This is a genomic window from Lacinutrix iliipiscaria (assembly GCF_042686125.1).
GTDB lineage: Bacteria > Bacteroidota > Bacteroidia > Flavobacteriales > Flavobacteriaceae > Oceanihabitans > Oceanihabitans iliipiscarium.
Map to the genome: position 1 here is coordinate 57,539 of NZ_JBHUOV010000005.1, position 57,671 is coordinate 115,209.

Annotated in this window: 52 protein-coding genes (1 of these 52 cut by a window edge); 22 read left to right on the top strand and 30 right to left on the bottom strand. The window is 32.9% G+C overall.

The genetic code is table 11. The features are described from left to right. Positions 1–40: 40 nt before the first annotated feature. From ACFS5M_RS09985 to ACFS5M_RS10030, 10 genes are all read right to left on the bottom strand, one after another. The gene (locus ACFS5M_RS09985) at positions 41–475 is read right to left on the bottom strand and encodes an RrF2 family transcriptional regulator (protein WP_183489714.1); all 435 of its coding nucleotides are present in this window, start codon (positions 473–475) and stop codon (positions 41–43) included. A gap of 115 nt (positions 476–590) precedes the next feature. Next, positions 591–1,010, bottom strand: coding sequence for a CBS domain-containing protein (locus ACFS5M_RS09990; protein WP_183489717.1), 420 nt, complete (start codon positions 1,008–1,010; stop codon positions 591–593). A gap of 88 nt (positions 1,011–1,098) precedes the next feature. Continuing rightward, a complete protein-coding gene (locus ACFS5M_RS09995) occupies positions 1,099–1,800 on the bottom strand; it encodes a sulfite exporter TauE/SafE family protein (protein WP_183489720.1) in 702 nt (233 codons plus the stop codon). Positions 1,801–1,817: 17 nt separating this feature from the next. Beyond that, a complete protein-coding gene (locus ACFS5M_RS10000; RefSeq protein WP_183489723.1) occupies positions 1,818–2,264 on the bottom strand; it encodes a FixH family protein in 447 nt (148 codons plus the stop codon). A 122-nt stretch (positions 2,265–2,386) separates the two neighbouring features. Further along, a complete protein-coding gene (ccoG, locus tag ACFS5M_RS10005; RefSeq protein WP_183489726.1) occupies positions 2,387–3,811 on the bottom strand; it encodes a cytochrome c oxidase accessory protein CcoG in 1,425 nt (474 codons plus the stop codon). Positions 3,812–3,882: 71 nt separating this feature from the next. Next, positions 3,883–4,761: a cbb3-type cytochrome c oxidase N-terminal domain-containing protein gene (locus ACFS5M_RS10010; protein WP_183489729.1), complete on the bottom strand. Its 879-nt coding sequence runs from the start codon at positions 4,759–4,761 to the stop codon at positions 3,883–3,885. Beyond that, on the bottom strand, positions 4,758–4,943 hold the full coding sequence (locus ACFS5M_RS10015) for a CcoQ/FixQ family Cbb3-type cytochrome c oxidase assembly chaperone (RefSeq protein ID WP_379898726.1): 186 nt from the start codon (positions 4,941–4,943) through the stop codon (positions 4,758–4,760). Before ACFS5M_RS10015 ends, ACFS5M_RS10010 begins: the two co-directional genes overlap by 4 nt. A gap of 4 nt (positions 4,944–4,947) precedes the next feature. Continuing rightward, a complete protein-coding gene (ccoN, locus tag ACFS5M_RS10020; RefSeq protein ID WP_183489732.1) occupies positions 4,948–7,131 on the bottom strand; it encodes a cytochrome-c oxidase, cbb3-type subunit I in 2,184 nt (727 codons plus the stop codon). A gap of 5 nt (positions 7,132–7,136) precedes the next feature. Next, positions 7,137–7,325, bottom strand: coding sequence for a cbb3-type cytochrome oxidase assembly protein CcoS (ccoS, locus tag ACFS5M_RS10025; RefSeq protein WP_183489735.1), 189 nt, complete (start codon positions 7,323–7,325; stop codon positions 7,137–7,139). A gap of 106 nt (positions 7,326–7,431) precedes the next feature. Further along, positions 7,432–9,807, bottom strand: coding sequence for a heavy metal translocating P-type ATPase (locus ACFS5M_RS10030; protein WP_183489738.1), 2,376 nt, complete (start codon positions 9,805–9,807; stop codon positions 7,432–7,434). A 102-nt stretch (positions 9,808–9,909) separates the two neighbouring features. On the opposite strand from ACFS5M_RS10030, the gene ACFS5M_RS10035 reads away from it, so the two are divergent. Then, positions 9,910–10,587, top strand: coding sequence for a Crp/Fnr family transcriptional regulator (locus tag ACFS5M_RS10035; protein WP_183489741.1), 678 nt, complete (start codon positions 9,910–9,912; stop codon positions 10,585–10,587). Positions 10,588–10,606: 19 nt separating this feature from the next. On the opposite strand, the gene ACFS5M_RS10040 is transcribed toward ACFS5M_RS10035, so the two are convergent. The 7 genes from ACFS5M_RS10040 to ACFS5M_RS10070 all read right to left on the bottom strand — a co-directional run bounded on the left by ACFS5M_RS10040 (position 10,607) and on the right by ACFS5M_RS10070 (position 20,682). Then, entirely contained in the window at positions 10,607–11,176 is a 570-nt protein-coding gene (locus tag ACFS5M_RS10040) for a YdeI/OmpD-associated family protein (protein ID WP_183489744.1), read from the bottom strand. Positions 11,177–11,181: 5 nt separating this feature from the next. Beyond that, positions 11,182–12,819 carry a M1 family metallopeptidase gene (locus ACFS5M_RS10045; RefSeq protein WP_183489747.1) on the bottom strand — a complete coding sequence of 546 codons (1,638 nt, stop codon included), beginning with the start codon at positions 12,817–12,819 and terminating at the stop codon, positions 11,182–11,184. Between the two features lie 87 nt (positions 12,820–12,906). Continuing rightward, entirely contained in the window at positions 12,907–14,715 is a 1,809-nt protein-coding gene (locus ACFS5M_RS10050; RefSeq protein ID WP_183489750.1) for an acyl-CoA dehydrogenase family protein, read from the bottom strand. A 25-nt stretch (positions 14,716–14,740) separates the two neighbouring features. Further along, entirely contained in the window at positions 14,741–15,934 is a 1,194-nt protein-coding gene (locus tag ACFS5M_RS10055; RefSeq protein WP_183489753.1) for an acetyl-CoA C-acyltransferase, read from the bottom strand. 4 nt (positions 15,935–15,938) lie between these two features. After that, the gene (locus ACFS5M_RS10060) at positions 15,939–18,347 is read right to left on the bottom strand and encodes a 3-hydroxyacyl-CoA dehydrogenase/enoyl-CoA hydratase family protein (protein WP_183489755.1); all 2,409 of its coding nucleotides are present in this window, start codon (positions 18,345–18,347) and stop codon (positions 15,939–15,941) included. 1 nt (position 18,348) lies between these two features. Further along, positions 18,349–18,804 carry a MarR family winged helix-turn-helix transcriptional regulator gene (locus tag ACFS5M_RS10065; protein ID WP_183489759.1) on the bottom strand — a complete coding sequence of 152 codons (456 nt, stop codon included), beginning with the start codon at positions 18,802–18,804 and terminating at the stop codon, positions 18,349–18,351. Between the two features lie 105 nt (positions 18,805–18,909). After that, positions 18,910–20,682, bottom strand: coding sequence for an AMP-dependent synthetase/ligase (locus ACFS5M_RS10070; protein ID WP_183489762.1), 1,773 nt, complete (start codon positions 20,680–20,682; stop codon positions 18,910–18,912). 202 nt (positions 20,683–20,884) lie between these two features. On the opposite strand from ACFS5M_RS10070, the gene ACFS5M_RS10075 reads away from it, so the two are divergent. The 3 genes from ACFS5M_RS10075 (at position 20,885) to ACFS5M_RS10085 (ending at position 25,638) form a co-directional block, all read left to right on the top strand. Then, positions 20,885–22,861, top strand: a complete 1,977-nt coding sequence (locus ACFS5M_RS10075) for a tail fiber domain-containing protein (protein WP_183489765.1) — start codon at positions 20,885–20,887, stop codon at positions 22,859–22,861. Between the two features lie 76 nt (positions 22,862–22,937). Then, positions 22,938–24,911, top strand: a complete 1,974-nt coding sequence (locus ACFS5M_RS10080) for a tetratricopeptide repeat-containing sensor histidine kinase (protein WP_183489768.1) — start codon at positions 22,938–22,940, stop codon at positions 24,909–24,911. Continuing rightward, complete coding sequence (locus tag ACFS5M_RS10085) at positions 24,904–25,638, top strand: LytR/AlgR family response regulator transcription factor (protein ID WP_379898784.1); 735 nt, start codon at positions 24,904–24,906, stop codon at positions 25,636–25,638. The genes ACFS5M_RS10080 and ACFS5M_RS10085 overlap by 8 nt, the downstream gene beginning before the upstream one ends. Here ACFS5M_RS10085 and purL read toward each other — a convergent pair. The 3 genes from purL to ACFS5M_RS10100 form a co-directional block, all read right to left on the bottom strand. Then, the gene (gene purL / locus ACFS5M_RS10090; protein ID WP_183489773.1) at positions 25,635–29,300 is read right to left on the bottom strand and encodes a phosphoribosylformylglycinamidine synthase; all 3,666 of its coding nucleotides are present in this window, start codon (positions 29,298–29,300) and stop codon (positions 25,635–25,637) included. The genes ACFS5M_RS10085 and purL overlap by 4 nt on opposite strands. Before the next feature lie 145 nt (positions 29,301–29,445). Beyond that, the gene (locus tag ACFS5M_RS10095) at positions 29,446–30,507 is read right to left on the bottom strand and encodes an endonuclease (protein ID WP_183489776.1); all 1,062 of its coding nucleotides are present in this window, start codon (positions 30,505–30,507) and stop codon (positions 29,446–29,448) included. An 11-nt stretch (positions 30,508–30,518) separates the two neighbouring features. Then, positions 30,519–31,730 (bottom strand): RsmB/NOP family class I SAM-dependent RNA methyltransferase, encoded by a 1,212-nt coding sequence (locus ACFS5M_RS10100; RefSeq protein WP_183489779.1) that lies wholly within the window; start codon positions 31,728–31,730, stop codon positions 30,519–30,521. 132 nt (positions 31,731–31,862) lie between these two features. Here ACFS5M_RS10100 and ACFS5M_RS10105 point away from each other — a divergent pair, with 132 nt between their 5' ends. From ACFS5M_RS10105 to ACFS5M_RS10145, 9 genes are all read left to right on the top strand, one after another. Beyond that, entirely contained in the window at positions 31,863–32,441 is a 579-nt protein-coding gene (locus ACFS5M_RS10105; protein WP_183489782.1) for an RNA polymerase sigma factor, read from the top strand. A gap of 38 nt (positions 32,442–32,479) precedes the next feature. Then, positions 32,480–32,791, top strand: a complete 312-nt coding sequence (locus tag ACFS5M_RS10110) for a hypothetical protein (protein WP_183489785.1) — start codon at positions 32,480–32,482, stop codon at positions 32,789–32,791. Between the two features lie 2 nt (positions 32,792–32,793). Further along, a complete protein-coding gene (locus ACFS5M_RS10115; protein WP_183489788.1) occupies positions 32,794–33,297 on the top strand; it encodes a hypothetical protein in 504 nt (167 codons plus the stop codon). Positions 33,298–33,418: 121 nt separating this feature from the next. Further along, positions 33,419–33,931 carry an EF-hand domain-containing protein gene (locus ACFS5M_RS10120; RefSeq protein ID WP_183489790.1) on the top strand — a complete coding sequence of 171 codons (513 nt, stop codon included), beginning with the start codon at positions 33,419–33,421 and terminating at the stop codon, positions 33,929–33,931. Between the two features lie 84 nt (positions 33,932–34,015). After that, entirely contained in the window at positions 34,016–34,960 is a 945-nt protein-coding gene (locus ACFS5M_RS10125; protein WP_183489792.1) for a YHYH protein, read from the top strand. Between the two features lie 103 nt (positions 34,961–35,063). Further along, positions 35,064–35,564, top strand: coding sequence for a toxin-antitoxin system YwqK family antitoxin (locus ACFS5M_RS10130; RefSeq protein ID WP_221267595.1), 501 nt, complete (start codon positions 35,064–35,066; stop codon positions 35,562–35,564). Beyond that, the gene (locus ACFS5M_RS10135; RefSeq protein ID WP_379898740.1) at positions 35,524–36,213 is read left to right on the top strand and encodes an SCO family protein; all 690 of its coding nucleotides are present in this window, start codon (positions 35,524–35,526) and stop codon (positions 36,211–36,213) included. Before ACFS5M_RS10130 ends, ACFS5M_RS10135 begins: the two co-directional genes overlap by 41 nt. A 5-nt stretch (positions 36,214–36,218) precedes the next feature. After that, positions 36,219–38,534, top strand: a complete 2,316-nt coding sequence (locus tag ACFS5M_RS10140; protein WP_221267596.1) for a CotH kinase family protein — start codon at positions 36,219–36,221, stop codon at positions 38,532–38,534. Between the two features lie 110 nt (positions 38,535–38,644). Further along, complete coding sequence (locus ACFS5M_RS10145) at positions 38,645–39,706, top strand: sialidase family protein (RefSeq protein WP_183489794.1); 1,062 nt, start codon at positions 38,645–38,647, stop codon at positions 39,704–39,706. 26 nt (positions 39,707–39,732) lie between these two features. Here the strand turns inward: ACFS5M_RS10145 and ACFS5M_RS10150 are convergent, their stop codons facing one another. From ACFS5M_RS10150 to ACFS5M_RS10180, 7 genes are all read right to left on the bottom strand, one after another. Continuing rightward, a complete protein-coding gene (locus ACFS5M_RS10150) occupies positions 39,733–40,188 on the bottom strand; it encodes a sensor of ECF-type sigma factor (RefSeq protein ID WP_183489797.1) in 456 nt (151 codons plus the stop codon). 7 nt (positions 40,189–40,195) lie between these two features. Further along, a complete protein-coding gene (locus ACFS5M_RS10155; protein WP_183489799.1) occupies positions 40,196–40,693 on the bottom strand; it encodes a hypothetical protein in 498 nt (165 codons plus the stop codon). A 34-nt stretch (positions 40,694–40,727) separates the two neighbouring features. Continuing rightward, positions 40,728–41,270 (bottom strand): RNA polymerase sigma factor, encoded by a 543-nt coding sequence (locus tag ACFS5M_RS10160; RefSeq protein ID WP_183489801.1) that lies wholly within the window; start codon positions 41,268–41,270, stop codon positions 40,728–40,730. A 323-nt stretch (positions 41,271–41,593) separates the two neighbouring features. Then, positions 41,594–43,417, bottom strand: coding sequence for an ABC transporter ATP-binding protein (locus tag ACFS5M_RS10165; protein ID WP_183489803.1), 1,824 nt, complete (start codon positions 43,415–43,417; stop codon positions 41,594–41,596). Further along, on the bottom strand, positions 43,417–45,147 hold the full coding sequence (locus ACFS5M_RS10170) for a phospho-sugar mutase (RefSeq protein WP_183489806.1): 1,731 nt from the start codon (positions 45,145–45,147) through the stop codon (positions 43,417–43,419). Before ACFS5M_RS10170 ends, ACFS5M_RS10165 begins: the two co-directional genes overlap by 1 nt. A 67-nt stretch (positions 45,148–45,214) precedes the next feature. Continuing rightward, on the bottom strand, positions 45,215–46,162 hold the full coding sequence (locus tag ACFS5M_RS10175; RefSeq protein WP_183489809.1) for a glycosyltransferase family 2 protein: 948 nt from the start codon (positions 46,160–46,162) through the stop codon (positions 45,215–45,217). 3 nt (positions 46,163–46,165) lie between these two features. Further along, positions 46,166–46,684: a DUF4199 domain-containing protein gene (locus ACFS5M_RS10180; protein WP_183489812.1), complete on the bottom strand. Its 519-nt coding sequence runs from the start codon at positions 46,682–46,684 to the stop codon at positions 46,166–46,168. Between the two features lie 207 nt (positions 46,685–46,891). Here ACFS5M_RS10180 and ACFS5M_RS10185 point away from each other — a divergent pair, with 207 nt between their 5' ends. Continuing rightward, positions 46,892–47,143: a type B 50S ribosomal protein L31 gene (locus ACFS5M_RS10185; protein ID WP_183489815.1), complete on the top strand. Its 252-nt coding sequence runs from the start codon at positions 46,892–46,894 to the stop codon at positions 47,141–47,143. Between the two features lie 97 nt (positions 47,144–47,240). Further along, positions 47,241–48,419, top strand: a complete 1,179-nt coding sequence (locus ACFS5M_RS10190) for a GlmU family protein (RefSeq protein WP_183489817.1) — start codon at positions 47,241–47,243, stop codon at positions 48,417–48,419. On the opposite strand, the gene ACFS5M_RS10195 is transcribed toward ACFS5M_RS10190, so the two are convergent. Beyond that, positions 48,416–50,011, bottom strand: a complete 1,596-nt coding sequence (locus tag ACFS5M_RS10195; protein ID WP_183489820.1) for an ABC transporter substrate-binding protein — start codon at positions 50,009–50,011, stop codon at positions 48,416–48,418. The two genes, ACFS5M_RS10190 and ACFS5M_RS10195, sit on opposite strands and share 4 nt — an antisense overlap. Positions 50,012–50,075: 64 nt before the next feature. Here ACFS5M_RS10195 and ACFS5M_RS10200 point away from each other — a divergent pair, with 64 nt between their 5' ends. The 3 genes from ACFS5M_RS10200 to ACFS5M_RS10210 all read left to right on the top strand — a co-directional run bounded on the left by ACFS5M_RS10200 (position 50,076) and on the right by ACFS5M_RS10210 (position 52,873). Beyond that, the gene (locus ACFS5M_RS10200; protein ID WP_183489823.1) at positions 50,076–50,921 is read left to right on the top strand and encodes a T9SS type A sorting domain-containing protein; all 846 of its coding nucleotides are present in this window, start codon (positions 50,076–50,078) and stop codon (positions 50,919–50,921) included. 89 nt (positions 50,922–51,010) lie between these two features. Then, a complete protein-coding gene (gene mtaB / locus ACFS5M_RS10205; protein WP_183489826.1) occupies positions 51,011–52,336 on the top strand; it encodes a tRNA (N(6)-L-threonylcarbamoyladenosine(37)-C(2))-methylthiotransferase MtaB in 1,326 nt (441 codons plus the stop codon). A 45-nt stretch (positions 52,337–52,381) separates the two neighbouring features. Beyond that, positions 52,382–52,873 carry a hypothetical protein gene (locus tag ACFS5M_RS10210; protein ID WP_183489829.1) on the top strand — a complete coding sequence of 164 codons (492 nt, stop codon included), beginning with the start codon at positions 52,382–52,384 and terminating at the stop codon, positions 52,871–52,873. Between the two features lie 76 nt (positions 52,874–52,949). Here ACFS5M_RS10210 and ACFS5M_RS10215 read toward each other — a convergent pair whose 3' ends face one another. After that, positions 52,950–53,246, bottom strand: coding sequence for an N-acetyltransferase (locus ACFS5M_RS10215; protein WP_183489831.1), 297 nt, complete (start codon positions 53,244–53,246; stop codon positions 52,950–52,952). Between the two features lie 116 nt (positions 53,247–53,362). Between ACFS5M_RS10215 and ACFS5M_RS10220 the strand changes: the two genes are divergently transcribed. Together ACFS5M_RS10220 and ACFS5M_RS10225 are read left to right on the top strand one after the other, a co-directional pair. Further along, complete coding sequence (locus ACFS5M_RS10220; protein ID WP_183489834.1) at positions 53,363–54,025, top strand: alpha/beta hydrolase; 663 nt, start codon at positions 53,363–53,365, stop codon at positions 54,023–54,025. A 54-nt stretch (positions 54,026–54,079) separates the two neighbouring features. Then, on the top strand, positions 54,080–55,009 hold the full coding sequence (locus tag ACFS5M_RS10225) for a lytic transglycosylase domain-containing protein (protein ID WP_183489837.1): 930 nt from the start codon (positions 54,080–54,082) through the stop codon (positions 55,007–55,009). A 55-nt stretch (positions 55,010–55,064) separates the two neighbouring features. On the opposite strand, the gene ACFS5M_RS10230 is transcribed toward ACFS5M_RS10225, so the two are convergent. Continuing rightward, on the bottom strand, positions 55,065–55,643 hold the full coding sequence (locus ACFS5M_RS10230; protein WP_183489839.1) for a DUF2892 domain-containing protein: 579 nt from the start codon (positions 55,641–55,643) through the stop codon (positions 55,065–55,067). Between the two features lie 186 nt (positions 55,644–55,829). Here ACFS5M_RS10230 and rpmH point away from each other — a divergent pair, with 186 nt between their 5' ends. Together rpmH and carB are read left to right on the top strand one after the other, a co-directional pair. Further along, positions 55,830–55,991, top strand: a complete 162-nt coding sequence (gene rpmH / locus ACFS5M_RS10235) for a 50S ribosomal protein L34 (protein WP_034059443.1) — start codon at positions 55,830–55,832, stop codon at positions 55,989–55,991. Between the two features lie 100 nt (positions 55,992–56,091). Next, positions 56,092–57,671: the 5' portion of a carbamoyl-phosphate synthase large subunit gene (gene carB / locus ACFS5M_RS10240; protein ID WP_183489842.1), read on the top strand. 1,273 nt of this gene lie beyond the right edge of the window; the window shows 1,580 of its 2,853 coding nt (coding positions 1–1,580); it begins with the start codon at positions 56,092–56,094; its stop codon lies beyond the right edge, outside the window.

Here is a 57,671-nt window from a genome sequence, read left to right on the forward strand (position 1 = left end):
TTATTTCGGATAAATTTATCCTATTTATAATTAAATTTTTTTAAACCTTTAAAAATGAGGCTCCAGATTTAATGTTTAATGCTAATTCTTCAAGATTTGTACTTTCTAACATCTCCTTGAGTTCTGTTCTTATTATTTTAAATTGATCATGAACTGGACAAGGATGATTTTCATTACAAGTTTGCAAACCTAAACCACAACCATTAAAAACAGTATTTCCATCTATAGCAATTACAATTTGAGACAATTTAATAGTTGCTATATCCTTTTTATCAATTTCAAAACCACCATAAGCGCCTTTAACTGAATTAATAATACCATGCCTCACTAAATCTTGTAAAATTTTTGCAGTAAAAGCTTGAGGAGAATCTATTTCTTTAGAAATTTCTTTAGGAGATACTCGTCTTCCTTCATACGAGTTTTTCGCAATAAAAATAGAAGCTCTAATTCCGTACTCACAAGCTTTTGAAAACATACTTTGGATTTATTACAACAAAGATAAAGAATTTTTATTAAGGATAAAATTATCTTAATTAAGATTTTAATGTTTGAATGCTTGAAAAATTCAAGCATTCAAACAAATCTTTAATTTAAAATTGTTCAATTAAGTAGTTAATTAAATCTGTTGTGGTCACAATGCCAACAAGGGTATTGTTTTCGATTACTGGTAAAGCATGAAATTCTTTTTTTGCTAAAATTTCTGCCACTTCTTTAATTGTGGTATGAGAGTTTACACTGATAAGATTTTTTGCCATGACTTGCTCTATAGTAAACATATTGTAAACGACTGTGTCAACATTTTCTTCTTCTTCATCAATAGCATCAGCAAAGCTAATTCTTAATAAGTCGGTGTAACTTAGCATGCCTATAATTTCATGACCACTCACTACAGGAATATGACGAATCTTATTTTTCTTAAATAACCGTTCTGCTGTTTCTAAGTCATCAGTATGATTTAAGGTAATAACATCTTTGGTCATAATTGATGAAACTGGTGTTCTTTTTTTCATAATCTTTAAGTTTTAATGATACATTAAAGATAGTTCAAAGACCCAAAAATAAATATGATAAATATCAGTTGAATTATACTAAATGATATTAATGACAATCAATGTTACTTGAAGCCACCTCTATAATTGGAGCAGGAGAGAGGTATGGAATACCTAACCCTAAACCACGAAGGATAAAAAGTAATCCGATAATCACCACAAACACAGGAATTGCTTTTGTAATACGTTGCTTAATTGTAGTATTTAAAAACTTGCCTAAATAAATTGCTGAGGTCATTAAAGGAATAGTGCCTAAACCAAACAAAGCCATATACGCACTCCCTTTTAAAGCGCTTCCTGTAGCTAAAGATGCAAAAACAGCCATGTAGACTAAACCACAGGGTAAAAAACCATTTAAAAAACCTATTGTTAAAAAAGTGTCTGCAGTTTTCTTTTTTAAAGCTTGACCTAACGCAGACTTTATTTTTGAAATGAACTTATAAATTGGTTTTGAGAAATTATAAGAATTAAATGTTTTCGTAGGAAGCAATATGGCAACAATCATTAAAATACCTATAATTATAGATAACTGCTGCTGTATTCCGAAGATATACAAGCTTTTTCCAACGAAACCAAAAACCAAACCTATAATCGCATAAGCAGACAAGCGTCCTAAATGGTAAGTGAAAATTTGAAAGACTTTTTTAGTAGAGTGGCTTCTATCTACAGGTAACATAAAGGCAATAGGACCACACATACCAATACAGTGAAAACTTCCTAATAAACCTAATATAAGTGCAGACCAAAGCATTTGCTTAAGAGTTTAGTTTAATAAACGATTTCTTTTTTGTAGAGATAAGATTTATCGTTAAATTCCCAATCGACTTTAATGTTCCATCGACCACCTAATAAACGTTTGTCAGGTATGAGCAAATTATGGTTTGACAAAGAAATTGGTATTTCAAAGTCAAATTGTTTGTTAGATGGTCTGTATAGGAACACTTTTCCTGTAATATTTTTATATTCTATATGTTTTGGAAACACAATTAGTAACCCTTCACTCGTTTTTTGCCAGCTAATGTTTTCAGGTAACGATTTCGCATTTTCTTCTTTATCAATCGCATTTTGGTACTCTAATTCTTGCGCGTAATAATCTTCGGTAACCAAATCATGATCATATTTATTGTTTGTATTCATTTTTATTATAAAAAACATAATAAAGCTGATAAAGCCTATAAAGGCAAGTACAATTCCTGTTCCCCAATTTAGTTTCATTTTTTCTATTTTTTTTATGGCATTACCCTTTTTCGCTTAACAGCTCAAAAGCGTCAGGCTTTCGCAACTCGCTCTTTTCAAGGAGCTCAGACATAGTGCTCAATCCTTAATGCAATTTTGTTTTAATTATAACTTCTTGGACCTAAAAAATTAACTGTGGTTGTTTCAATAAGCTTATCATCACTATACACTTCAATCATCAGTTTGTTTTTATCGCCTTTTAATTCACTTTTATCAATTTCAATAAATAATGTGCCTTCTGCTAAGCCTTGTTCTGGTACAGTAAAATTATTGGTCGTCGAAACCAGTTTAATTTCACCTTCATATTTTCGAAGTTTAAAGCTTACATTTTCAATAGTTTTAGTGGTTTTATTCACTAGTTTATAAGTAAACACGTTACTAATAATGTTGCCTTCTTTATGCTCGTATAATTGTCCAGGCAATCTTAAAACACGTGCTTCAACATCATTTCTAAGTAGCATCATACCACTTAAAACACCTAAAAGAATGACTAATACAGCAATATAGCCTTTCATTCTTGCGGTTAATTTAAAGGTCTCCTTCTTTTCAATTTCATCTTCACTGGCATAACGAATCAAGCCTTTTGGTAAGTTGATACTTTCCATAATATGGTCGCATTCGTCAATACAAGCTGTACAATTTACACATTCTAACTGTGTTCCATTTCTAATATCTATTCCAGTTGGACACACATGCACACATTGTAAACAATCAATACAATCGCCATGACCAAGAGCTTTTCTATCTTCATTTTTTCTAAACTTCTTTCGTCCTTTATCGCCTTCACCTCTAACATGGTCATAAGCCACAATAATAGATTTGTTATCTAAAAGTACACCTTGTAAGCGACCATAAGGACATGCGATAATGCACACTTGTTCTCTAAACCATGCAAATACAAAATAGAAAACAGCCGTAAATATAACAAGAGGAAAGAGCGTGCCTAAATGCTCTGAAGGACCATCGGTAATATATTTCAAGAGTTTGTCGCTTCCTATTAAATAGGCAAGAAATACATTCGCAATAATAAAAGAAATGACTAAAAAGATAAACCATTTTAAAAGGCGCTTTCTAATTTTCTCTGCGTCCCATTTTTGTCGGTCTAATTTTCGTTGTTTATTTCGGTCGCCATCAATCCAGTATTCAATTCTGCGAAATACCATTTCTAAAAAAATGGTTTGCGGACAAATCCATCCGCAAAAAATACGCCCAAAACTAACTGTAAATAAAGCAATAAATACAACACCAATAATCATTGAGATTACAAATAAATGGAAGTCTTGCGGCCAAAACGGAAACCCAAAAATATTAAAGCGACGTTCTAGAACATTAAACATTAAAAACTGATTCCCATTTATTTTTATAAAAGGAGTAACCACCAAAAAAGCCAATAGGATATAGCTTACGATTTTGCGTTTTTCGTAGTATGTTCCGCTTGGTTTTTTAGGATAAACCCAAGCACGTTTGCCATCTTCGGTAAGTGTTCCGATAGAATCTCTAAAAGTTTCGTTTCCTGGTGTTTCCAATGTTTTGTTTTTATTGTATGTTGTAAATCAATACAGTTTTATTATGTTTCTGTAGTTGTTTCAGTTACATCTTATTCGTCTTCCCATATATCACCTTCAGCAGGTTTAGGCTCTGCAGGAGTAGTACCTTGAAACTGTAAAACATAACTTGACACTTGTGCCATTTCTGCGGGCTTTAAAAGTGTTTTCCATGCGATCATTCCTTTGCCATCACGACCACCTTCAGAAACTGTTTTAAACACATTTTTAATACCTCCACCTAAAATCCAGTGTTTGTCGGTTAGATTTGGTCCAATTCCACCACCACCATCAGCTTTATGACAAGCGACGCAATTTTCAGCAAATATTTTTTGTCCATTTTTTAAATCTGAAGCTTCAGTTAATAATTCAACCGTATTAAAATCGACTAAATCTTTAGCAGTTTTCTTATAATTTTCGATATCAATTTTTGCTTGTGCGTATTCAGTTTCTAATTCATCATATTGATTAGTTCCATTAAAAACATGAAATCGTGCAAGATAAATTACAGCAAAAACAATAGACGCATAAAAACTCCATATCCACCAAGGTGGTAAATTATTATCAAGCTCTTTAATACCATCATAATTGTGGTCTAAAATAATTTCATGTTCTTCCTGTATAGGTTTAGAACCTAAAAGCTTAGTATAGGTCTTTTTTATCCAAGTAATAAATTTTGATGATTTTGCTTTTTGGCTATTGTAACGTGCTTTAGCTTCTTCGCTAAGACTTTGATATAAAATATTATCCATAGAACCCACAATAGCTTCTGTAGCAATTAGAATAAGAAGCACTAATAATAAGAACAACATAATGATAGGTTGTTCCATAAATGCAGGTTTATTACCAGAATCTATAAAATACTCTACAAGTCCGAAGATGATAAAAAATACGATAGGTACTCTTACCCAAGATGGTATAAAATTTTTCATAGCTCTGTTTGGTTTTGGTTATCTAGTGGTATGTTGCTTACGGTTTTTATATAATCTTTTTTGGCAGTAAAAACCCACCAAAATAAGACCACGAAAAAGATAAAAAAGATAAGTAAGGATATGATTGGATATATTTCTATTCCAGAAATACTATCCATATGATTTTTTACAAATTTTAGCATGATGTTAGTTATTAGTGGTTTCTAAATCTTTTACTTTTATGTCTGTTCCTAAGCGTTGTAAATAAGCTATTACAGCAACAATTTCACGATTACGCATTTCAATAAACTCTGCGCCACCAGCTTTTTTATCAGCTTCATAAGTTTCTACAAAATCAGGATCTGTATATAAGTTTTTCTCAATTTGAGTTCCTTGTTCCAACATGGCTTGTTGTGCGTTGGCAATGTCTTCATCTGTGTAAGGCACTCCAAGTGAAACCATAGCTTTCATTTTAGTTTCAGTATTCGATTTGTCTAATTCGTTTTTAATTAACCATTGATACGCTGGCATAATTGAGCCCGAAGAGGTGCTTTGCGGATCGTACATGTGGTTTAAGTGCCAATTATCGGAATACTTGCCACCAACGCGATGTAAATCTGGACCAGTACGTTTACTTCCCCAAAGGAAAGGATGGTCATAAACATATTCGCCAGCTTTAGAATATTCGCCATAGCGTTCAACTTCACTTCTAAACGGACGAATCATTTGCGAGTGACAACTTACACAGCCTTCACGAATATAAATATCACGACCTTCCAGCTCAAGAGGTGTATAAGGTTTGACACTACTAATTGTTGGTATATTTGATTTTACCATAATGGTTGGTACAATCTGAACAATACCACCAATTAAAATTGCAATAGTCGCGTAGATAGTTAATTTTATTGGCTTACGCTCTAACCATGTATGCCAACCTTCACCAGAAGTTCTTCGTTTAGAAACATTCTGTAATGCAGGAGCTTCAGCTAATTCATCCGTAACTTTTTGTCCATTTTTAATAGTTACAATTACATTATAGACCAGAATTAACATACCAGTAATATAAAGTGTTCCACCAATGGCACGCATCCAATACATTGGCATAATTTCGGTAACTGTTTCTAAGAAGTTTCCGTAAACTAAAGTGCCATCAGGATTAAATTGTTTCCACATACTTGCTTGTGTGAAACCTGCAACATACATTGGTAAAGCATATAAGATAATACCTAATGTACCTACCCAAAAGTGAAAATTAGCAAGTCCTGTAGAGTATAATTTAGTTTTAAATAATTTCGGAATTAAATAGTAAATCATTCCAAAAGTAAGGAAGCCGTTCCACGCTAGCGCACCAACATGAACGTGAGCGATAATCCAATCGGTAAAATGACCAATGGCATTTACATTTTTCAGCGAAAGAAGAGGACCTTCAAAAGTTGCCATTCCATAACCAGTAATCGCAACCACCATAAATTTTAAAACAGGATCTGTACGTACTTTATCCCAAGCACCACGAAGCGTTAGTAAACCATTTATCATTCCACCCCAAGACGGCATTAATAGCATTACAGAAAACGCAACACCTAAATTTTGAGCCCATTCTGGAAGCGCAGTATATAATAAATGATGTGGTCCAGCCCAAATATAAATAAAGATTAACGACCAGAAATGAATAATAGAAAGGCGATAAGAGTAGACAGGTCTATTAGCTGCTTTAGGGACAAAATAATACATCAATCCTAAAAAAGGTGTCGTTAAGAAAAACGCCACAGCATTATGACCATACCACCATTGTACTAAAGCATCTTGTACACCAGCATACACCGAATAACTCTTCATGGCACTAACTGGAAGTTCTAAACTGTTGAAAATATGAAGTACAGCAACCGTTACAAACGTGGCAATATAGAACCAAATGGCCACGTATAAATGACGTTGTCTACGTTTGAGTATTGTCCATATCATATTGACACCAAAAGCAACCCAGATAAGTGCTATAGCAATATCAAAAGGCCATTCTAATTCTGCATATTCTTTTGATGTTGTGTAGCCTAAAGGTAAAGTTATTGCTGCTCCAACAATAATTAATTGCCAACCCCAAAAGTTAATATTGCTTAATAAATCACTAGCCATTCTAGCTTTAAGTAAGCGTTGTAGTGAATAATAAACACCAGCAAAAATGGCATTCCCTACAAAGGCAAAAATAACAGCATTGGTATGCAATGGTCTTAAACGTCCAAAACTTAACCATGAGATGCCATCGGTTAAATTTGGAAACATAAACATAAATGCTAGTAGTAAGCCTATAGACATACCTACAACTCCCCAAAGTATAGTTGCGTAGAGGAATTTTTTAACGATTTTATTATCGTAATAGAATTGTTGTACTTCCATAATAATTAATTAGTCTTTTTGGTTTTTAATGATGGTTTTGGTTGCTCTTTAACGAGTTCGTCTTCAAAAAGCATTCTAACGGAAGGCGTATAGCTATCGTCGTATTGTCCGTTTTTTACAGCTATGATAAAAGCGATAAAAAAAATGACAGCAACAATAATGCTGATAATCAATAACATATATATAACACTCATACCTATTAGAAGTTATGTTTCAAAATTACACTAGAGTTGGTTCTTAAAACATGATAAAAATCATGTTTGGAATTTTATTTAGTTAACACGCTTAATTGTAAGTGCTTTACTTTAATTTTTTGCCTAAAAAGTTAGTTGCAACGGTTGTAAATACAACCACGCTAATAGAACTTAAAGGCATTAGAATTGCTGCAATTACTGGTGCTAATTGTCCTGTAACTGCAAAATAGAGTCCAATACTGTTATATATAAACGATAGTATAAAACTCCATTTTATTATTTTTATAGCTTTTTTTGAAGCCTTTATATATTTTCCAATTTGATTAAATTTTGAAGCCTCTAAAATAGCATCACATGCAGGAGAAAATACATTCACATTTTCTGAAATCGAAATACCAACATCACTTTGTGCTAAAGCTCCAGCATCATTAAGTCCGTCTCCAATCATTAACACTTTAGCACCTTCTGTTTGGTGGTATTTGATGTAATCTAATTTATCGTTTGGTGTCTGATTAAAAATCAGCTTTGTTTTTGTAGGTAAAAGCTTTTTTAAGTTTTCTAATTCGCCTTCATTATCTCCAGATAAAATCACCAAATCATATTGTTTTTTTAGGCTATTAAAAAGTTTAGACAACCCTTTTCTATAACTATTGTAAAAAGTAAATTTCCCCTTATAAATATTATTAGCACTAATATGTACTGCTGTGTTTAAAACAGAGGAGTCTTGTATCTGCCCAACAAATTGAGATGATCCAATTTTTATAGTCTCATCATTATGAGAAGCTTCAATACCTTGTCCCAAATGTTCTTCAAAATGATTTAAAGTAATAATATTATGGTCTTCAAGGAGATCATATAAACTTCTACTTAATGGATGATTAGAGCCTCGAAGTGTGTTTTTTAGTAATGTTTCTTCGGAAGCTGATAAGTCTTCACCTTCATAAGTAGCAGTACTTTTTTTGTTAGAAGTAATCGTTCCAGTTTTATCAAAAATTATTGTATTTATTGCTGCTAACTGTTCAATTACTGAAGCGTTTTTCACATAAAACTTAAGCTTTCCGAAGATGCGAAGTAAATTTCCAAAAGTAAAAGGTGCAGATAAAGCAATCGCACAAGGGCAAGCAATTATAAGAACAGCAGTAAATACATTTAAGGCCTTTGAAGCATCATAAAAGAGCCAAAATAGAGTAGAGATGAAGGCTATACATAACACGACAATAGTAAAACGTTTACTAATATTATTCGTTAAGGTTGTAAAGCTATCTTCTTTATTTTTATTGAACACATCGTTACTCCATAATTGAGTGAGGTAGCTTTGTTCTACCGATTTTAAAACTTCCATTTCAATGATGCCAGAGGTTTGTTTTCCGCCAGCGAAGAGTTTATCTCCAGACTGTTTTGAAACCGTTTCAGATTCACCAGTGACAAAACTATAATCAATTTTTGCTTTTCCATTTATGAGGATGCCATCAACAGGAATAAGTTCTTCATTTCGTATTAATAAACGATCTCCTTTTGTAATATCATAAACTTGAATTGGCTTTTCTTCACCATTAGCATCAATTTTTGTGACAGCTATTGGAAAATAGGATTTATAGTCACGTTCAAATGACAAAAAAGAATAGGTTTTTTGTTGAAAAAATTTCCCTAATAAAAGGAAGAAAACTAATCCTGTTAAGCTATCAAAGAACCCTGAACCAAAATCAAAACTAATATCGACTGTGCTTCTTAAAAAAAGTACAGAAATACCTAACGCAATTGGCACATCGATATTTAAAAGATTTGAGCGTAAACCTTTATAAGCTGATATAAAATAATCTTGAGCAGCGTAGAACACTACAGGAATAGAAAACGCAAACATGAGCCAACGAAATAGGTGTTTGTATTGCTCTAACCAGAATTCACCAACTTCAAAATACTCTGGAAAAGATAAAAACATGACATTTCCAAAAGCAAATCCAGCAACACCTAATTTATAAATTAAACTGCGGTTTATCTGTTGTTTGCCAGTTTTATAATCATCTAAAGAGATATAAGGCTCATAACCAATGGCGCTTAATAAAAGCACAAGTTCTTTTAAAGAATAGGTCGTTGTATTATAGGTCACACGTACATTTTTCTTCCCAAAATTAACTTGAGATGATGAAATATCTGGATGCAGTTTGTTGAGGTTTTCTAAAATCCAAATGCAAGAACTGCAATGAATATGAGGTATAAAAAGCGTGACGATTTGTATGTTTTCATCATTAAACTCAATAAGTTTTTCAATGATGTTTGCATTTGATAAAAAATCATATTTCCCAGCAATCTCTTTAGGGATAGCACCAGGAGATGATTGTAAATCGTAGTAGCATGTTAAATCATTTTCAGAAAAAATCTCATAGACTGTTTTGCAACCATTACAACAGAATAATTTGTCTTGAAATGTGATAGCTGTTTGCTTACAAGAATCACCACAGTGGAAACAAGAAGACTTGTCCATAATATTTGCTCATTTATACCTGTAACAAAAGTCACAAAACAACTGCTTTTAAAATATGATATTTGTCATGTTTTATTTATTTTTACACAACACCACGACAATATGAGTAAGTGCGAGCAATGTATTATTAAGCAATTTAATTCTTTAAAAGCATTAACGAGAGAAGAGCTTCTAAGGATATCAGGCTGTAAAGTGTCAAGATCTATAAAAAAAGGAGAGCTCATTTTTGAAGAGGGTGAAACTTTAAATGGTGTTTTTTGCATTAAAGATGGTGTCTGTAAACTCTCTAAATTAAGTGCTAACGGTAAAGATCAAATCGTAAAATTAGTAGTTAAAGGCGATTTGCTTGGTCAGCGTTCTTTGATAGGAAATGAATCAGCTAATTTAAGTGCTATAGCCTTAAATGATATGGAGGTTTGCTTTATACCCAAAAGTGAAATTATTAGCGATTTACAAAAAAACTCTAATTTCTCGATGGATATTTTGCAAAAAATGGCACATGATTTAAAAGATGCAGATAATGGTATTGTAAATATGGCGCAAAAGTCTGTAAAACAGCGATTAGCTGATAGCTTAATATATATTCATGATCATTTTGGAACTACTAAAGATGATTATTTGAGTGTCGTATTATCCAGAGAAGATTATGCTAATATTGTTGGAACTGCAACAGAATCTGCGATAAGAATTTTATCTCAATTTAAGAAAGACGGTTTAATCTCTACTTCAGGGAAACAAATTAGAATTAAAAATATTGAAGGATTAAAGCGTATTGAATAAAACCAAACGTAGCGTTTTACTAATTATTTCTGCTTTTAATATTGGCATTACAGAGTTTTATGATTTCAGAAATTCGTTTTTCTCTGGTAGCCTCTCTTTTGGCTTGTTTAAGCCAATACAAATAACTTTTTCTATACGAAGGTGAAAAATTAAGATAGTTGTTATAAGCGACTTTATTTTTATTGAACTCTTTTTGTAAGTCTTTAGGAATCAATCCTTTTTCAACATCATCTAAAGCAGTCCATGAACCATTAGATTTTCCAATTTTAATGATTTCTAGTCCGCTTTTATGTATGAGTTTTGACGTGATAAGTTCTTCGATATATTTTTTGTTTAAAGCGCTCCAAACACTTTTTGGTTTTCTTTTGCAGAAGTATTGCCTGCGTTTTCCTTGACCTAAACTTTTAACTGTAGAGTCAATCCACCCAAAACATAATGCGACTTTTACGGCTTCTTCCCAACGCATAGTTGGAACATTTAATTCAAGTTTGTAAAAAATAAGATAAACACCATCTGAGTCTTCATGATTTTGAAGTAACCAATCATACCAATCTGTATCACGATGAAAATAGAGCTCAGGTTTTTCCAAGGCTTTTAGAGTTGTTTATTTTTTATATAAAAATCCGGATCTATTTTTATGGTATCACTATTAATTGGAATAGCTTGCCACTTAGATTTTGGATAGAGCCATTGTTCTTTACTATCTAATGTTATTAGAATAGGCATATCAAATCCTTCAACAATTGTTGTCCAGCGATAATTTAACTGTCCATTTTTTATTTCATATTCTAAAGTTGGAATTCGTGTATCTCTTAAGTACTGATTAAAAAACTCGGTTAAATCAATACCTGTTTGCTGACTCAAATAGTCTTCTATTTGTTGAGTAGTCACTGTTTGGTGGTAGAATGTTGAGTTTAAACCACGTAAAATTTGACGCCATTTTTCATCATCTTCTATAAGCTGACGTAATGTATGCAACATATTAGCACCTTTATAGTACATATCACTTGAACCTTCTTTATTCACATTATAATGACCAATAAGTGGTCTATCGTTTTGAATCATTTTTCGAGTTCCAATAACATACTCAGCTGAAGCTTCTTTGCCATAATAATAATCAAGAAATAAATTTTCTGAATAGGCAGTAAAGCCTTCATGGATCCACATATCTGCAATATCTTTATTCGTGATGTTATTGGCAAACCATTCATGTCCAGCTTCATGTATAATGATAAAATCGAATTTCATTCCCCAGCCAGTACGTGATAAATCATGACCTAGATACCCTTTTTTATACTCATTTCCGTAGGTGACTGAACTTTGATGCTCCATACCTAAATAAGGAACTTCAACCAATTTAAAGCCATCTTCATAAAAAGGATAAGGTCCAAACCAATGTTCGAAGGCTTTCATCATCTTTGGCGCATCTTTAAAATGCTCTTTAGCTTTATCTAAATGATCGCGTAAAACATAATAATCTAAATCTAAGTCCCCTTTTTCGCCAGGATATATTTCAGAGAAATGAACATAATCGCCAATATTTACATTCACACCATAATTATTAATCGGATTGTTGACAAACCAATGAGAGGTTACAGTCTGGTCATTATTTTCAACTAAAGCTCTAAGTTTTCCATTAGAAACATTAGTAAGACCTTTTGGAATGGTGGCACTAATGAGCATACTATCTACTTCATCATACATGTGGTCTTTATTTGGCCACCAAACACTCGCGCCAAGTCCTTGACATGAGGTTGCTATAAAGTGATTTCCATTACTGTCTTTTTTCCATGAAAAGCCTCCATCCCATGGAGCACGAATAGCTTCTTTTGGCGTACCTTCATAAAATGCTTCTACGGAATAAATACGACCAACGACTTGTGCTTCGTCTAAAGAAATAAAATGCGCATTGCCATCATGTCTAATATGTAATTCTTTACCATTTTGAGTCACCTTTGTGAGTTCTAAAGGCGATTGTAAATCAATTTGAAGAGTCTTTTGGTTTTTTAAAACGCGATAGTTTATTGTGTTTTTTCCAGAAATTCTTTTCGTTTCTGGGTTAACTTTAACATCTAAATGATAATACGTTAAGTCCCACCACGCACGTTCAGGAGTTATAGTACCTCGTATGGTGTCTTGGCGTGTAAAGTTGGTTTTCTCCTGTAATAAAGCCTGAGCACTTATAGTAATAATTGAAGAGCAAATAAATAAAATAGATAAAAACGTTTTCATGAAAATAATTTGATACTAAATTAATGAAAATAAAAAAGCCGTTTCAATTTGAAACGACTTTTTAACTTCTAACTAAACTTAATTTTACTAAAAACAGTATTTGTTTTCTGCTTTTACTTTTTCTGCGATTTCGTTTCTTAAATCTACTATATCTGGATAGTTGGCATATTTAGTAAAACGTTTTAATCCCATTAGCATCATACGTTGTTCGTCGCCTTCAGCGAATGAAATGATGCTTTCTTTTCCTCTTTTCTCAATAATATCAACAGCATGATATAAATATAATTTAGCCATTGCTATTTGAGCAGATTGAGCGTCTTCGCCAAAGCGCTTTGCATTTTTTTCAGTTCTTAATATTGTAGACTCAGCCATATAAATTTCAATTAATATGTCTGAAGCTGCCATTAATAATTGTTGGTGTTCTTCTAGGTCTGGACCAAATTTTTGAACAGCACCACCAGCAACCATTAAGAATGTTTTCTTTAATTTCTTAATCATCTCTTTTTCTTCTGAAAATAATTCAGAGTAATCTGGTGTATCAAAAGAAGGAATACCCATTAATTCGTTTTGTACTTCTTGAGCTGGGCCCAATAAATCGATATGCCCTTTCATGGCTTTTTTAACTAGCATACCAACAGAAAGCATTCTGTTAATTTCGTTCGTACCTTCATAAATACGAGCAATTCTAGAGTCTCTCCAGGCAGCTTCCATAGGTGTTTCTTCAGAGAATCCCATGCCACCAAAAATTTGAATCCCTTCATCTGTACAATTTTGAACATCTTCAGAAACTGCTACTTTTAAAATAGAACATTCAATAGCATATTCTTCAACACCTTTTAATTCGGCTTCTTGGTGAGAATTACCAGCAGCTTCACGTAAAGCAATACGATCTTCTATATTTTTTGATGCTCTATAAGTTGCAGATTCTCCTGCATAAGTATTTGTTGCCATTTCAGCAATTTTCAACTTTATAGCTCCAAAATCCGAAATCGGTGTTTTAAACTGTTTACGTTCATTAGCATATTGAACACCTAAACTTGTAACTCTTCTTTGCGAATCTAGACAAGCAGCAGCTAATTTTATACGTCCTACATTTAAGGCGTTCATAGCAATTTTAAAACCTTCACCACGACCAGCTAGCATGTTTTCAACAGGGACAACCGTATCGTTAAAAAAGACTTGGCGTGTAGATGAAGCGCGAATACCTAGTTTATGCTCTTCTTCACCTAAAGTGATTCCGTTAGGGTTTTCACTATCATATTCTATAATAAAACCAGTAATATTTTTATCATTTTCTATACGAGCAAAAACAATCATCAAACTACAGAAACCTGCATTTGAGATCCACATTTTCTGTCCGTTAATTTTATAAGATTTACCATCAGCTGAAAGTTCAGCAGTTGTTTTACCAGAATTTGCATCACTACCAGCACTAGGTTCTGTTAAGCAATATGATCCAAACCATTCTCCAGAGGCTAACTTAGGAACATATTTTTGTTTTTGTTCTTCTGTTCCATAGAGTGTAATTGGCATCGTTCCTATTCCAGTATGCGCACCAAAAGCAGTACTAAGAGAACCAGTTCCACTAGAGATATAATCACAAGTTAAAACTGTAGACACAAAGCCCATTCCTAATCCACCATACGCTTCAGGAACAGCAACGCCTAAAAACCCTAGTTGTCCAGCTTTGACCATACACTCTTCTGTAAGCGCATAATCTTTAGCTTCAAAGCGTGCTTTATGTGGAATCACCTCACGATCTGTAAATTCCATTACAGCTTCTTTCATCATTTTTTGTTCTTCCGAAAAATCTTCAGGAGTAAACACATCTTCACATTTCGTTTCTTTAACTAAGAATTGACCTCCACGTAAGATGTCTTTTTCTGTTGCTTCCATTTTTATATAATTGTATTAAGTTTTTTTAGTTTAAAAATTCAAATATTCCACAGGCACCTTGACCAGTACCAACACACATGGTTACTGCGCCGTATTTACCTTTCATATCACGTTTTCGCATTTCATCAAATAGCTGTACGGATAATTTAGCGCCAGTACAACCTAAAGGATGTCCTAATGCAATAGCTCCACCATTCACATTAATAATGTCTGGGTTTAAATCTAATTCGCGGATAACTGCTAAAGATTGAGAAGCAAAAGCTTCGTTTAATTCGATTAAGCCTAAATCCGATTGTTGTAAGCCCGCTTGTTTTAATGCTTTTGGAATGGCTTTAACAGGTCCAATTCCCATGATACGTGGTTCTACACCAGCAGCTGCATAATTTACCATTCTAGCAATAGGTTGCAGTCCTAATTCTTTAACCATATCTTCACTCATAACCATTACAAACGCTGCACCATCACTCATTTGTGAAGAGTTTCCTGCAGTAACGCTTCCGCCAGCAGCAAATACTGGGCGTAATTTCGCAAGAGCTTCTTTATTAGTTCCCGCACGAGGACCTTCATCTTTAGTTACTGTATATGATTTTGTAGTTTTTTTTCCGTTAGCATCAATATAAGTTTGTTCAACTTCTATAGGAACAATTTGCTCTTGAAAACGATTTTCAGCCTGAGCTTTTAACGCTTTCATATGTGAGTTATAGGCAAATTCATCTTGGTCTTCACGAGATACTTTAAACTGTTTTGCAACAGCTTCAGCAGTATTTCCCATTCCCCAATAATAATCTTCATGACCAGCTTTTACAATGGCGTCGTAATTTAATTCAGGTTTAAAACCAGTCATTGGTACAGAACTCATGCTTTCAGCACCACCAGCAATTATACAATCTGCCATTCCTGCTTGAATTTTTGCGGTTGCCATACCAATTGTTTCTACTCCAGAAGAGCAAAAACGATTTACTGTTACACCAGGAACATCAATAACTTCTAATCCCATTAAAGAAATTAAGCGTGCCATATTTAAACCTTGAGAGCCTTCTGGCATAGCGTTACCTACGATAACATCATCAATACGTTTAGGGTCTAAATCTGGCAATTCCTTCATCATGTATTTGATGGTTTCTGCCGCTAATTCATCAGTTCTTTTAAAACGGAAGACACCTTTAGGTGCTTTACCTACTGCTGTTCTATATGCTTTTACTATATATGCTGTTTTCATTTTTCTAGTTTCTTAAAGGTTTACCTTTGGTTAACATGTGTTGAATACGCTCTAAAGTTTTACGTTCTGTACATAAACTTAAGAAGGCTTCACGTTCTAAATCTAATAGGTATTGTTCTGATACTTTAGTTGGTTCAGATAAATCTCCACCAGCCATAACGTAAGCTAATTTGTTAGCAATTTTCATATCGTGTTCTGAAATGTAATTACTGTCTTTCATAGCATCTGTACCTACTAAAAACATACCTAGAGCTTGTTTGCCAAGGACTAAAACATCGTCTCTTTTAACGGGTTGAGTATAACCAATATCTGCCATGAGTTTAGCCTGTTGTTTAGCAACTGCTATTTGACGGTCTTTATTAACGACGACTATATCTTTTCCTTTTTGAAGTAAGCCTAAATCGAAAGCTTCGTATGCAGAGGTTGATACTTTAGCCATGCCAATGGTTAAGAAATGTTCTTGTAATAGATTTAATTGAACATCGCCTTTATGGAACAGGTCAGATGCTCTTAAAGCCATTTCTTTAGAACCACCACCACCAGGAATAACACCAACACCAAATTCTACAAGTCCCATGTATGTTTCTGCTGCAGCAACAACTTTATCTGCATGTAATGATAATTCGCATCCACCACCTAAAGCCATGCCATGAGGTGCTGAAATAGTAGGGATTGCAGAATAACGCATACGCATCATAGTGTCTTGGAAATATTTAATCGCCATATTAAGTTCGTCGTACTCTTGTTCTGCAGCCATCATGAAGATCATGCCAATGTTTGCTCCAACAGAGAAATTTGCGGCTTGATTACCGACAACTAAGCCTGCAAAATCTTTTTCGGCCAAGTCTATCGCTTTATTTAATCCAGCGAGTACATCTCCACCAATAGTATTCATTTTAGATTGAAACTCGCAGTTTAAAATGCCGTCCCCTAAATCTTCAATAACAACACCAGAGTTTTTAAAGACTTCGTTTGTTTTTCTTATATTATCTAAGATGATAAATGCATCTTGACCAGGAATTTTAGTTTGTGATTTACTAGGAATGTCATAGACATAAGTAGCACCATCTTTTACCGTATAAAATGAAGTACTACCAGTCGACAGCATCTCGTTAACCCAAGCAGCAGGCTCTAGTCCTTCGGCTTTCATTAATTCAATTCCTTTTTCAACACCAATAGCATCCCAAATTTGGAAAGGACCATGTTCCCAACCAAATCCAGCTTTCATGGCATCATCAATTTTATAAAGTTCATCAGAAATTTCAGGAATACGATTAGAGACGTAAGCAAATAAGGCAGTGAAACTCTTTCTGTAGAATTCGCCAGCTTTATCTTTTCCAGACACTAATACTTTAAATCTATCGACTACCTTATCAATGGTTTTGGTAAGCTCAAGCGTCGCAAATTTTGCTTTTTGAGCAGAGCGGTATTCTAAGGTGTTTAAGTCTAAGGATAAAATTTCTTTTTTTCCGTCAGCAGACACGTTCTTTTTGTAAAACCCTTGTCCAGTTTTACTTCCTAACCATTTGTTTTCCATCATAGTATTGATGAAATCTGGCAATTCAAAAAGCGCTATACGTTCATCATTCGGGCAGTTTTCTCTAATTCCATTAGCTACGTGAACTAAGGTGTCTAATCCTACAACATCTACAGTTCTAAAGGTTGCAGATTTTGGACGACCAATAACTGGACCTGATAATTTATCAACTTCCTCAATAGTTAAGTCTAAATCTTTAACCGCATGAAATAAACTTTGAATGCTAAAAATACCCACTCGATTTCCGATGAAAGCAGGAGTGTCTTTAGCGACAACTGATGTTTTTCCAAGGAATTGTTCGCCATAACCATTTAGAAACTCTAATACAGAAGCATCTGTTTTTGGTCCAGGAATGATTTCAAATAATTTTAAATAGCGTGCAGGATTGAAGAAATGCGTACCGCAGAAATGTTTCTGGAAATCTTCAGAACGCCCTTCATTCATAAACTTAATAGGAATCCCAGATGTATTAGATGTAATAAGAGTTCCAGGGGTTCTATATTTTTCTAATTTCTCAAAAACTTGTTGTTTGATATCTAGACGTTCAACAACCACTTCCATAATCCAATCTACATCAGCAACTTTAGCAATATCGTCTTCTAAATTACCAGTAGTAATACGGCTTGCAAATTTTTGGTTATAAATAGGAGAGGGTTTAGATTTTAAAGAAGCTGTTAAGGCATCATTTACTAATCTGTTTCTAACGACCTTGTCTTCTAAGGTTAAGCCTTTGGCTTTTTCTTTATCATTTAACTCTCTTGGGATAATGTCTAATAATAAGACATCAACACCAATATTAGCAAAATGGCAAGCAATACCGCTTCCCATGATTCCGGAACCAATAATGGCTATTTTTTTAATTCTACGTTTACTCATTTTATTTTAAGGTATGTTCTTTTTGATTGTATATTTTTTTATTTGAAATCATATTATTAATAACTTCAGCAACTTTATAAAAATTAGCAAGTTCTTCAGGCTCTACATTTTTTTTAATGGCTTCATTAAATGTTAACACTTTTTCTCTAGAGTAAGCTCGTTTTTCTTTTCCAAAATCAGTTAAAAAGATAAGAACGCCACGTCCATCTTCAGGGTTTGGTCTTCGTTCAATTAAATCACGAGCCTCCATCATTTTTAATGTTCTAGATAGGCTTGTTGCTTCCATTCCCATTTTTGGACCTAGAGATGTTGAAGGTGTGCCATTTTCAGGATCAATACTTAGCAGTGCAAATCCTGTAGCCATAGTGCTTTCAAATTTTGAAGCTTCTTCATTGTACATTTTAGTAACTGCTAACCATGTGGTTCTTAGAACATAATCTATAGTTGCGTCTTTCATCTAATAGTGTTTAGATGTCAAATATAATAAAATATATTATGCATGCATAATATATTTAAATAATTTTAATGAAGTTTTTGGGAGGAGAAATAAAGCAAATATGATTTAAGGCCGATAAATTTTATCTACTAAATCTGAATATTTTTCTTTAATGACACTTCGTTTCATTTTCATCGTAGGTGTGAGGTGACCACTATCTATAGACCAAACATCTGGTGTTAATTCGAAGCGTTTAATTTGTTCCCATTTACCAAAATGCGAATTATATTTATCTATTTCTTTTTGAATGCGATTAATCACAATATCAGAATGTGCAATTTCAGCATCAGAATTACCAACATTGTGTTTTTTAAGATCAATCCAGTCTCGTATAAAATCAAAATTAGGCTGAATTAAAGCTGCTGGCATTTTTTCACCTTCACCTATAACCATGATTTGTTCTATAAAAAGGGATTGTTTCATGTCGTTTTCTAAAAGAGGTGGAATGACATATTTTCCGCCTGAAGTCTTAAACATTTCCTTTTTACGTCCAGTAATTTTTAAGAAACCATCAGCATCAATTTCTCCTTTATCACCAGTGTGGAAATACTGACCTGTCATAACTTCGGCAGTTTTTTCTGGATCCTTATAATAGCCCAACATAACATTTGGTCCTTTAATTAAGAGTTCTCCATCGTCTGCTATTTTAACTTCTACATGATCTATAGGTTTTCCAACGGTTCCTACTTTATACATGCGGTCTTTATATAAACCTACAGAAACCACAGGAGATGTTTCGGTAAGTCCGTAACCTTCCATAACTCTCATTTGAGCAGCGCCAAAAATGCGAGCTAACCTTGGTTGAAGGGCAGCACTTCCAGATACCATAGTTCTTAATTCTCCACCAAGTGCTTCACGCCATTTGTTAAAAATAAGTTTGTTTGCGATTTTGAGTTGAAATTCATACCACGCGCCATTGGCTCCATAAGGTTCCCAGTGTTCACCTAATCTCACAGCCCAAAAGAATAATCCTTTTTTTAGGCCAGTTAATTCTTCTCCTTTAAGCATTATTTTATCGAATACTTTTTCGAGTAATCGAGGCACAACACTCATTAAATTAGGTTTGATTTCTTTAGCATTTTCACCAATTTTATCAATGCCTTCAGCAAAATAAATTGAAGTGCCTGCATACTGATAAACATAAATTAAGACACGTTCAAAAATATGACAGATTGGTAAAAAACTTAATATGCGATTTTCGCCTTTTACTAGAGGTACTCTTGGCGCGCTGTCTAATGCATTACTTGTTATATTCCAATGGGATAGCATAACGCCTTTAGGCCTTCCTGTGGTGCCTGAGGTATAAATTATTGTTGCTAAATCTTCAGGTTTTACAGCGTCTTTTCGCGATTCAACTTCAGGTTGATTACTTTTGTCTTTTCCAAGTTCAAATAATTCAGAATAGTGCTTACAACCTTCAATGTGATTAAAAGAATAAACCTCTTTAAGCTGTGTCTTCGCCTGTACTTTTCTTACTTTTTCTAAAACTTCTTCATCTGAAACAAAACAGTAAAGTGATTCACTATGGTTTAAGACATATTCATAATCTTCAGCACAAATAGTTGGATAAATGGGAATGTTTTGCGCACCTGTTTGAAGTATGCCAATATCCATAATATTCCACTCGGTTCTATTGGTACTAGAAATTACAGCAATTTTATCATTCTTTTGGATGCCCAATCGCAATAATGCTCTACTTATTGTATTGGCTTTGTCTATATATTCTTGTGTTGACATGGCTTCCCATTTGCCATTATATTTGGTAACCAAAGCTTTGGCGTTTGGTTTGTGTTTCAATTGGTAATAGGGAAAATCAAATAATCTTGTAATTTCTGTCATTAGGTTCTTTCTCAAAAGTAGAATTGCAAAATATGAAATTAAAAGGAAATTTCAAATGAGTTAGATATAATGAGTTCAAATAATTTGAACTTTATTTTTTTAGTGCTTTACCGAATTCCTGCTTAATCAAACCAGATTCTAATCGCTTGTTTTTCTGCATCAGTTTATAAAATAGTTTTGAGTATCATAAAAAATTAAAATTATGAAAACGCTGAAAACTCCTGTTTTAATTTTCATCTTATTTATGCCTTTTGTAATCTTCTCTCAAGTTGGCATTGGAACAACAACACCAGACGCATCATCTGTTTTAGATGTTACCGCAACCGATAAAGGCGTTTTAATACCACGAGTCAACTTAGCAAATATAACAACCACTATGCTTGATGGAACAAATGCAGCTGCAACGGGGTTATTAATATATAATACCAATGTAAGTGTAATAGGTGGTAATGGCGTAGGTTATTACTATTTTAATGGAACCATCTGGGAGCAGTTAAAGACAAGGTCATCAATAAGTGACCATGATTTTTATAGAGAAGGAACTACAAATGCGCCTAACAGCATCAACGATGATATTTACACCCAAGGTAATGTGGCTATTGGAAAAACAATAGCGAATTATGCTCTGGATATAATTGATGATTCCGATATTACAGTTATAAATGCGAGGTTAGCAAGTAGTAATAATCTTGTAACTTCAGTTTTAAATATAGAAAACTTTAATACTGGAAATATAGGAAAAACAGGTATCACGACAGGATTTAATGGAAGTGCAAATGGATCAAAAACAGGCCTTCATAATAATATAACAAATACAGGAAGTGGTAATCAAACAGGTGTAAGTAATCATTTAACATCTTCAGCAGATGAAAGCCAAGCTGGGGTAAGTAATTATATTGAAAATTCTGGTAATGGAAGACAATATGGTGTCCTAAATAGTATCAGTGGCACTGGTGTTGGATCAAAATACGGAAGCTATAACACTATAGATGCATCGGCAGGTGGTACACATTATGGTGTCTATTCGCGAGTTTTAAAACCGCAAAATTATGCTGGATTTTTTTTAGGACTAGTTTCTTTTGGAACTTCAGTAACTGATAGATATATTTTTCCTCTTTCTCCTGGAACGGATGGTCAAATTATGCAAACTAATGGTATTGGTCAATTGAGTTGGGAGAATCCATCTAGTGTTTTTAATGTTTCGAACGGAATTAGTGAAGTTGGAGGAGGCATCGTACTTGGCGGAAGCTTAACACAAGCTACGACAATTACCCAAGGCACAAATAATTTAATCTTTGATTTAAATTTAAGTGGTGATTTTTTAGTACAAGACAATGGAATTAATCATTTTGAAGTACGAAGCTCTGGAATAACATATTTTGGAGACGATTCCTATTGGAATGACGGCAATACCGCAGGTACAACAATCGCAAGTTTAATTGATGATGGAGATGATGGTCGTTTAAGAATCTATGAGAATGGTACAACATCTGTTGATCTAGATGCTAATACAGGGTTTGTTTTTAATGAACAAGGCCTAGATAGAGATTTTAGAATAGAAAGTGATGATGAAACTAGTATGCTTAGAGTAGATGCAAATAACAATCGTATTGGTATTATGGAAGCTACACCAAGTTTTGATATTCACTTAAAACAATCTACAAGAACAGAAAATGGTGCAGGTGGAATAGGGCTTGAAAGTAGTGATACATCAAACAATTGGAAAATATACCACTCAGGTACAAATTTATCATTTGCCGAAAATGGTGTTCGACGTGCTTATATTGCTAATACAAGTGGTCTTTATATGGATACCTCAGATAGACGATTAAAGAAAAATATTACCAACGTTGAATCTGTACTTGATAAAGTAAACAGCTTAAAAGCCTATCGTTACTTATATAAAGATCAAGAGGTTTCTGGGAAAAAAATACTTGGGTTTATAGCACAAGACATTCAACCTTTGTTTCCTGAGTTAGTCGGACAAACTGAAGATGGTTATTTTGCACTAAATTATGCTGGCTTTGGAGTTATTGCAATAAAAGCCATTCAAGAGCAACAAGATGTTATTGAATCTCAACAGAAAACCATTGAAGATTTACAAGAGGAAAATACCAAAACACGTATGCTTTTAAGTAAATTGCTTCAACGTGTTGAACTGTTGGAAGCTGAAAATTAAAAATTGACTTTCAGTTATTTTCAATAAAATACAAAACACACAAAAACCTTTAATTTATTTCCATATTTTTAATGTTATGAAACACCTTAACTATTGTTTTGTTCTATTTTTAGTGGCTTTTTGTAATCGTCTTGATGCTCAAAATATTGATAGCCTTAAACTAAAAACACATTCGACTATTAATAGTGAACGCTTAAGTGCATTAGGTGTTTTAGGCGATTACTATTATTATAAAGAGCCAAAAAAGTCAGATAGTTTATATCGATTAGCATTATCGCTTGCAAGAGCAATTAATAATGAGCGCGAAGAGTGCAAGTTTTTAAGCTATATTGGATTGCGATTTAATGAAACTGCACAAGCCGATTCCATTTTATATTATCAAAATAAAAGCTTAGAAATCGCTCAAAAAATTGGTGATTCCTCATATATTGCTTCTGCTTACGGAAATATTGGAAATGCCTACCTCATTAAAGAAAAGCATGATTATGCTATTGAAAATTATAATAAAGCCCTTGCCATATTTGAGCAGCAAAAAAATCTCAGATTGCAAGGTGTCACTTACGGAACTTTCGCTAATATTTATATTGATTTAGAAGATTATAATCAAGCTATTTACTATAATCAAAAAGCCAGAACTATTTTTAAAGATTTAGGTTTTATTCCTGGTTATGCTTCGTCAACTGTGAATATTGGTATTTGCTATCAGCGTTTAAATAATTATGAAGAAGCCCTTCAGTATTTAGAGGAAGGAAAAAAAATATGTGAAGAAAATAACTTAAACCGATTATTGCGTGTGGCGACGTTGCAATTGGGAAATATTAATTTCAATTATTATAAAAACTACGAACAGGCTAAAATTCAATATAAAAAAACGGAAACTTTAGCCATCATGTTTAATGACAATGAAGGTGTCGCAGAATCTAATTTCTATTTGGGTAAAATTGCAACGGTAAATAATAATCCAACTAAAGCGATTAAGCACTATAGAAAAGCCGTTGAGAATTTTAAAACCTTAGGAAAAAACGAAGCCTATTCTAATGCTTTGTCTGAACTTATTTCAGTTTTAAAAACATCAGGAAATAATAAGGAAGCCATTACATACTACGATGAATTAATCACATTAAATGATTCAATCTTTAGTGAAAGTTCTAGAGCGAAAACGCTTGAGCTAATGACAAAGTTTGATGTTTCTCAAAAGAATAAAGAAATTGAAATTCAAAACCTAAAGTTAAAAAAGCAAGATTTAGAAATTACCAAACAGCGTAATATTCGAATCTTCTTTTCTGTATTTTCTGGGCTTTTAATAATCTTATTATATTTTGTTTGGCGTGCCAATACATATAAAAAACTAAATATGCATAATGAAATAAAAAGTAGACGACTTGAATTAGAACAGCGTTTGTTACGTTCTCAAATGAATCCACATTTTATTTTCAATGCTTTAAATTCTATTCAAAGTTATATTTCAGAAAACAATACTCTAGATTCTGAGGTTTATTTGTCTCGCTTTTCACATTTAATGCGCCAAATTCTTGAACATTCTCAGCAAGAATTTATACCTTTAAAAGATGATCTTAGTGCTTTAGAATCGTATTTAAGTCTAGAGCAACTCCGATTTGAGAACAGTTTTGACTATGTCATAAATACTAAAAATATCGATCAAGAGTGTGTTATAATTCCGCCAATGATTTTTCAACCTTTTGTTGAAAATGCTATTCTTCATGGAATCGAGCCAAAACCTACTAAAGGCTTAATTCATATTTCGATTGATGTTTTTAAAACAATAACAAACAATGAAAAATATGGTGTTTTAAAATGTATTATTGAAGATAATGGTATTGGTAGAGTAGAAGCTGGAAAGAAAGAGAATTCTCCAAATAGACAACACCTGTCTTTAGCGATGAAACTTATTAGAGAGCGTTTCTCTAATTATACTGAAATCACAAAGGTTGATTATCATATTAATATTGAAGACCTTTATGATGACCAAAAAGCCTTAGGTACTAAAATTTATATTGAAATCCCTTATAGTACTAATTATAATGATTAGAAGTGTTATAATCGATAATGAAAAAAAGAGCAGAAAAACGCTCTCAAACTTTTTGCTTAAATACTGCAAAGAGGTCGAAATACTTGGCGAAGCTGATGGTGTCGCTAGCGGAATTAATCTTATTAAAAAAGTCAATCCTGATTTGGTTTTCTTAGATATTGAAATGACTGATGGCACAGGTTTTAAGTTACTTGAATCTATTGATGATATTCAGTTTAGTGTGATTTTTGTAACCGCTTATAGCGAATATGCTGTTAATGCTTTTAAAATAAGTGCAGTTGATTATCTGCTAAAACCCATAAATCCTAAAGAACTAATGGAAGCTATAGAGAAATATCAAAAAGAAATTGGGCTGAAAGGGATTCATAATAAATTAGAAGTATTATTAGGAAACCAAAGTACAGTAAAGAAGATTGCTTTTCCTACCTCTGAAGGTATAGAGCTTGTTAAGATTGACCAAATCATGCACTGCGAAGCAGATGATAATTATACATCAATATACCTTAATACAGATAAACGTATTATGGTTTCTAAAACCATTAAAGAGTATGATACGATGCTAAGTGATTTTGATTTTTTTAGAATTCACCAATCACATTTAGTCAACCTCAATTATATTGCTAAGTTTAATAAAAATGATGGCGGCTATGTTGTCTTAGAAAATGGAAAAAAATTACCTGTGTCTAGGCGAAATAAGCAAGAGTTTTTAGAAAAACTATTGCGTTAATTTAAGTTCTCAACCCACTTTCTTGCATTCACAAAAGCTTCTAACCAAGGCGAAACTTCATCTTCTCTGCTTTTTGGATAATTGGCCCAATTCCATTGAAACGTAGAACGTTCAATATGTGGCATGGTGACTAAATGGCGTCCTGTTTTGTCACATAACATAGCTGTGTTAAAATCAGAGCCATTCGGATTATGAGGATAACCTTCATAAGCATATTTTGCAACGATATGATATTTATCTTCAGTATAAGGTAAATCAAATTTCCCTTCACCATGACTAATCCAAACACCTAATGTCGTTCCAGCTAAAGAGGAAAGCATCACCGAATTATTCTCTTGAATTTTAACAGAAGTAAAAGCACTTTCATGTTTGCGAGAATCGTTATACGTCATCTTTCCATGCGTTTCATGCTCTGGATTGATGAGGTCTAATTCCATCCATAACTGACACCCATTACAAATACCAACCGAGAGAGTGTCTTCACGTTTAAAGAAATTTTTCAAGGCTGTATTCGCTTTTTCATTATACATAAAAGCCCCTGCCCAACCTTTTGCTGAGCCTAAAACATCGGAGTTAGAGAAACCTCCAACTGCACCAATAAATTGAATGTCTTCTAAGGTTTCACGGCCTGAAATTAAATCGGTCATGTGTACATCTTTGACATCAAAACCTGCGAGATACATAGCATTAGCCATTTCGCGTTCAGAATTTGATCCTTTTTCACGAATAATTGCAGCTTTAGGTCTCGAGTGTCCAGTTTTAATTATGGGAAGTTTTCCTGTAAAGTGTTTTGGGAATGTATATTGTAAGGCTTGGTTTTTATAATTATCAAATCGGTCTTTTGCTAAACCATTTGCTGTTTGCTTTTGGTCGAGTAGGAAAGAAGTCTTGTACCAAACATCTCTTAATCGAGAGACCGTTAAAGTAAACACTTCTTGATGGTTAATAATACTTAAGGTGTCACTTTCTGTTACCTTTCCAATGTTGAAAAACTCAATATTAGCTTCAGCTAGTACTTTTTCTATTGAAGCATCTTTAGCTTGAAATACAATCCCAGCATTTTCAGAAAATAATAATTTTACAGAATCTTTTTCTGTTAAACTTGTTACATCTAACGCTGCACCAAGATGAGTATCTGCGAAACATAGTTCTAATAAGGTAGTGATTAATCCACCAGAAGCCACATCATGTCCAGCAACAATTTTTTCATCCTTAATTAATTGCTGAATGGTATTGAATGTTTTTTTGAATTGAGCAGCGTCTTTAATTGTAGGTGTTTCTTTTCCTATTTTATTTAAAATCTGTGCAAAAGAACTTCCGCCTAATTTAAAATGATCTTGTGAAAGATTAATATAATAGATGTCACCTGATTCTTTTTGAAATACAGGCTCGATTACTTGACTTATTGCGTTACAATTTGCGGCTGCGGAAATAATAACCGTTCCTGGAGAAATAACATCTTCATCTGGATATTTTTGTTTCATTGATAAAGAATCTTTCCCAGTAGGTACATTAATACCTAAATCTATGGCAAACTCAGAAACTGCTTCAACAGCTTCGTATAAGCGTGCATCTTCACCTTCATTTTTACAAGGCCACATCCAATTGGCAGATAATGAAATAGAATTTAATCCATCTTTTAAAGGCGCCCAAATGATATTGGTTAAGGCTTCAGCGATAGCATTTCTACTTCCATGTTTTGGGTTGATTAATCCAGAAATAGGAGCGTGTCCAACAGAAGTCGCTATGCCTTCTTTTCCTTTATAATCTAATGCCATAACGCCAACATTATTTAATGGTAATTGTAAAGGACCTACGCATTGTTGTTTAGCGACTTTTCCACCAACACAGCGATCCACCTTATTAGTTAGCCAATCTTTACAGGCAACAGCTTCAAGTTGTAAAACTTGATCTAAATAATCTAAAATAAGATCAGAATTGTAAGTGACTGCCTCATAATTTCTTTTGATAGTTTTGTCAGTCATCACTGTTTTCGGAGAGCTTCCAAACATATCTTCAAGCGCTAAATCCATAGGTTTGTCACCTTTAGTCTTAGACTCAAAAGTAAAACGATGGTTTCCAGTTACATCTCCAACAGTGTACATTGGCGAGCGTTCACGTTCTGCAATTTGGTGTAATGTATTTATATGTTTTTCTGCAATAACTAATCCCATTCTTTCTTGAGACTCATTACCAATAATTTCTTTAGCAGATAATGTTGGGTCACCTACAGGCAGTTTATCTAAATTGATATGCCCTCCAGTATCTTCAACTAATTCAGACAAACAGTTAAGGTGTCCACCAGCGCCATGGTCATGAATAGAAACTATGAAATTTTCATCGCTTTCTACCATACCACGGACTGCATTTGCCGCACGTTTTTGCATTTCAGGATTACTTCTCTGTACAGCATTAAGCTCAATACCTGAAGCAAACTCTCCTGTATCTGCGCTAGAAACAGCAGCGCCTCCCATTCCTATTCTGTAATTTTCACCACCAAGAATGACAATTTTATCACCTTTTTTAGGTGTGTCTTTTAAGGCTTGTTCTGCTTTACCATAACCAATTCCTCCGGCTTGCATGATAACTTTATCGAAGCCAAGTTTTCTGGCATCTTCCTCGTGTTCAAAGGTTAAAACTGAACCACAAATAAGAGGTTGTCCAAACTTGTTTCCAAAATCTGAAGCTCCATTACTTGCTTTTATTAAAATATCGATAGGCGTTTGGTATAGCCAAGGACGTTCAGTCATTTTTTGTTCCCAAGATCTGGTGTGCTCTAGTCTAGAATAGGACGTCATATAAACCGCAGTTCCTGCTAGTGGTAAAGATCCTTTTCCACCAGCTAGTCTGTCACGAATTTCACCTCCAGAACCTGTTGCAGCACCATTAAAAGGCTCAACTGTAGTTGGAAAATTATGTGTTTCCGCTTTTAGTGAAATCACAGAATCAAAATCTTCAGTCGTGTAATAATCAGGAATATCTGCACGTTGAGGTGCAAACTGTTCGACTTTTGGTCCTTTTATAAATGCGACATTGTCTTTGTAAGCTGAAACAATATCGTTAGGGTGTTGTTTAGAGGTTTCTTTAATTAATTTGAAAAGTGATGTAGGTTTTTCATCGCCATCAATAATGAAAGTGCCATTGAAAATTTTATGGCGACAGTGCTCTGAATTGACTTGTGAAAAGCCGAAAACTTCAGAATCGGTTAGCGGTCTTCCAATTTTTTTTGAAACGGTTTCTAAATAAGTAACTTCTTCATCATTTAAAGCTAATCCTTCTTGTTGATTGTATGCAGCAATGTCTTTAATTTCGAGTATCGCTTCAGGTTGAATATTTACAGTAAAAGATTCTTGATGTAATCCTTTATATTTTTCAGAAATCATAGGATCAAAACTTGAGAAATCTTCAGAAACTGTTTGAAATTCTTCTATTCGAATAATGTCTTCAATTCCCATATTTTGAGTAATCTCAACAGCATTTGTACTCCAAGGTGTAATCATAGCAGCACGTGGACCAACAAAAAAAGCATCGAGTGATGCTTGTTCTAGTTTAGGTTGGTTGCCAAATAACCATACTAATTTAGAAATGGTTGTTGTTGATAATTCTTTTGTGGCTTGAACAGCAAATACTTTACTGTTTTGGTTTCCGAAGAAATGAATCATTATATATGTTAGTTTGTGTGTTGTTTTTTACAAGCACAAATTTAGTTTTTTTTAGTTATATTTTTTCAGAAAAAAGAGACTTAATTATAGAGTTATTCACGCTGTTATTAACCATAAAAAAAGCGACTCGGAAGTCGCTTAATTATTATTGCTTGATTAGCTTTTTGGTTATTACGCCATCGTTAGATTTTAGCCTAACAAGATAAACCCCTTTAGATAGGGAACTAACATTTAATTTATTATTGTTTGCACTAACATTAGATTTTAGGATTCTTTTGCCAAGAATGTCATATATATCTACTTGCAAATCTTTTTGAGTATGAATATTTAATAGTTGCCCTTTTACAGGGTTTGGAAACATTTTGATTTCATTAACTGTGAATTCATCAGTAGAGAGTAAAACACCCCAAGTATCTGTAGCATCATCACCTCCCCAAATCACTGTAGCCAGTGCTGGGTTATCAATAAATGGGTTTCTACTTAAATACACAGTTTCTAAATAATCATTACGTTGCATTTCAAATGAAGATACATCGTCTTCAATATTCCATTGCAGTAATAATTGAAGCATATCTGTCGTTCCTTCTTTTGGTCCTGTTCCTACTAACTCAGGTAAGCATTGGTCTCCATATCTGGTATACATATACATAATTATTCTAGCGACATCACCTTTCCATTCGTCTCCAGGATACCAAAGCCCTCCTACATTTCCAGCAACTCCAGTTCCTGCAGTAAATAGTAAATTTCCTTTGTTGTTGTTCATTTGCTGATCTGATGGTCTCACATTATGAGGATCTGCTACAATTCCTGTACTACCATTACTAGCAGTTCCCATGTCTGGACTTGCAAGACCACGCGCAAAGGTGTGCTCTCTATTATATAAACAAGATGTTCCTCCAAAACTATCCTCATCTCTTGTTAAATCTGTGGTGCAGTTTTCATCATCATCGTCATGTCCGTAAATTAACCATAAAGTGGAGCTTGTGTCAGATCCATCGGCATCATTAAAATCTTCGTCGTCTGTTGTCTTAATCGTATCTCTATTATCACCATAAGTGAAAGATGTGTTATAGGTGGAGATTTTATTTTGCAATTCGATATAAAGCGCTTCACCAGTAAGCGTTAAATCTACATCATCATAATAAGGTTGTTGTGCAAAAAGTGTAAGTCCAAACAGACAAAAAACTAAAGTGTAAAATTGTTTCATTCTAAAATATATTATTTTCTTTCTATCAATGCCATGTAGAATCCATCAAAACCAGACTCATGCGACAATATTTTCTTTTCCTTTACAAAGGTAAACTCTTTTCCTGAATCTGATGTTAAAAATTTCTCAACTTGTTGTTGATTTTCAGACGGTAAGATAGAACATGTAGCATATACTAGCTTTCCACCGGGTTTTACCATTCTAGAATAGGATTTTAAGATTTCACTTTGAGTTTGTTTTATGTTTTCAATAAACTCAGGCTGTAATTTCCATTTAGCGTCAGGATTTCTACGTAACACGCCTAAACCAGAACAAGGTGCATCAATTAATACACGATCTGCTTTATCATATAATTTTTTTATGGGCTTAGTAGAATCAATTACTCGCATTTCAATATTGTGAGCACCAGCGCGTTTTGCTCTGCGTTTTAATTCTTTAAGCTTATTTTCATAGATATCCATTGCAATTAATTGCCCTTTGTTTTCCATTAAAGCAGCAAGGTGTAATGTTTTGCCGCCAGCTCCTGCGCAAGTATCTACAACTTTCATGCCTGATTTTACATCAAGAAATTGAGCGACCATTTGCGATGAAGCATCTTGGACTTCGAAAGCGCCTTTTTTGAAAGCTTCTGTGGTAAAGACGTTAGTACGCTCAGAAAGCTTTAGAGCATCAGGATAGTTTTTTAGAGTTTCAGTATGTATATCTAAATCGAATAACTCTGATTGTAGTTTTTCTTTTGTAGTTTTTAGTGTGTTAACGCGTAAAATAACATCAGCTTGTTGGTTTAAAGCAGAAATTTCTTTAGTCCATTGCTTATCACCTAGTTCTTTAGCCGCTAATTCATCCATCCAATCCGGAACAGATTCTTTTATTTTTCTAATTTTTGAAAGTTCATCAAAACGTCCTTTAATTTTACGTTGAGGTGTTGCTTCAAAATATTTCCAATCTGGTAATTTAACTCCTTTTAAGGTTGCCCAAACCGCAAATAAACGCCAAATATCATCACGCGAAAAGGGTTCTTTTGTGTTGGCTATTTCAGCATATAAACGTTTCCATCGTACTATATCATAGGTTGTTTCAGCAACAAAGCCACGATCACGACTTCCCCAACGCTTATCACGTTTAAGTAATTGTTGTACTACTTTATCGGCATACATGCCTTCGTTAAAGATTTGTAATAAACCATCAACTGTTGCAAAACATAAATTTCTATGTAATCTCATTTCAATTTTATAAGCGTGCAAAGGTATGATTTTAGAAGTAATTATAATTATTTCTTTATCATAATTAAACCTTTAGTTTTTATTTTGGTCTAAATTAAATTGATTTAATTTAGCTTAACGAGATAGAATTTTTTGACAGAAAACGAATTTATAGAACAACTAAAGAGTAAAAATGCTAAAGCTTATACTAAATTGTTGGATGATTTTCAGCAAAAAGTATTTAGTACATGTATGTCCTTTATTCCTAATAAGGAAGATGCCGAAGATGTAGCTCAAGATGTTTTTGTTGAAATCTTTAATTCTATAAATAAGTTTAAGGGGCAATCAAAACTATCAACTTGGATATATAGAATTACAACTAATAAATGTTTAGAGTTTATTAGAAGAAAGACCACTAAGAAAAGATTTGCCTTCTTACAATCTTTATCTGGTAATGCTATGCCAATTGATAAATCTGCATATTTTACAGAATTTAATCATCCTGGGATTGTATTAGAGAATAAAGAAAAAAGTGAAACATTATTTCATGCCATAAATCAATTACCAGAAGTACAGAAAATAGTTTTTACTTTGCATAAAGTAGATGGTAAGAGTTATCAAGAGATTAGTGATATAACTGAGAAGAGCTTATCGTCAGTAGAGTCGTTAATGTTTCGAGCAAAGAAAAATTTGCAAAAAGGACTTGAAAGTTATTATAAAAATGAAAATTAGCACAAGTTTTTTAAATTAAATGCATCTAAATAAAAACAATGAACACAGATAATAACATACAGAATAAAATAGAAAACACAATTAGTACTATTGATGCTATTGAAACAGTTAATGTGTCTCCTTTCTTTAAAGAGAAAACAATGCAACGTTTGTTTTTAGAAAAGGAAGAGGAAAAAGTTGCTTGGTCATGGTTCACACCTAAATTGCAATTTGCGACTTTGGCTTGCATCGTTGTTTTAAATGTGGTTGCCATAATAAATAAACAAGAAACAACTTATGATGAGAACGTAAGTCAGTTTGCAGAGTCTTACGGGTTGTCAATAAATACAGAAACCTCTTTATTAAATTAGCCATGAAGAAGAATACAGCTTTATATATTTTACTTGTTTTCTTAGTGATTGTAAATGGTTTTTTCTTATTTAATCATTTAGGGAAGTCTGGACATATAGATACAAAACATGTTAAAGACACTAAAGGTTCGCCAGTAGAATTTATTGTTAATGAACTTGGGTTTAATGAAGAAAAGATGGCTAAATTTAAAGATTTAGATGCTGCATTTCATGAAAAAACACGACAAAATTTAGATGAGGCTAGACAGTTAAAAGACGCACTTATGAGTCACATAACCAAAGCTTCAATACATCCTTCTGATATAGATTCTATTACAAACCGCATAGGAGAAATAGAAAAAAACAGAGATGTATTGATTTTTCAACATTTGCGAAATGTTTATGAATTATGCAGCGATTCACAAAAGGAAAAATTCAGTAAAATAGTTAAGGACGCAATGCGTAAAGGTGGTTCAAGACCAGAAGGTCCACCAAGAAGAAATGGTCCGCCACCTCCACGACATTAAAAAAAATAAAAAAGACCTGAAGAAATTCAGGTCTTTTTTTTGTGATTTATTTAACAAAAATGACCACAAGCAAAGCCCTTAAAAATCATCTAAAGACATATAATAAATAAAACTTATAGTTATGAAGAATACTAAATTAAACTTTACCATTTTCATTTTATTTCTCAGTTTAGGCGTTTTTGCACAAGGCCCTCCAGGAGGACAAGGCGGTCGCGGACAAGGTCGCGGACAACAAAAAGGAGGAAAACCTAATGCTTCCGAAATATTATCAAAGTTAGATACGAATCATGATGATGTTATTGATAAAGAAGAAGCCTCAAAAGAGCGTAGAGGTAAAATCTCTGATGATTTTGATGAGATTGATACTAATTCTGATGCGTTTATTGATTTAGAAGAGTTAGAAGCTTCACTAAATAATAGAAAAAAGCCTAAAAAAGTGTCGCCAGAAAAATTAATAAAAGATATCGACGATAATAATGATGGGACTTTAAACGAGCTTGAAGTTGCAGCAAAAGAAGCTAAGGAGTTATCAAAACACTTTAATCAGATTGATGCAAATAATGACAATGAACTTGATCTGGATGAATTAAAAAGTTTCTTTTCAAACAATAAAACAGAAAAGCCTAAGCGATGAGTATAATTTTATTTTAACAACTGCGCAAGTTTTTTAAGAGTATAGCATCTAAACATTTAAAGCTAACAAATAATTACTATAAGAATGAAAAATGTATTAAAACTCACTTTATTAATTTGTCTGTCAACAGTTTTATTTTTAACCTGTTCTGGCGATGATAATGGCAATTCGGAATGTACAGAATCAACTTGGTATCAAGATGCCGATGGAGATGGTTTAGGAAATCCAGCAGTTTCTCAAGAAGCTTGTGAGCAACCAGAAGGCTATGTGGCAAATAATACTGATACAGACGACAGTTCAGGAGGAGATGGTCTTCATGCGGCTTTTGCAGAATTTGATGAAGATAATACAGACATTATGTTAAGTGGTACAAACGTCATTATAGAAACTAATGGTTTGCCAAACCATACTTCACCTTATTGGTCTAACACTACTGAAAGATGTGCTACACCACCTATGGGCGGAACAATATGTACAAATAGCGATACTACTGTAAATCATCCTTTATTTGTTGAACCAACAGTAACGACACATGAAATGATGGCTCCAGGGAATATAGACGATTTTAATGGTGCATTCTCTTTGACTGTTTCTGCTAATCCACAATTAGCAGCAAGTTCTACAGCTACAGGATTAGGTCCAATTGGAATTTCTATTTCTGGTTCTGTGATTTATAATGACGAAGAAGGTCCAGGTGTTCCTTTAGACAGCGCTGTTGGATCTTTAGATTATACAGCAGCACATACTGGTCCGCAAAGTTATCATTACCATTTAGAGCCAAAGGCATGGTCTGATGATGATACTGAATTAATTGGAATAATATCTGATGGGTTCTTTATCTACGGAAGAAAATGTGCTTCTACAGGAACGTATCCAACAGATTTAGATGCATCTGGTGGACATACAAGTACAACACAGCACGCAGATGAAGCTGAATACCATTATCACATTCAGAATGAATTGTATTTAGGTCAATTTTATATTTTATTTCCAGGTGATTATCAAGGCACGCCAAATAACATACAGTAAGCTTTTAATAGTCTTTAGCTTGATTTTGCTATGCTCGTGTCATACTAAAGAGCATAGTAAACTGGCTTTAGTAAATATTGAGAAAGTCATCGATTCAAAAACAATGACGGTTCTTAAATCGGATTTAGTTTTAAAATCTAAGATTGGGCTTGTGTTTTTTAAAGACAAGCCTTTTACGGGAACCTCTGTACAATATTACGACCATCAAACTTTGGCTGAAAGCATTCAGTATAGTAATGGTAAACGACAAGGCGCATTTAAAAAATGGTTTTCTAATGGCGATTTAAGTTATGAATCTTTTTATGTAGATGGAAAGCAACACGGCACAACTAAAACCTGGTGGAAAAACGGCAATTTACGTTCAGAATCAAATTACTTATATGGTGTTGCACATGGTAATCAAAAACAATGGTATATCTCTGGTGAGAAATTTAAAGAACTTACTATTGTTAATGGTAAAGAAGAGGGCATACAAAGAGCATGGCGTAAGAATGGAAAAATATACAATAATTACGAAGCTAAAAATGGAAGAATTTTTGGATTAAAACGAGCAAATTTATGTTATGAATTGGAAGATGAACAAGTACAGACCGCTAAGCTTTAGCCTAATCTTAATTGTTGCTTTTGTCTTGTCATCATGTAAAGACAAAACAAATGAAAAAGAGAGTAGAGTTGCAACGTTGCCGTTTTATGCTGAAGCTAATTTTACACCACATTGGCTAGATGAAACTAGTGATGAGGCCAAAACCTTTCATAAAATCCCTGCGTTTTCTTTGTTCAACCAAGAAGGGCAAACGATAACCGAAGATACATTTAAGGATAAAATTTATGTAGCCGATTTCTTCTTTACAAGCTGCCCAGGTATATGTCCGAAAATGACCAAAAACATGGCAGTAATTCAAGATGCCTTTAAAGATAATGACGATGTTTTATTATTGTCACATTCGGTAACACCTGATAAAGATTCCGTTTCAGTGCTTAAACATTATGCCGAAACCAAAGGGGTTATAAGTGGAAAATGGCACTTGGTGACTGGTCATAGAAAAGACATCTACGACTTAGGGCGACATGCATATTTTGTAGAAGAAGACTTAGGCGAAGTTAAAACAGAGGATGATTTTTTACATACTGAAAACTTTGTCCTTATTGATAAGAACAGGCATATACGTGGTATTTACAATGGTTTAAATACAACCGCAGTACAGCAACTTATAGCAGATATAAAAACTTTAAAACAAGAACCAATAAATTAATTTTAATGATGAAAAAAACTATTATGTATTTTCTTCTCCTTTTAGGAGCAACACAAACTTTTTCTCAAGAGTTATATGATATCAATACCATTCAAACTATAGAGATTGTTTTTGCAGAAAGTAATTGGGATGCTCTTTTAGATGCAGAAAAAGCAGGTGATAATAATTATACAGAAGCTGTTTCTGTAACTATAAACGGAACAACGTTTAATAGTGTTGGCGTTAAGTATAAAGGGAATAGTTCGTATAATCCTAGTCAAGTTAAAAATCCATTTCATATAGAGTTAGATACTTATGAAGACCATAACTATCAAGGATATACTGATATTAAGTTGAGTAATGTCATTTTTGATCCTTCATTTGTTAGAGAAGCTGTTTCATATACTATTTTGCGTAACTATATGCATGCACCTCAAGCAAACTATGCTAATGTTTATGTAAACGGAACATTAATAGGCTTATATACCAATGTAGAATCTATCTCTAAAAAGTTTGTAAACAACCATTTTGGTTCTAATGACAATGCCTTTTTTAGTTGTAGTCCTCCTGATGGAGCTGGTCCTGGTTCTAGCGATTACCCTAACCTTACTTATTTAGGGACAAGTAGTTCAAGCTATGAAGATGCTTATGAAATAAAATCTGATGATGATACAGACCCTACCATTGCTGTCGAACATTGGGATGATTTAATAGAATTGACAGATATTTTAAATAATGATATTACTAATATTGAAACAGTATTAGATGTAGATAGAGCAATTTGGATGCTTGCTTTTGATAATGTCATGGTGAATCTAGATAGTTATATAGGTCAGTTCAAACAAAATTATTATTTATATAAAGATGATTCTGATCGATTTAATTCAATTGTTTGGGATTTAAATATGTCTTTTGGAACATTTAGTCAAACTGGAGAAGGAGGTGGTCCTGGTCCAGGTGGTGGTGGACTAAATACAACTACACAAAAAGCAGAAATGGACCATTTGTTACATGATACAAGTAATGATTTTCCATTAGTATCTGAATTATTAGCGATTCCTCGTTATAAAAAAATGTATTTAGCGCATTTTAAAACCATCCTTACCGAGCAAATTACCAATTCAAATTATTTAACATTAGCTAACGACTATCAGAATATTATCGATACTGCAGTACAAAATGACGCCAATAAGTTTTACACATATACTCAGTTTCTAGGTAGTATAGATACAGATTATAGTTTGGGAATGAATACAGCTTCAGGGTTGTCTAATTTGATGAATGCTCGTGGAACTTATTTATCTGGATTATCAGATTTTACAAATACGCAGCCAACAATAACAGATGTTTTGCCGTCTAATACATCACCTCTTATTGGAGATGTTATAACGTTTACGACTAACGTTATAGATACGAATACAGATGCTGTGTTTTTAGGCTATAGAACAGATCAGAATTCACCATTTACAAAAATATTAATGTATGATGATGGTGCTCATAATGATGGTGCAGCAGGTGATCACGTCTATGGTGTAGATTTATTAATTACTGATGTATATACCCAATATTATGTTTATGCTGAGAATGATGCTATAGGTGCATTTTCTCCTGTGAGAGCAGAGCATGAGTTCTATTCAATTGATGCTACTTATTTAACCATTACTCCTGGAGATTTAGTAATCAATGAAATTATGGCTTCCAATGAAACGACTGTTGCTGATCAAGATGGAGAATATGATGATTGGTTAGAACTTTATAATAATAGCTCAGAAGTGTTAAGTTTAGATAATTTATACTTATCAGATGACCCAACAGATTTGTTAGCTTGGCAGTTTCCAAACGGATTAACTATAGAGCCAAATAGTTATTTAATTGTTTGGTGTGATAAAGATGAAGATCAAGAAGGCTTACATGCAGATCTTAAGTTTTCAGCAGGTGGAGAAAGTGCGATTTTATCTTATGCAGATGGTACTGTTATTGAAGACATTACCTTTGGTGAGCAGACTGATGATATGGGTTATGCAAGAGTGCCTAATGGAACAGGTAGTTTTGTAATTCAAACACCAACTTTTAATGCCAATAATGAATCACTTTCAATAGATGAGTTTACTTTTGAAGACAATTTAAATGTATACCCTAATCCAACGAGTGATAAGTTAACCATCAAAAGCTCAAATAGTATAATCGAAAATATTACTGTTTATAATGTTCAAGGTCAGCTATTATTGAATCATAATTATCAAGGGGCAAATCAAATTGAATTAGACTTTACGCCTTTTACTAAAGGGGTGTATTTAGTTAATGTAAATCAGACCAAGACCTTAAAGATTGTAAGAAACTAGATTACTATTTTATAGTATTCCTTCAGAAAGAAGAGTTTTTTGATTGATAGCAGGAGAGGCTTTATGATTATGTCATAAAGCTTTTCTATTTTTATAGAAAATCTAAAATCATGAAAAAGTTTGTCGCGATAGTATTTATTAGTTTTTTTCTCTTTTCATGCAGTAAAAAGAAAGTATCATTTGTTACTAGAGTTATTAATTCTGTTGAAATAGAGAACATAATAGAAGATTCTTTATTGAATGTAAGAGCTTTAGAAATCGGGATAGGTGAAAATCCAGGATTTGCTACATCTAACGGAGAAATAGGTGTGCTATACCTAGAAGGGTCAAAATATATAATCGAAAAGGAGCAACTCAAATACGATACTATAACGCCAAATTTTAGATCAATGTCATATAAAGGTTGTGGAATCTTTTCTTTGAGTATTGTTTCTCCAACACTTCTATATAAATCTGATGTTAAAGGAAAAAGTAGAGTTGTATATAAAGAAGATCATGAGAAAGCCTTTTATGATGCAATAGAGTTTTGGAATGAAAAAGAAGGCATTGCTATTGGAGACCCAACAGATGATTGTATGAGTGTTATTATCACACGTGATGCAGGAGAATCATGGCATAAACTTTCTTGTGATATTTTACCGAAAGCTATGGAGGGTGAAGCTGCCTTTGCTGCAAGTGATACTAATATTGCTATTGTAGGCGATAAGACTTGGGTCGCTACAGGAGGAAAGTCAAGCAGGATTTTATATTCGCCAGATAAAGGCCATACTTGGGAGGTTTTTGAAACACCTATTGTTCAAGGTCTTGAAACTACGGGAATGTATTCAGTCGATTTTTATGACGAGCTCAACGGTTTTGCTATTGGTGGAGATTATACAAAACCAGCAGACAGTAGTGCTAATAAAATAAGAACTCAAGATGGTGGGAAAACATGGCAATTGGTAGCTCAAAATCAAAGTCCGGGTTATAGGAGTTGTGTGCAATATATACCAAATCGTAACGGGAAGGAGCTAGTTGCAATTGGATTTAAAGGTATAGATTATTCAAACGATTCAGGTCTTACCTGGAAACATTTGAGTGATGAAGGTTTCTACACTTTAAGATTTTTAAATGATAGTATCGCTTATGCCGCTGGTAATAAACGAATAAGTAAACTGACTTTTAAAGAATAAAAAAAGCAGCCGATAGGCTGCTTTTTTTATGGTCTATTACGAGATTTTGTGCCTTTTCGTTTTCGGTATTCTTCAAACATTTTTTGCTTAAATTCGTTTTCAACTTTTTTTAGGAGAATTATTTTTTTTGCAGGCAGAACTTTTCTTAAGTTTAAAATATAAGTGTCATACATCGAGATGCGCTCTTTATTTATAGCAATCATTTCATCTAATAATTTTTGAGATTCACTTTCAGTTAATGTATCAAAGTTGATGTCTTCTCTTTTATCGTGTGAAGATTGACGTAAGCGATGTTGTTCTTCTTCAAAAGTGTTATAAATAGGCCAGAACTTCTCTGCTTCAGAAGTTGATAAATCAAGTTGTTCTGTAATATAAGCTACTTTTAAAGCTTGAATTTTTTCTCTATTCTCTAGCCTGTCATTTTGTGAAAACGAGAGGAAGGATACAAATAGGGCAAATAGGGTTATAACTTTTTTTTTCATTTTTATATTATTCAATGTATAAATCATTAAGATCTAAATTGTCATTAACGTAATTTTCGATATCATCTTCTGAAAAGCTAATAGCATTAAATCCATCTTCAGAAAAATCAGAATCGTTAAATAAAGAAGCTAGCTCTTCAGAGTCTATATCTTCGTTTAAGATGTAATTTTCTACAGTTTCAAATTCTAATGAATCATAAGTAACTGTTTTATTGAAATCAACGATACTAAATAATAGTACAATTGCTGCAGCAATACTTGATGCATAAATAATTGATTTCTTTTGTATTAAAGAGATTACTTTGGTCGATTTCTTTGTTGAAATACGATTTAAGATGTGCTCTTCAACAGTGTCAAAATAACCTTCAGGAGTACTAAAACCAGAATGACTCACTTTTTCTTTTAAGCGAGCATGATTTAAAATAGTATTTTCAAAGTTCTCAAAATAATCTTTCGGAACTTTAAATCCTGAATCTTGTATGTTTTTTAAATCTTTACGTTTCATTACATTAATTTAGACTCTAATTTTGGCTAATAGTTTAATCGCTAGTTAAATAGTCTTCAATTTTTTTAACTGCAATATGGTATGAAGCTTTTAAAGCACCTTCGCTAGTCTCTAAAATTTCCGACATGTCTTTGTATTTAATATCTTGAAAATATTTCATATTAAATACAAGTTGTTGCTTTTCTGGCAAAGTTGCAATAGCTTGTTGCAGTTTTAACTGAATGTCTTCACCTTCAAAATAAACATCTGCGGCCAAATTATTTATGGCTAACTCTTGGGTTTCTTCGTTACTAATTTGCAACCGTTTTGCATTTTTGTTGATATGTGTAATCGCTTCATTAGTTGCAATCCTATACAGCCAAGAATAAATCTTACTATCACCTTTAAAGTTGTCAATGTTCTTGAACACTTTTATAAAAGTGTTTTGCAAAACATCATCTGCATCATCATGAGATTTCACAATATGTCTAATATGCCAATACAAACGTTCTTTATATAAACTTACAAGCTCTTTAAAAGCGTGCTCTTTACTTTCATTCGATTGTAATTGTTGTAATAGAATGGCTTCGTTTAACACTAATTAGTTTTTGTTTTTAGACTGATTAAAATACAAAAAGTTTAAAAAGGATGGGTTTTTATTTTTTATTGAAAAAAAATGTTATTTTTTTTGATTTCACAACATTCTGATAATCAATACGATATTCTAAAAAACATCGATAAAATGTATTTTATTAACGATGAAATGCATATTTTTTTTGGTTAGTTTATTTATTTGTTTTATGTTTACACCAGTAAAAAACCTACTATTATGGTGTTAGTCGTCCCCAAGTCTAACAGAAACTAAAAGGCTCGAATTATATTCGAGCCTTTTTTGTTTTATAGATGTATAAAATCAATGAGTTATTCAAAACTCTGCATATCGACTAGTTTTTTATAGACGCCATTTTTAGCAAGTAATTCATTATGAGTGCCTTGCTCTGCAATTTCACCTTTATTCATTACAACAATTAAATCTGCATTTTGAATCGTTGATAATCGATGCGCAATGACAATAGATGTTCTGTTTTTCATCATATTTTCTAGAGCAACTTGTACTAAGCGTTCACTTTCAGTATCTAATGCTGAGGTGGCTTCATCAAGAATCATAATAGGAGGGTTCTTTAAAACAGCTCTAGCAATACTTAAGCGTTGTTTTTGTCCGCCAGATAATTTGTTACCAGAATCACCAATATTAGTCTCGATACCAAGAGGTAACTCTTTAACAAATTCCCAAGCATTAGCAATTTTTAAAGCTTCAATAACGTCTTCATCAGAAGCATTCAGTTTTCCTAATAGAATGTTATTTTTTACAGTATCATTAAATAAGATAGAATCTTGAGTGACTAAACCCATTAAGGCTCTTAGTGAGTGTTTTGTTAGGTTTCTAATATCTTCACCATCAATAGAAATAGAGCCTTCATTAACATCATAGAAGCGTGTTACTAAATTTGCAATGGTAGATTTTCCACTTCCTGATTGTCCAACAAGTGCCACACTTTTTCCTTTAGGAACATGAATAGAAAAGTTTTTTAGTACTAAATCATCTTCATATTTAAAGGAAATATTGTGAAGTGCAACGGCGTCTGTAAAATCGGTTTTTGTAATGGCATTTGGCTGGTCTTCTAAAGGCGACACAGTGTTTATAATTTCAAGCACACGCTCTGCTGCGGCATTTCCTTTTTTAACACTATAACTGGCTTTACTAATGGCTTTTGCTGGCGTTAAAATGTTATAGGCAAGTCCCATATACACAATGAATAAGCCAGGATCTAAAGCTTTGTCGTTTAACACCATTCGTCCTCCATACCATAATAAAACAGCGATAACAGTTATGCCTAAAAACTCACTAGTAGGTGAAGCTAAATTTTGTCGGTTTAATAATTTATTCGAAAAATTATAAAAGCGCGTTGTAGAAGCTCTAAATTTTTCACCGAAAGCGGTCTGAGAATTAAAACCTTTAATCACTTTTAAACCTCCAAGTGTTTCTTCAACAATAGATAAAAATTGACCTTGTTCTTGTTGTACAGAATCTGATTTTCGTTTTAAAGATTTTCCAATTAATGAGATGATAAAACCACTTACAGGAATAAAAATGAATACAAAAATGGTTAATTTTACACTAATTAGTAGCATCATAATGACCGTAAATAGTATCATTAATGGCTCGCGAACAATAAGTTCTAGAATGGATAAAAACGAATGTTGAATTTCTTGTACATCACTTGATATTCTTGCGATTGTGTCTCCTTTTTTCTTTTCAGAATAATACGAAATAGGAAGATCAATTATTTTATAATAAAGTTCATTTCGCATATCTTTTAGTACACCATTTCTAAGAAAAGTGATAAAATACATGGCTAAATAGCTAAATACATTTTTCAATAAAAACATACTTATAACAAGAATTACCATAAAAATTAGGACATCATCATGACCTTCGCTTGCCTTTTGAGTTACAAAATAATTAAGATAATCTTCAGCATAATTTTTAACTCCAGTAATACCTTCCCAAACAGGTTTGGTTTCTAAGCGTTTTGTTTTGTCGAATAAAACATTCAACATTGGAAACAAGGAAACCATAGCTAAAGTGCCAAACAATGCATAAAAAATATTGCTAATTATATTTAATATAGCATAGCCTTTATAAGGTTTAGCAAAGCGAAGGATTTGTTTAAAGTAGTTCATTAATTCTGTTGCAAGTCTTTAATGATTGCGTTAATTTTTTGATCTAAAGAGGCTTCAGTTTGTGAAAATAAATCTTTAGAGGATAATGTACTGTTAACGCTTATATAAAACTTAATTTTTGGTTCTGTTCCACTAGGCCTTAATGCTATTTTACTACCATCTTCTGTGTAATAAATGAGCACATTAGATTTAGGGACATCTATGGAATAAGTCTCATGATTTTGAAGGTTTTTTGCCTCTGAAGATTGATAGTCTTCAATTAAAACAACTTTAGAGCCATTGACTTCTTTTAGCGGGTTTTCTCTTGCATTAATCATCATTTGTTTAATTTCTTGAGCGCCTTCAATGCCTTTTTTTGTGATAGAGATAAGATGCTCTTTAAACAAATCATGTTCTACATATAATTGAATAAGATCTTGATAGAATGAGCTTCCGTTTTCTTTAGCTTGTGCTGCAATTTCGCAAGCCAATAAGGCTGATGTTACAGCGTCTTTATCTCTAACAAAATCACCAACCATAAAGCCGAAGCTTTCTTCACCACCTCCAATAAAATCTTGATTAGGGAAGTCTTTAATCATTTTAGCAATCCATTTAAAACCTGTTAACCCTATTTTACAATCTACGTGATAAGCATCAGCAATTTGTTTTAACATTGGCGTAGAAACTATAGTCGTTCCAATAAATTCTTTGCCATTAATTTTATTGTTGTTTTTCCATTGTTTCAATAAAAATTCGGTCATCACGACCATGGTTTGATTTCCGTTTAAAAGAATCATTTTACCATCTAAATCTCTAACAGCTATACCAACACGATCACTATCAGGATCTGTACCAATAACAAGGTCAGCATCTACTTTTTCAGCTAAATCTAAAGCCATTTTTAGTGCTTCAGGTTCTTCTGGGTTAGGAGACTGAACTGTTGGAAAATCGCCATTAGGTTCGCGTTGTTCTTCAACAATATGGACATTATTGTAACCTGCTTGTTTTAAAGTTTCAGGTAGAATAGTTATGGATGTTCCGTGTAAGGAGGTGAAAACAATATTTAAATTATTTTTTGCTTCTGCAGATGTATTAAAACTTCCGTTTTTAACTGAAGCATTTATGAAAACTTCGTCAATGTCTTTACCAATAGGATGAATTAATTTTTCATTAGCTTCAAACTTAATTTCTGCATAATCAAGGTGACTTATTTCATTAATAATTTCTGCATCTTGTGGAGGAACTAATTGTCCGCCATCTTGCCAATACACCTTGTATCCATTGTATTCTGGAGGATTATGAGAAGCTGTTAGTACAATACCGCAATGACAATTTAAATGTTTTAAGGCAAAGGAAAGTTCAGGAGTAGGGCGTAAGTCTTCAAATAAATAGACTTCAATATTATTTGCAGAAAACACATTGGCAACCACTTTGGCTAATGTTTTACTGTTGTGTCTGCAGTCATATGCAATTGCTACTTTTAATGTTTCACCAGGAAACACTTGATGCATATAATTACTTAAGCCTTGAGTATTTTTTCCTAGGGTGTATTTATTGATTCGATTGGTGCCAATTCCCATGACACCTCGCATGCCACCAGTTCCAAACTCTAAGTCTTTGTAGAAGGCTTCTTTAAGTTCTTCAGGATTCGTAGCAATTAAGTCTTTTATATAAGTTTGAGTATCGTTATCAAAAACTGGTGTTAACCACGTATTTACTCTTTTTAATAATTCAGGTTCAATATATATCATCTTGTAAATTTAATAGAATGCAAAAATAAGGAAATAGTAAAAGGCTAAGCTTTAAAAAGGCGTTAAATTAAAAATTAAGCTCATCTTTAACCAAATATCGTCTTTTATCTGTTTTTGTTCTTAAAATGATTTCACCTAAAAAGCCAGCAACAAAAAATTGAGTTCCAATAATCATGGTTACTAATGCAATATAAAATTGTGGTCGCTGTGTAATAAGACGTCCAGTTTGATGAATAAAAAGTTTGTCTATTCCAAGATATAAAGCAAAACCAAAACCAATTGCAAACATAAAAAAGCCTAAAGCGCCAAAGAGGTGCATAGGTCGTTTTCCAAAACGCGATAAAAACCAAATGGTAATTAAATCTAAAAAGCCATGAATAAAGCGATCCATACCAAATTTGGTTTCACCATATTTTCTAGCTTGATGAAGGACTACCTTTTCTGTGATTTTTGAAAAGCCTTCAGCTTTAGCAAGTACAGGTATATAACGATGCATTTCGCCATTAACATCGATATTTTTCACTACATTTTTGTGATAGGCTTTTAAACCACAATTAAAATCATGTAGTTTAACTCCAGAGGTTTTTCGTGCGGCCCAATTAAATAGTTTTGAAGGTAGGTTTTTAGATAAAAAGGAGTCGTATCGTTTCTTTTTCCAACCAGAAACTAAATCGAATTTATCATTTACAATCATGCTGTAAAGCTCTGGAATTTCGTCAGGATTATCTTGTAAATCAGCATCCATAGTAATGATTACATTTCCATTCGCCTTTTCAAATCCAGCGTGTAAAGCTTGAGATTTTCCAAAGTTTTTTAAAAACCGAATGCCTTTAACATTCTCATCTTTTTGAGATAGCTGTTGTATGGTATTCCAAGAATCATCTGTACTACCATCATCTATAAAAATAATTTCATAAGAAAAATGATTGGATTGCATAACTCTTGCAATCCAATCATGTAGTTCTGTTAATGACTCTTGTTCGTTAAGTAGTGGTATGACTACTGATATATTCATATATTAAGCTTCTCTTTTCATAATTAATCCACCAATAAGTGAAATAATAAAACCTAGTATAACACTCCAAATTAATGCCATTGCTGAAATAATAGCAGGCGAAGAGAATTTTTCACTCATTGCAAGAGCAGCATCAAGTTGATCTTGAGTCATATTAGGATTGCTTTCTATCATTGCTTCTTGTTGTTTTTCAAGAATTTGAGACATCATATCAGGCTCGATAAAATTCATTAAAATCATGGTGTAAATTACACTTATAACACCAGCGACTAGAGCAATACCTACACCAGTTTTTAAAGCTTGTCCAGTAGATAATATATTTCCATTGGCTTTTTTAAATTCCCTTATTCCATAAATTATGAACACAATCATAATTACAATACCAATCAGTCCATTAACTAAGTTTTGTTCCATATGCATTCCCATTACATAAAGAACCACATTGTATAGGATACTTATTAGCCCTAAAAGTAAGCCGAATTTTAATGCATATTTACCAGTGGTTGCTGCTTGATTTTCCATAATATATTTTGGTTTTTTAGTTTATAGTTAGTTAGTAAACAAATATAACAAAACGTTACAATTTATTCTTGTGAAAGCAGGAAACTTATAAAGTCAAGACTTCGATTTATAATGTTTGAAAATAACATCAAATAAATTTATGAAAAAGTATTGTTCATTTGTAAAAAATACTTAAATTTGCACCTCGAAAATAGTAAGTTATTAAAGATGAAAAAAGGTATACATCCAGAAAATTATAGATTAGTAGCATTTAAAGACATGTCTAACGAAGATGTTTTTTTAACTAAATCTACAGCAAACACTAGTGAAACTATAGAAGTTGATGGTGTTGAATATCCATTAGTGAAAATGGAAATTTCTAGAACGTCTCATCCATATTATACTGGTAAATCTAAATTAGTAGATACAGCTGGACGTATAGATAAGTTCAAAAACAAATATTCTAAATTCAAGAAATAATTTAGTTATTATATAATATTAAAGCCTTTCAAAAATTGAAAGGCTTTTTTGTTTTTAATATTTAAACTACTTTTGATTATACTTAACTCATATTAAGATGAATTATATTCTTTTTGATGGTCCTTCACGTCAACAACTTTTACCTTTTACTTATACACGTCCAGTAGCAGACCTACGCATTGGTATTTTGACTATTCGTGAAAAGTGGGAAAAGCATTTAGGGTACACAACGACAACGATTACTGAAGAGTATTTATCTGAAAAATATCCTATGGTTGAAATGGAAGAGAATATTATGATTAATGCGTCATTTCTTCCAAATTCTGAATTGATAGAAATGGTGAAAGGCTTAGAAGAAAATCAGGCCATTTTTAAAGATGAAGATGTTATTGCTTTTTTTACAAAAGAAGCACAAGAAGATATAGATTTAGAGAGTTACGAAGCAATTGAGTATAATGAAAATGTAATAAGAATTGAACATACTTGGGATATTTTTGCTAAAAATGGTGATGCAATTCAAGAGGATTTCGAGTTATTGACTAATGGACAAAAATCGCAGCCAATACCAAATTCAAATAATATTATTTGTGCCGAAAATATTTTTATAGAAGAAGGCGCTAAAATAGAATTCGCTACCCTAAATGCAAGTTCTGGTCCAATATATTTAGGTAAAGACTCAGAAGTCATGGAAGGGAGCATAATTCGCGGACCATTTGCTTTATGCGACCATGCTACAGTGAAATTAGGCGCTAAAATTTATGGACCTACAACTATTGGTCCTCACAGTAAAGTTGGAGGAGAAGTTAATAATTCAGTCTTGTTTGGGTATTCAAATAAAGGGCATGATGGGTTTTTAGGAAACTCAGTTTTAGGAGAATGGTGTAATTTAGGAGCTGATACCAACAATTCTAATCTAAAGAATAATTATGCAGAGGTAAGATTGTGGAATTATGAAACTGAAGGCTTTGCTAGAACAGGTTTGCAATTTTGTGGACTTATGATGGGAGATCATAGTAAATGTGGCATTAATACCATGTTTAATACAGGAACAGTAGTTGGTGTTTGTGCGAATATATTTGGAAGTGGTTTTCCTAGAAATTTTGTGCCTAGTTTTTCTTGGGGAGGAAGTAATGGTTTTACAACTTACTTAACAAAAAAAGCGTTTGAAGTGGCTCAAGTGGTTATGTCTAGACGTGATATTGAATTTACAGATCAAGATAAGGCTATCCTACAGCAAGTATTTGAAGATACTAATAAGTGGAGGAGTAGCTATTAATAGATTGACTCATTTAATTTTCTTACGCGTTTCAAGTCTAATAAATTAGTTGGATTGATTCCTAAACCTTCAATGTTTTTTCTTGTAAATCGAACCACTTCATCATAAAAAAGAGGAACAATAGGAGCTTCCTGCATAACTAAAGAATCCATTTTTGAGTATAAAGCTTCTCTTTCTTGAGGTATTGTTTTATTAAAGGCTTGATCGTACCAAATGTCAAACTGTTCATTTTTAAAATGCGTATAATTAGGACCATTAGGTGCAAAGTTTTTACTGTAATATAAAGAGAGGTAATTCTCTGCATCAGGATAGTCGGCAACCCAACTTGCTCTAAACATATCAGTTTTTCCATTAGCTTTAGCTTCTTTTAAAGCAGAAGCAGGTACAACATCAACTTTAATATTTAATCCTGTTTTTTTTAATTCACGTTGAATATATTCACAGAAACTTAAATAATTACTAGTGGTTGTTAGAGTTATTTCTGGGTTCTGATTTCCAGTTTCAGTAATATATTGTTCTACAAGTTGCCTTGATTTTTTAGGTTGAAAGCTATAACCTACAGTTTCATTATAACCTGGTAAACCTTTCGGAATAAATCCTCCAAATGCAGGAATACCAATACCATTTCTTAAATAAGTCATCATTTTCTTTCTATCAAAGCCATAATTTATAGCTTGTCTCAATAATTTTGATTGCACTTCTAGAGTTTCAGTTTCTAAATAAAAACCTAAGTATTCCGTATTTAAATATGGTCCACGAATCATATTTACATCATCAATATATAAATCCCTAAGGGCGCCATTAGCCGTTAAAATCTCATCTTTATAAGAAGCATCTAAACCAGAAACAAAATCAATATTACCTTGTGCAAATTGAAGAAATTCACTTTGTTTGTCAGGTAAAAAAGTGATAGCAACAGCTTCAAGATAAGGTAGAGAGTGACCTTGACTATCCTTTTCAAAATAGCGTTTGTTTTTTCTGAAAACTAATTTAATGTTCTCTTCCCATCGCTTAAATTTAAATGGTCCAGTTCCTATAGGATGAGATCTAAAATCACTACCGTAGTGCTCCACAATCTCATGAGGTACAACAGAGCAATATTTCATGGTTAGAAGCCCTAAAAATGCAGGGAAAGCTTGTTTTAATTGGATTTCAAAAACGGAATCGTTTACAGCATAAAAACGATTTACTTTATTTAAAACCCAACTTCCAGGAGAAGCCACGCTTTTATCTTTTAAGCGATTTAAAGTATATTCAAAATCACTAGCGATAACATTTCTTGTTGAGTCTTTACCAAACAATTTGTGTTTATGAAACTTCACATCTTTATGAAGTAGAAATGAATAAGTCAAAGCATCATCTGAAATTGTCCAGCTTTTGGCAATGCACGGATTTACATTTAAATCTTCATCCATTTGTACTAAACCATTAAATAGCTGATTTATAGCCCAAATATCTGCATTATCTTTGGCAAAAGCAGGATCGAGTGAACCTATATTTTTGTGCTCATTATACCTAAAAACACCGTTTTTACTTTCGTTTTTAGAAGAGCAACTAATAAGGGCTAATAAAAAAATAATGGAATATTTCATTTAAATGCAAGGAATGTTCTATATTTATTGATTATTTATCAATGTTAATCGAAATTATAATAATATGAAAAAAAATTACATTCTTTTTTTAATTGTTACATTGTTTGCTTGGACTATGAGCGCTCAAGTAACTTTAACGCAATCCAATGATGATACAAACGTAACAGCAGGAGGTGTCGCATGTTGGGCTTCAGGTATAGGTGAATATAGAGATAACTCATTCTTTAGAGCTTATAATTTATCCGATTTTGGTGTTACAGAAGACTTTGGGATTACATCTGTTGAGTATGGTCAAGGTTCTGCTGATGAAGGTAAAATTATAACGTGTAATATTTATACAGCTACATCAGATGACTTGACTACAGCAACTCTTACTCTAATTGGTACTGCTGATCATGTGTCTACTGCTGCTGATGATTTATCATTAATAAGTGTCGCGTTAACGGCTAATATTCCAGCAAATTCAACTATTGTATTTGAGGTTTTTGCCGCTGGAGCAGGGACTACTCTTGGACAAACATTTTTTCCAGGGATAAACGCTGCGGGCGAAAATGATGATAGCTATATTATGGCTGCTGATTGTGCTTTAACTGCGCCAACGCCACTATCGGCTGTTAGTCCTAGTGATCAGTATGTTATGAATGTTATTGGTGATATATTAAGTGTAGAAGACTATTCATTATCTAATAGTATTTCTATTTATCCAAATCCAACTAGTGATATTGTTAATATAGATGTTTCTAATGCGATTTCAGTTAGAAGTTTAGAATTGTACAATATTATAGGAAAACAAGTCCTTAAAAATAATGGTGCGAGTACTTTAGATTTATCTCAACTTAATTCTGGAGTTTATATGCTTAAAGTAGTTACTGATTCTGGTAGCTTAACTAAAAAAATTATTAGAAACTAAGGTTTAGTTTTTACGATATAAAAAAAGCGCTTTATCACACGATAAAGCGCTCTTTTTGTTTAATTTTGTAGCGTTTTATAATCAAGCATATGTTTAAAAAGAAAGTTGCCTTTTATACTTTAGGTTGTAAACTGAACTTCTCAGAAACCTCTACAATTGCCAGAAATTTTAATGACGAAGGTTTTCAGCGTGTTGACTTTAGTGAACACGCAGATATATATGTTATTAATACATGTTCTGTTACAGAGAATGCAGATAAACGCTTTAAAACAATTGTAAAACAAGCACAAAAAAAGAACCCAAACGCATTTGTTGCAGCTATTGGCTGTTATGCACAATTAAAACCTCAAGAATTAGCTGATGTCCATGGTGTAGATTTAGTTCTTGGTGCCACCGAAAAGTTTAAGATTACAGATTATTTAAATGATTTGTCAAAAAATGATTTTGGTGAAGTGCATTCTTGTGAAATTGAAGATGCCGATTTTTATGTTGGGAGTTACTCGATTGGTGATCGCACTCGTGCTTTTTTAAAAGTACAAGATGGTTGTGATTATAAATGTACTTACTGTACGATCCCATTAGCTAGAGGAATTTCTAGAAGTGATGAATTAGCTAATGTTTTAGAAAATGCTAGACAAATTTCTGAGCAGAATATTAAAGAAATTGTCTTAACAGGTGTGAATATTGGTGATTATGGTAAAGGTGAATTTGGTAATAAAAAACACGAACACACGTTTTATGAACTTGTTCAAGCCTTAGATAATGTTGATGGTATTGAGCGCTTACGCATTTCTTCGATTGAACCTAATCTGTTAAAAAATGAAACTATAGATTTTGTTTCAAAAAGCAGAACATTTGTACCTCATTTTCATATTCCATTACAAAGTGGAAGTAACTCCATTTTAAAATTAATGCGAAGAAGATACATGAAAGAATTGTATGTCGATCGTGTGAATAGAATAAAGGAAGTAATGCCTCATGCTTGTATTGGTGTAGATGTTATTGTTGGTTTTCCTGGTGAAACGGAGGCGTATTTTTTAGAAACTTATAATTTTTTAAACGCCTTAGATATTTCCTATTTACATGTTTTTACTTATTCTGAAAGAGACAATACTGTTGCTGCAAATATGCATGGTGAAGTTCCAAAAAATGTAAGATCAAAACGCAGTAAAATGTTAAGAGGTCTGTCTGTAAAAAAGCGAAGAGCGTTTTATGAAAGCCAGATTGAAAGTTTAAGAACAGTCTTGTTTGAAAGCGAAAATAAAGAAGGCTATATTCACGGGTTTACTGAAAACTATGTTAAGGTAAAAACACCTTGGAACCCTGAGTTAGTAAATACTTTGCATGACGTAAAGCTTACCAAAATTGATGATGATGGCTTAGTTAGAATAGAATTCATAAAAGAGTTTGTGTAGTAATTTTCTTATTCTATATTTGCGGCTAATTAAAAACAAATTAAAATGAAAAAAATTGGATTAAGCTTATTAGTCATCTTTGCTTTAGTGTTTACATCTTGTTCTAGTGATGATGATGGAAGTGGAGGAGGATCTCAAAATGAAGAATTAAAAATGACAGTTAATGGTGCTGAAAAAACTTTTAACACTGTAATTGTTAATGACCAAAACAACTCCACAGGAGACGGTTATATTCAAGTTACAGCAACAATAGGCACTCAAACTAATGAGATTATTAGTTTTTATGCTAATCAAGGAGCTTCAGGATCTACAGCAATTGATACATTTACTTATATGGTTGATGGTGTTGAGTATTCTGCGGGTTCAACTGGCGGATCAGGTATTCCTAACAACTATATAAATAGTTTAGTTTCTACTAATGATGGTTCTACGTTTACTGCAACATTTTCAGGAGTGTTTTTAGGACCTTACGATGTAAGTACAGACACTTATGAAACACTTGAGTTTAGTAATGGTAGGATACATGTAACTTACTAATTTAGTTTAGTCTATAAATAAGTAAAAAAAAGCCGAAGCTTATGCTTCGGCTTTTTTTTAGACCAATATTAAGTCTTTATATCCTAACACCTACAGGAAGCATACTCTTGTATTGTCTATTTTTTCTAATAAATTTAGCAATTTCAGGGCTAGTAGGAACGACACTTAAATTACGTTCTTCTATATTTTGAAAGACTAATTTGATAAAATCATTTTGAAAATCTTCAGAAAAAACGGCTTCAGGAATAATTAATTTTGTTAGAAATATTTTTCGTTCTTGAAGGGAATATTCAATTTTTGCTAATTCGTCCTCTACTTTAAGTTCAAACTGACGTAGAAAGTCATTGTCAATTAATTCTGCTGCATCAATCATATTAATTAATTTTAATTCAATGGAATATTAAGGAGTATTACTATTTTACATAGTTTTGTGTTACAAATTTACGAAAAAATATCGTTAACTTAAAGGTATTCGATGCATAAAAGCTTATGAGTCAAGATATAATACATGTTTACTTTATGCCTGGAATGGCAGCCAATCCTTCTATTTTTGAAAACATTAAATTGCCAGAAGACCAATTTAAAATACATTGGTTAGAATGGATGATTCCCATTAAAGATGAAACTTTAAGTGCTTATGCTAAACGAATGATACTTAATATTAAACATCAAGATGTCGTTTTGTTAGGAGTGTCTTTTGGAGGTGTTTTGGTTCAGGAAATGAGCAAACATATGCAATTACGAAAGTTAATTATTGTTTCTACCATAAAGACAAAATATGAAATGCCTAAACGTATGAAACTAGTAAGACTTACAAAAGCATATAAAGTTTTACCAACGAGTTTAGCAAGTAATATAGATGTATTGGCAAAATATGCCTTTGGTAAGTCGGTCACTAAACGTGTAGCCTTATATAAACGTTATTTGTCTATGAGTGACAAACGTTATCTAGATTGGGCAATAAAAGAGATGGTCTGCTGGAATCAAGACAAGCCAATTGCTGGAGTTATCCATATTCATGGAAATAATGACATGGTGTTTCCGTATAAAAACATAAAAAACTGTATTACTGTTACAGAAGGAACACATATTATGATTATAAATAAGTATAGATGGTTTAATAAAAATTTACCACAATTAATTTTACAGTAAAGTCTAATATTAAGTTTAATAATTATTTTTTAACTTTATAAAAAAATAAACCCCATGAAATCGATAAAAACTATAATGTCACTTTTTGGCTTGTTTGCTTTATGCGCCATGTTTGTATTTGCACTTCAAGACGCTCCAACAGATGAAAATTTTGAAAAGAAAATTATAAACGACTATAATGTATATGCGCTACAAGTGCCTGATTATTTAAATTTTTCTGGAGAGCAACTTCCTTTAAATAATCCAGACATCTTAGAACGAATGGATAGAGAGTTGCATGTAAATACTTATTGGCAATCTAATGGCTTCTTGATGTTTAAGCGCGCAAGAAAGTATTTTCCAATTATTGAACCTATTTTGGCTAAACATGGTGTTCCTGATGATTTTAAATATCTTGCTGTTATAGAAAGCGGATTGACAAACGCTAAATCTCCAGCTGGAGCAAGTGGCGTTTGGCAGATAATGAAAGGTACAGGACGTGAATATGGTTTAGAGGTAAATAATAATGTAGATGAGCGTTATAATATTGAACTGGCTACTGAAGTGGCTTGTGAATATTTGAAAAAATCTAAAGAAAAATTAGGATCGTGGACGCTTGCTGCTGCAGGTTATAATGCAGGAATGGCTGGTATATCTAGACGATTAGAAGAACAGAATGTATCGAGTTATTATGATTTGCTACTAGGTGAAGAAACTGGACGCTATGTGTTTAGAATCGTTGCGCTTAAAGAAATTTTAAGCCATCCTGATAAGTATGGATTTAATTTTAGAGATAAAGACTTGTATAGCTATATTCCAACCTATAAAGTAGAAGTGGATACCATAGTTTCTGATTTCACAAAATTTGCTGAAGGTTTTAATATTAATTATAAAATATTAAAGTTGCATAACCCTTGGTTACGTGAGCCACATTTAAATAATAAGTCTAGAAAAAAATATTTGATAGACATTCCACATGAAGGATATTACCAAACTAATCCTTAAAAAAAAAGCCTTGAAATTTTTCAAGGCTTTTTTATACATCACATATAGTTTTTAGCTATCTACTTCGTCTTTTTTGCGAACGCATAGAACCTCCCTGTCCATAGTGTTGATTAGGAGCTTGAGCACGTTTCATATTATCTTTCATCATTTTTATTTGCTCGGTAAGCATGCCTCTTTTGTCAAGTTTCTGAGCTTCATTTAAAAGCATTTGCGCTTCTTGCTTACGTCTTTTTGTAAAAGCAATTCCTGATAAGTTTAACTTAGCCATAGCTAAATCATGATCCATAGATAATCCTAAGGATATCGCTTTTTTGAAGCGTTTTTCAGCTTCATTCATATTGGTTTGAGAAACCATAATCCCTTTAAGGTAATTGTAATACCCTTGTTGTTTCTTAACTAATGCGCCTTCAGGATTTTTAATTTTATCTAGCCATTTATTAGCGCCTTCAAAATCTTGCTTACGTAATTTTAAAAAGGCAAGCAGGATAAATTCATTTTTAAAGTATAAGAAAACAAAAATTAAAGATAATAGTATAAACATAATACCATTGCCTATAAACCCTTCAGTAAATTGCCATATTGCAACACCTATAATGCCTGCAACTATGATTAATTTTATATTTTTATTAAACATTTGTTGTTAAATTTTTGGAGTACAAAGAAACTAAATTTTTATGTAAAACAAGACCATAAGAAATTCAAAAAAAATATTTTTAAATTAGGTTTGTCAAATAAAAAAGGCTTTGTATATTTGCGCGCAGTTTGAGGGAACCCAAATTGAAGAAAAATTATATAAAGAAGATTTTAAAAATATAAGACAATGCCAAAAAGAACGTTTCAACCGTCAAAAAGAAAAAGAAGAAACAAACACGGTTTTAGAGAAAGAATGGCTTCTGCCAACGGAAGAAAAGTACTTGCTCGTAGAAGAGCTAAAGGAAGAAAGAAATTGTCTGTATCAACTGAAACAAGACATAAAAAATAATGATTAACAATTGTTAATATTTTAAAGGCGTTACTTAGGTGTAACGCCTTTTTTTATATCTAGTAAATACTATTTTTGCAACTCAATATAATTCAACACAATGCCAAAAAATCAACAACTTAAATCTATATTAATTATTGGCTCTGGTCCGATTGTTATCGGACAAGCCTGTGAATTTGATTATTCAGGAACGCAAGCATTACGCTCGCTTAGAGAAGATGGTATAGAAACCATTTTAATTAATTCCAACCCAGCAACAATTATGACAGATCCATCAATGGCTGATCATGTTTACTTGCTACCCTTAACAACAAAATCTTTAGTTCAAATCTTAAAAGATCATCCGCAAATTGATGCTGTTTTACCAACTATGGGAGGACAAACGGCTTTAAATTTATGTATTGAAGCTGATGAAAAAGGAATTTGGAAGGATTTTGATGTTGAAATTATTGGTGTTGATATTGATGCTATAAATATCACTGAAGATAGAGAACAATTTAGAGAGCTGATGTTGAAAATTGGTGTTCCTATGGCGCCGCAAGCGACTGCTAACTCCTATTTAAAAGGGAAAGAAATTGCTCAAGAATTTGGATTTCCTTTAATAATTAGAGCATCGTTTACTTTAGGTGGAGCAGGTGCATCTTTTGTATATAAAGAAGAAGATTTTGATGAATTACTCACACGTGGATTAGAGATTTCTCCTATTCATGAAGTTATGATTGATAAGGCTTTAATAGGATGGAAAGAGTATGAGTTAGAATTATTAAGAGATGCAAATGATAATGTCGTTATTATCTGCTCGATTGAAAATATGGATCCAATTGGTATTCATACAGGAGACTCTATTACTGTAGCTCCAGCAATGACTTTAAGTGATAAAACTTACCAAAAAATGCGTGATATGGCCATTCATATGATGCGTAGTATTGGTGACTTTGCTGGTGGATGTAATGTGCAGTTTGCTGTTTCACCTGACGAGAATGAAGATATTATTGCCATTGAAATTAACCCTCGTGTGTCACGTTCCTCTGCTTTAGCAAGTAAAGCAACAGGCTATCCTATTGCAAAAGTAGCAGCCAAATTAGCACTTGGGTATCATTTAGATGAATTGAATAACCAAATTACGAAATCTACTTCAGCTTTATTTGAACCAACATTAGATTATGTCATTGTAAAAATACCACGTTGGAACTTTGATAAATTTGAAGGCAGCGATAGAACACTTGGCCTACAAATGAAGTCTGTAGGAGAGGTAATGGGAATTGGACGTTCCTTTCAAGAAGCTTTACATAAAGCTACACAATCTTTAGAAATTAAGCGTAATGGATTAGGCGCTGATGGTAAAGGTTATAAAGATTATGACCAAATTATAAGTAAACTTACCCATGCAAGTTGGGATCGTGTTTTTGTGATATACGACGCCATTCAAATGGGAATTCCTTTAAGTCGAATTCATGAAATCACTAAAATAGATATGTGGTTCTTAAAGCAATATGAGGAATTATACTTACTAGAAAAGCAAATCTCTACGTTTAAAATCGATACCATCGAGAAGGATTTACTTCTAGAAGCTAAACAAAAAGGTTATGGTGATAGGCAAATAGCGCATATGCTAGGCTGTTTAGAAAGTCAAGTCTATAGCAAACGCGAAGAATTAAATATAAATCGTGTTTACAAATT

Excerpts from the sequence above, each read along its gene's own strand:
- ACFS5M_RS10085 (WP_379898784.1), top strand. The coding sequence starts at position 24,904 with ATGATTAGAAGTGTTATAATCGATAATGAAAAAAAGAGCAGAAAAACG.
- ACFS5M_RS10000 (WP_183489723.1), bottom strand. The coding sequence starts at position 2,264 with ATGAAACTAAATTGGGGAACAGGAATTGTACTTGCCTTTATAGGCTTT.
- ACFS5M_RS10075 (WP_183489765.1), top strand. The coding sequence starts at position 20,885 with ATGAAAACGCTGAAAACTCCTGTTTTAATTTTCATCTTATTTATGCCT.
- ACFS5M_RS10100 (WP_183489779.1), bottom strand. The coding sequence starts at position 31,730 with ATGAGATTACATAGAAATTTATGTTTTGCAACAGTTGATGGTTTATTA.
- ACFS5M_RS10120 (WP_183489790.1), top strand. The coding sequence starts at position 33,419 with ATGAAGAATACTAAATTAAACTTTACCATTTTCATTTTATTTCTCAGT.
- ACFS5M_RS10010 (WP_183489729.1), bottom strand. The coding sequence starts at position 4,761 with ATGAAAAATTTTATACCATCTTGGGTAAGAGTACCTATCGTATTTTTT.
- ACFS5M_RS10070 (WP_183489762.1), bottom strand. The coding sequence starts at position 20,682 with ATGACAGAAATTACAAGATTATTTGATTTTCCCTATTACCAATTGAAA.
- ACFS5M_RS10060 (WP_183489755.1), bottom strand. The coding sequence starts at position 18,347 with ATGAGTAAACGTAGAATTAAAAAAATAGCCATTATTGGTTCCGGAATC.
- ACFS5M_RS10190 (WP_183489817.1), top strand. The coding sequence starts at position 47,241 with ATGAATTATATTCTTTTTGATGGTCCTTCACGTCAACAACTTTTACCT.
- ACFS5M_RS10110 (WP_183489785.1), top strand. The coding sequence starts at position 32,480 with ATGAACACAGATAATAACATACAGAATAAAATAGAAAACACAATTAGT.
- ACFS5M_RS10230 (WP_183489839.1), bottom strand. The coding sequence starts at position 55,643 with ATGTTTAATAAAAATATAAAATTAATCATAGTTGCAGGCATTATAGGT.
- ACFS5M_RS10150 (WP_183489797.1), bottom strand. The coding sequence starts at position 40,188 with ATGAAAAAAAAAGTTATAACCCTATTTGCCCTATTTGTATCCTTCCTC.
- ACFS5M_RS10115 (WP_183489788.1), top strand. The coding sequence starts at position 32,794 with ATGAAGAAGAATACAGCTTTATATATTTTACTTGTTTTCTTAGTGATT.
- ACFS5M_RS10195 (WP_183489820.1), bottom strand. The coding sequence starts at position 50,011 with ATGAAATATTCCATTATTTTTTTATTAGCCCTTATTAGTTGCTCTTCT.
- ACFS5M_RS10210 (WP_183489829.1), top strand. The coding sequence starts at position 52,382 with ATGAAAAAAATTGGATTAAGCTTATTAGTCATCTTTGCTTTAGTGTTT.
- ACFS5M_RS10015 (WP_379898726.1), bottom strand. The coding sequence starts at position 4,943 with ATGCTAAAATTTGTAAAAAATCATATGGATAGTATTTCTGGAATAGAA.
- ACFS5M_RS10130 (WP_221267595.1), top strand. The coding sequence starts at position 35,064 with ATGACGGTTCTTAAATCGGATTTAGTTTTAAAATCTAAGATTGGGCTT.
- purL (WP_183489773.1), bottom strand. The coding sequence starts at position 29,300 with ATGATTCATTTCTTCGGAAACCAAAACAGTAAAGTATTTGCTGTTCAA.
- ACFS5M_RS10095 (WP_183489776.1), bottom strand. The coding sequence starts at position 30,507 with ATGAAACAATTTTACACTTTAGTTTTTTGTCTGTTTGGACTTACACTT.
- ACFS5M_RS10145 (WP_183489794.1), top strand. The coding sequence starts at position 38,645 with ATGAAAAAGTTTGTCGCGATAGTATTTATTAGTTTTTTTCTCTTTTCA.
- ACFS5M_RS10080 (WP_183489768.1), top strand. The coding sequence starts at position 22,938 with ATGAAACACCTTAACTATTGTTTTGTTCTATTTTTAGTGGCTTTTTGT.
- ACFS5M_RS10135 (WP_379898740.1), top strand. The coding sequence starts at position 35,524 with ATGAATTGGAAGATGAACAAGTACAGACCGCTAAGCTTTAGCCTAATC.
- ACFS5M_RS10050 (WP_183489750.1), bottom strand. The coding sequence starts at position 14,715 with ATGGAAGCAACAGAAAAAGACATCTTACGTGGAGGTCAATTCTTAGTT.
- ACFS5M_RS10215 (WP_183489831.1), bottom strand. The coding sequence starts at position 53,246 with ATGATTGATGCAGCAGAATTAATTGACAATGACTTTCTACGTCAGTTT.
- ACFS5M_RS10155 (WP_183489799.1), bottom strand. The coding sequence starts at position 40,693 with ATGAAACGTAAAGATTTAAAAAACATACAAGATTCAGGATTTAAAGTT.
- ccoS (WP_183489735.1), bottom strand. The coding sequence starts at position 7,325 with ATGAGTGTTATATATATGTTATTGATTATCAGCATTATTGTTGCTGTC.
- ACFS5M_RS09990 (WP_183489717.1), bottom strand. The coding sequence starts at position 1,010 with ATGAAAAAAAGAACACCAGTTTCATCAATTATGACCAAAGATGTTATT.
- ACFS5M_RS10170 (WP_183489806.1), bottom strand. The coding sequence starts at position 45,147 with ATGATATATATTGAACCTGAATTATTAAAAAGAGTAAATACGTGGTTA.
- ACFS5M_RS10035 (WP_183489741.1), top strand. The coding sequence starts at position 9,910 with ATGAGTAAGTGCGAGCAATGTATTATTAAGCAATTTAATTCTTTAAAA.
- ACFS5M_RS10125 (WP_183489792.1), top strand. The coding sequence starts at position 34,016 with ATGAAAAATGTATTAAAACTCACTTTATTAATTTGTCTGTCAACAGTT.
- ACFS5M_RS10140 (WP_221267596.1), top strand. The coding sequence starts at position 36,219 with ATGATGAAAAAAACTATTATGTATTTTCTTCTCCTTTTAGGAGCAACA.
- ACFS5M_RS10065 (WP_183489759.1), bottom strand. The coding sequence starts at position 18,804 with ATGAAAGACGCAACTATAGATTATGTTCTAAGAACCACATGGTTAGCA.
- ccoN (WP_183489732.1), bottom strand. The coding sequence starts at position 7,131 with ATGGAAGTACAACAATTCTATTACGATAATAAAATCGTTAAAAAATTC.
- ACFS5M_RS10045 (WP_183489747.1), bottom strand. The coding sequence starts at position 12,819 with ATGAAAACGTTTTTATCTATTTTATTTATTTGCTCTTCAATTATTACT.
- ACFS5M_RS10030 (WP_183489738.1), bottom strand. The coding sequence starts at position 9,807 with ATGGACAAGTCTTCTTGTTTCCACTGTGGTGATTCTTGTAAGCAAACA.
- mtaB (WP_183489826.1), top strand. The coding sequence starts at position 51,011 with ATGTTTAAAAAGAAAGTTGCCTTTTATACTTTAGGTTGTAAACTGAAC.
- ACFS5M_RS10180 (WP_183489812.1), bottom strand. The coding sequence starts at position 46,684 with ATGGAAAATCAAGCAGCAACCACTGGTAAATATGCATTAAAATTCGGC.
- rpmH (WP_034059443.1), top strand. The coding sequence starts at position 55,830 with ATGCCAAAAAGAACGTTTCAACCGTCAAAAAGAAAAAGAAGAAACAAA.
- ACFS5M_RS09995 (WP_183489720.1), bottom strand. The coding sequence starts at position 1,800 with ATGCTTTGGTCTGCACTTATATTAGGTTTATTAGGAAGTTTTCACTGT.
- ACFS5M_RS10165 (WP_183489803.1), bottom strand. The coding sequence starts at position 43,417 with ATGAACTACTTTAAACAAATCCTTCGCTTTGCTAAACCTTATAAAGGC.
- ACFS5M_RS10200 (WP_183489823.1), top strand. The coding sequence starts at position 50,076 with ATGAAAAAAAATTACATTCTTTTTTTAATTGTTACATTGTTTGCTTGG.
- ACFS5M_RS09985 (WP_183489714.1), bottom strand. The coding sequence starts at position 475 with ATGTTTTCAAAAGCTTGTGAGTACGGAATTAGAGCTTCTATTTTTATT.
- ACFS5M_RS10185 (WP_183489815.1), top strand. The coding sequence starts at position 46,892 with ATGAAAAAAGGTATACATCCAGAAAATTATAGATTAGTAGCATTTAAA.
- ACFS5M_RS10175 (WP_183489809.1), bottom strand. The coding sequence starts at position 46,162 with ATGAATATATCAGTAGTCATACCACTACTTAACGAACAAGAGTCATTA.
- ACFS5M_RS10225 (WP_183489837.1), top strand. The coding sequence starts at position 54,080 with ATGAAATCGATAAAAACTATAATGTCACTTTTTGGCTTGTTTGCTTTA.
- ACFS5M_RS10055 (WP_183489753.1), bottom strand. The coding sequence starts at position 15,934 with ATGAAAACAGCATATATAGTAAAAGCATATAGAACAGCAGTAGGTAAA.
- ACFS5M_RS10220 (WP_183489834.1), top strand. The coding sequence starts at position 53,363 with ATGAGTCAAGATATAATACATGTTTACTTTATGCCTGGAATGGCAGCC.